This window comes from Hoeflea algicola (genome assembly GCF_026619415.1).
Classification (GTDB): Bacteria; Pseudomonadota; Alphaproteobacteria; order Rhizobiales; family Rhizobiaceae; genus Hoeflea; species Hoeflea algicola.
In genome coordinates this window covers 3,566,800-3,624,470 of record NZ_JAOVZR010000001.1, presented here as the reverse complement: position 1 = coordinate 3,624,470, position 57,671 = coordinate 3,566,800, and the positions used below count along the sequence as shown (strand labels likewise).

Genomic DNA, 57,671 nt, shown 5'->3' with positions numbered 1-57,671 from the left:
TGACACATCCCGCCACGGGCGTCGGCTGGTGAAAGCCGGCCAGCCTTGGGACCCTGCACTGGAAAGGGCAAGATCATGAGACGAGTCGTCGTAACGGGCATGGGGATCGTATCCTCGATCGGCAACAATGCGGATGAGGTGACCGAATCACTGCGCAACGCCAGATCCGGCATCAGCTTCAGCCAGGATTTTGCCGACCACGGCTTCCGCAGCCAGGTCTGGGGCTCCCCGACGCTGGACCCGACCGACATGGTCGACCGCCGCGCCATGCGCTTCCTGTCGCGCGGTGGCGCCTGGAACCACGTGGCGATGAAACAGGCGATTGCCGATGCCGGACTTGAAGAGTCCGAGATCAGCCATGAGCGCACCGGCATCATCATGGGCTCGGGCGGGCCTTCGACCCGCACCCTGATCGATGCTGCCGAAACCACGCTGAAGAACGGCAGCCCGAAGCGGATCGGCCCGTTTGCCGTGCCCAAGGCGATGTCGTCGACGGCGTCTGCAACGCTTGCCACCTGGTTCAAGATCCACGGCGTCAACTACTCGATCTCGTCGGCCTGCTCGACCTCGGCGCATTGCATCGGCAACGCCGCTGAACTGATCCAGTGGGGCAAGCAGGATATGGTATTTGCCGGCGGCCACGAGGACCTCGACTGGACCATGTCGAACCTGTTTGACGCAATGGGTGCGATGTCATCCAAATACAACGACCAGGCGGCCACCGCCTCGCGCGCCTACGACATCTCCCGCGACGGCTTCGTGATTGCCGGCGGCGCCGGAGTTCTGGTGATGGAAGAGCTCGAGCACGCCAAGGCGCGCGGCGCCAAGATCTATGGCGAACTGACGGGCTACGGCGCCACCTCCGATGGCTACGACATGGTCGCCCCCTCGGGCGAAGGCGCTGTGCGCTGCATGCGCCAGGCGCTGGCCAATGTGGAAGGCCGGGTCGACTACATCAACACCCACGGCACCTCGACGCCGGTGGGCGACAGCAAGGAAATCGGTGCCATCCGCGAGGTGTTCGGCGACGACATGCCGCATGTACAGTCGACCAAATCGTTGACCGGGCACTCGCTCGGTGCCACCGGGGTGCAGGAAGCGATCTATTCGCTGTTGATGATGAAGGAAAAATTCATCGGCGAAAGCGCCCATATCACCGAACTCGACCCGGAATTCGAAGGCGTGCCGATTGTCCGCAAGCGCATCGACAACGCCACGATCGATACGGCGCTGTCGAATTCGTTCGGCTTTGGCGGCACCAACGCGACGCTGGTCTTCCAGCGCCACGACCGGTGAGCGGCATGGAAGGCATCATGAAGGGCAAGCGCGGGCTGATCATGGGGGTCGCTAACGACCACTCGATCGCCTGGGGCATTGCCAAGCACCTGGCCGAGGCCGGCGCGGAGCTGGCATTCACCTACCAGGGCGAAGGCTTTGGCCGCCGGGTCAAGCCGCTGGCCGAAAGCGTCGGCTCGAAACTGGTGCTGCCGTGCGATGTCGAGGACATTGCCACGGTGGACGCGGTGTTTGAAACGCTGAAAGCCGAATGGGGGACGATCGATTTCGTTGTCCACGCGATTGGCTTTTCCGACCGCAACGAACTCAAGGGCCGCTACGCCGATGTCACCACGCGGGCCAATTTCTCCCGCACCATGGTGATCTCTGCCTATTCGTTCACGGAAGTGGCGCAGCGCGCGGCACCGCTGATGAGCGACGGCGGGGCGCTGTTGACGCTGACCTATGGCGGCTCGATGCGGGTGATGCCGAACTACAATGTGATGGGCATCGCCAAGGCGGCGCTTGAAGCCAGCGTGCGCTATCTGGCGGCCGATTACGGCCGCGACAAGATCCGCGTCAACGCGATTTCGGCGGGCCCGGTGCGCACGCTTGCGGGTGCCGGCATCGGCGACGCGCGGGCAATGTTTTCCTACCAGCGCAAGAACGCGCCGCTCAGGCGCACTGTCGATATCGACGATGTCGGCAAATCGGCGCTCTACCTGCTCTCGGATCTTTCCTCGGGCGTGACCGGCGAAATCCACTATGTCGATTCAGGCTTCAACATCACCTCGATGCCAACCACCGAGGAACTGACGAAGGCCGACGAAGGCTAGCGCGGATACGCTATTTGACGATAACCGAGAAGCCCTGAGCCGGAAGGTTCGGGGCTTTTTTTGTGTGGGGCGTGGACTGTGAGGACAACTGCTCAAATGGCTTTTTCGACGCTATGCTGCCGTTCGATCTGCTCGTCAATGGTCGACCGCTTTGCGCCGCCAAGTCGGCCACTTGGTCCAGGATTTTCCTTTCCCAGAAGCAAACCAATCCCGCGATAGCACCGCAGGCAAAGCCTTTGAAGCTCCGGAAGCTAATCTCCTGGCCAATGTCGGTGAAAAGAGCGGGAACCGGCCCTACCCGTTTGAAATCGCCGGTGAATTTGACTGTGTACACCTCTCATCCCTCTGACCACACCTCTACGAAAGCATACCTCAGCTTGTCTCTGTCTGGAGGATCAAGTTCTTGACTTTTGTGCACGGCACTTTGATTGAAGGTCAGATAAAAACACAACAATGAAACCGGAGGGGAATATGCGTCTTCTAGCTGGGGTTGCCGCTTTGATATGCGCGATCAACCTGATAATTGGCCGCGCGTTCGCATGGCTGTCCCTGGCCATCGTGGTCGTCTGCTTCACTGTGGTGGTTCAGCGCTACCTGTTCTCTATAAGCTATCTTTGGATGCAGGATCTCTATGTCTGGCTGAACGGAGCGATGTTTACCGCAGTGGCAGGGTTTGCGCTGCTTCGCGACGATCATGTCCGGGTGGACATCTTCTATCGGCCGGCACGCGCCAGAAAACGGGCTGTAGCGGACCTAATCGGCGTGTTTCTCTTTCTCCTGCCCTTTGCCTGGGTGGTTTACCAGTACTCCATGCCGTTCGTGGTTCGCGCCTGGAGTTACCGTGAAGCTTCGGCGAATGTTGGTGGGATGCCGGGCCTCTTCATTCTGAAGACCTTCATCATCGCCTTTGCCGCGCTGCTTGCGCTTCAAGGCCTGGCGATGGCCATCCGGTCAATCCTCGTTCTTTCCGATAATGAGCACATGGTCCCAAATTCAATCCAGTACAAATCAGACCAGAAGCTTACTGATCTGGCCAAGGGGGAATCTGATGGATCCGGTGATTTTGGGCGAATTACTCGCCGCGCTGATGTTCTTTGGCGTGATCGGCTTCCTGCTGATCGGCTTTCCGGTCGCCTTCACGCTGGCCGGCGTCTCGCTGTTGTTCGGCGGCGTCGGGATGGCCCTTGGTGTTTTTGATCCGTCCAATTTCGGATCCCTCCCCAATCGCTATATCGGCTTCATGACAAATGAAGTTCTGGTGGCCGTGCCGCTGTTCATTTTCATGGGCGTAATGCTGGAACGAAGCCAGATCGCGGAGCAGCTGTTGTTGACCATGGGAAAGCTGTTCGGCAACCTTCGCGGCGGGCTCGGCTTTTCCGTCATCCTTGTCGGTGCGATGCTTGCCGCTTCAACTGGTGTCGTCGGAGCGACGGTGGTCACGATGGGGTTGATTTCCCTGCCTGCAATGTTGCGCGCAGGCTATAACCCCAAGCTTGCAACCGGCGTGATCTGCGCCAGCGGCACCCTTGGGCAGATCATTCCACCTTCTACTGTGTTGATCTTCATGGGAGACATGCTGTCGGGAATTAACAGCCAAGTGCAGATGGCCAAGGGTAATTTTGCCCCGGTGCCGGTTTCCGTCGGCGATCTGTTTGCAGGGGCCTTGCTGCCCGGTCTGTTGCTGGTTTCGCTCTATCTGTTCTGGGTCTTGTTCAAGGCGGTAACCGACCCTGCTTCCTGCCCGGCCACGCCTGTGCCGCCTGAAGAAAAAGGTGACCTGCTCAAAGAGGTCTTCGTTGCGCTGGTCCCACCGCTGCTGCTGATCCTTGCTGTGCTCGGGTCCATTCTTGGGGGAATTGCCACGCCCACCGAGGCTGCCTCTGTCGGGGCTGTTGGGGCAATGGTTCTCGCGGCTTTCCGCTGGCGTCTGTCCTTTGGAATTCTAAAGGAAACAGTCATTGCCACGGCGACCATCACCAGCATGGTCTTCGTCATCCTGCTCGGAGCATCGGTTTTCTCGGTGGTGTTCCGGATGATGGGAGGCGACAACCTGGTCCACGAATTCCTGAGCAATTTACCCGGCGGACCAATGGCTGCGGTTGCCACGGTGATGCTGATCATGTTCTTTCTGGGGTTCATTCTGGACACGTTCGAGATCATCTTCATCGTGATCCCGATCACCGCTCCGGTGCTACTGGCGCTGGATGTTGATCCGGTCTGGCTGGGCGTTCTGGTCGGGGTGAATCTGCAAACATCTTTCCTGACGCCGCCGTTCGGCTTTGCCCTGTTCTACCTGCGCGGGGTGGCACCAGAGAACTTGCCAACCAGCGCAATCTACAAGGGCATCCTGCCCTTCGTTGCGTTGCAGATCGTGGCGATAGCCATCCTGTTCATCTTCCCCGAAATCGTCACCTGGTTGCCACGCCTGGTGGCCGGGTAATCCATAAAAAAGGCCCGGCGGTAACACCGGGCCTTTCGTCTTGATTGGGTCGGCGTTTAGTACTTGAGGTACTTTTCGCGCGCTGCAACGTAGGGCGAGTCGATCTTTTCAGTACGGGTCCGCACCAGGTTCAGCGCCTCGATGAAGCTTTCGGTGGTTTTCTTGACCAGCGGGTCATCGCTGTTGCGCAATGCCTCGACCACTTCAACCGACGCCTTGGCGCCCGCTTCCATGATGTCGTCGGGGAAGTTACGCACGATCACACCATGATCCTCGACCAGCGTCTTGAGGGCGCGCGGATCGTTGGCGATGAAGTCGGCCGAAACCTGGTCATATTCCGCCTGGGATATGTCGCGGATGATCGCCTGAAGATCGGCCGGCAGTTCCTGATACTTCTTCTTGTCGACGACCAGTTCGGTCGCCAGACCCGATTCAACGAAAGACGGCATGTAGTAGTTCTTGGCGACCTGGTAGAAGCCGAGCGCCAGGTCGTTGTAGGGGCCGACGAATTCTGCGGCATCGAGAGTGCCGGACTGCAACGCCTGGAAAATCTCGCCGGCGGCCATGTTGGTAACCGTCGCGCCTAGCTTTTCCCAGACCTGACCACCCAGGCCCGGTGTGCGGAATCGGATGCCCTTGACGTCTTCGAGACTTTTCAACTCGTCGCGGAACCAGCCACCGGTCTGTGTGCCGGTGTTGCCGGACAGGAAGCCCTGTACACCGAACTGGTCATAGATCTCGTCCCAGATTTCCTGGCCGCCCATATAGCGGACCCAAGCCGTCAACTCGGGCGTGGTCATGCCATAGGGAACGCCGGTGAAGAACGACAAGGCAGGCGATTTGTTCTGCCAATAATAGGCTGCCCCATGGCTCATTTCCGCAGTGCCATCGATCACGGCGTCCAGAGACTGAAGCGGCGGAACCAATTCACCCGCGGAATAGACCTGAATGGCAAGGCGACCGCCCGATGCAGCGGTGATGCGATCGGCCAGACGCTGAGCGCCAACCCCCAACCCGGGGAAATTCTTTGGCCAGGTTGTAACCATACGCCAAGTTATATTGCCCTGAGCTATTGCCGGAGTTGCCAGACCTGTAGCAACTGCGCCAGCGCCAACAATCCCCGCATTGCGAATAAAAGAACGGCGATCCATTGTGTTTCCTCCAAAATAGAAATGCTCGTGAAAAGTGCGTCTGACCACCTAGCAGACCCCTTGCAACAGACACATACTCTGCCGTCAAGGGACATGTCCATGCCAGAAAACGAAATGCACCCCACAACGATAGCTCTATGATTTCATGCGCATCTGCGGCCAAGCAGCATTAACCGACCATATCCTCCAAAAACAAAACGCCCCCGAATCTCGCGATCCGGGGGCGTTTTCAATTCGTCAGTCTTAGGCGGTTATCCGCCCAAGCCTGGAAGTCTCGGGGCTTATTCGCCGCCTTCGACTTCCTTGCCGGTTTCCTGGTCAACGACCTTCATCGACAGGCGGACCTTGCCGCGTTCGTCAAAGCCCAACAGCTTGACCCAGACCTTCTGGCCTTCCTTGACCACATCGCCGGTCTTGGCGACGCGTTCGGCAGCCAGCTGCGAGATGTGGACGAGACCGTCCTTAGGACCGAAGAAGTTCACGAAGGCGCCGAAATCGGCAACCTTGACGACCGTGCCTTCATAGATCACGCCCACTTCAGGCTCGGCAACGATCGAGTGGATCCACTTCTTAGCGGCCTCGATTTCCTTGCCCGAGGACGAGGCGATCTTGATGGTGCCGTCGTCGTCGATGTTGATCTTGGCGCCGGTCTTTTCAACGATTTCGCGGATGATCTTGCCGCCGGTGCCAATCACGTCACGGATCTTGTCGACCGGGATGTTCATGACTTCGATGCGCGGGGCGAATTCGCCCAGCTGGCCACGGCTTTCAGTAAGTGCGTTGCTCATTTCACCGAGGATATGCAGACGGCCGTCCTTGGCCTGGCCGAGAGCGACCTTCATGATCTCTTCGGTGATGCCATCGATCTTGATGTCCATCTGCAGCGCGGTGATGCCGTCGGCGGTGCCGGCGACCTTGAAGTCCATGTCGCCGAGGTGATCTTCATCACCGAGGATGTCGGAGAGAACCGCGTAACGGTCGTCTTCCTTGATCAGGCCCATGGCGATACCGGCAACCGGCTTGGCCAGCGGCACGCCGGCATCCATCAGCGCCAGCGATGTGCCGCAAACGGTGGCCATCGACGAGGAGCCGTTGGATTCGGTGATCTCGGAGACCACGCGCAGGGTGTAGGGGAACTGGTCGGCAGACGGCATCATCGGGTGGATGGCGCGCCATGCGAGCTTGCCATGGCCGATTTCGCGGCGGCCGGGCGAACCTGTGCGGCCGGTTTCACCAACCGAGTAGGGAGGGAAGTTGTAGTGCAGCATGAAGGTGGCCTTGTAGGTCCCCGTCAGGCTGTCGACATACTGCTCGTCCTCGCCGGTGCCGAGCGTGGCAACAACAATGGCCTGGGTCTCGCCGCGGGTAAACAGCGCCGAACCATGGGTACGCGGCAACAGACCGACTTCGGAGGCGATCGAACGCACGGTCGACAGATCGCGGCCATCGATGCGGCTCTTGGTGTCGAGAATATTCCAGCGGACGATCTTGGCCTGCAGCGACTTGAACACGGTGCCGATATCATCGGACGAGAAGCGGGGCTCCTCGCCTTCTGCGGGGGCAAAATGTTCCTTGACCTTGGCCTTGACGGCGTCAACGGCATTGTAGCGTTCGGCCTTGTCGATGATCTTGTAGGCATCGCGCAGACCGGCTTCGGCAACGCCGAGCATTTCGGCTTCGAGCGCCGAATGATCGGGAGCAGTGAAGTCGCGCGGCTCCTTGGCGGCAGCTTCGGCGAGCTGGATGATCGCATTGATCACCGGCTGGAAGCCTTCGTGACCGAACATGACAGCGCCGAGCATGACTTCTTCGCCGAGTTCCTTGGCTTCGGATTCAACCATCAGCACGGCTTCCGAGGTGCCGGCAACGATCAGGTCGAGTGCCGATTCGGGCATTTCGTCGACATGCGGGTTGAGCACGTACTGGCCGTTGATGTAGCCGACGCGGGCACCGGCAATCGGGCCCATGAAAGGCACGCCGGAAATGGTCAACGCAGCCGAGGTGGCGACCATGGCGAGAATGTCGGGGTTGTTTTCCAGATCGTGCTGCAGCACGGTGATGATGATCTGGGTGTCGTTCTTGTAGCCGTCGGGAAACAGCGGACGGATCGGCCGGTCGATCAGGCGCGAGGTCAGCGTTTCGTTTTCGCTCGGACGGCCTTCACGCTTGAAGTAGCCACCCGGGATCTTGCCGGCGGCGTAGGTCTTTTCCTGGTAGTTGACGGTCAGCGGAAAGAAATCGCGGCCCGGGGTCGGGGTCTTCTGCGAGACGACTGTGGCCAGCACCACGGTTTCGCCGTAGGTGGCGATGACGGCGCCATCAGCCTGACGGGCAACCTTGCCGGTTTCCAGTGTGAGCGGACGGCCGCCCCATTCAATCTCGACCTTGTGGGTATCGAACATGTGTAGTCCTTCGTGTGCGGGCTTGTGGGCCCGGCCGCTTTATCGGCCGCGCGCTTCACTGTCCCGATTGTTATGGGCGCATCACGGGCAAGACAGCGGGAGGCTTTGTGACTGGTGGCCACCGGTAAAGGGTGGCGAAAGCATCCTGCAATCCTGCCCCATGACAGGCCATGTCGTATGTCCGTGACCGGGATTGCCGGTGCGACGGACGGTTAAGGCGCTTGGAGTCCGACCATCCGGCCGGATTGGCGTGCGCCTGAACGCCGCGGCCCCGCAAGGAGCCTTGGAATTGCAATGGCGGGCGAGGCAGTTGCCACGCCCGCCAGAAGCGATGTTAGCGACGGATGCCCAGACGGGCGATCAGCGCGGTGTAGCGCGCTTCGTCTTTACGCTTGACGTAATCCAGCAGGGACCGACGTGTGGACACCATGGTCAACAGCCCGCGGCGTGAATGGTTGTCCTTCTTGTTTTCCTTGAAGTGACCGGTCAGATTGTTGATCCGTTCGGTCAGAATGGCAACCTGGACTTCCGGAGACCCGGTGTCGCCTGGCTTGGTTGCATATTCTTCGATCAGCGCAGCCTTGCGCTCAGCAGTAATCGACATCTCAAATCCTTTCAGTCTGGATGGGAATGGCGCCCGCTGCCGGGATGTCGTCCAGCAAGGGCCTCGAAGTGTCACGCCAAAACTGCCCGTGAGGACAAACCGGGCGCAACGGCTGGGCTATAGGGCAATTTCTGCCCAAATGAAAGGGAAATGTAGCAAAACCGCTGGCAGCAGCTGACTCCGGCTATTGCACGCCGGAACAAGCGGGGCTTCAACAGCCGCGTTTGATGTAGGCATCCGGCACCGCCTCGATCCAGGCCACCGACCCGGCATCGTCTTGCGAGACATAGGGACCATCGGCAACGCAGTAAAACCCGTCGCGGAAACCGTCGAGATCGGATGTATTGAGCACCCGCGTGCCGGCGCCGCCGCCGACCATCGGCCCGCCCAGATCGGCAAGCTGGCCCTTGGCCGACATGCGGCTTTGGGTGCAGCCGAGAATGATGTACCAGCCGCAGCTCTCGGCATCCCAGCCCGGCTGCAAGGCGCGCGCGGGCGCAATGGCTGCGCTTGTCGCAAGAAGGGCCACGGCAGCAGCCAGACAGGTGTGTTTCATCACGTTCCCCTTTTGCACCGGAACGTGCCCCAGCACGGCGGCTGAATCAAGGTGCGAGTGCGACGAACCGGCTGACGGAAGGTGGCAGGGATTCGTGCGTGCCGCGCGGGTAATTTGCGGGGGCTTGCACAGGCTACGCTTGACAGGCAGGCAGCGCCCGGTCGATTTTCGGGCATACGACGATGAGCAAAAGGGAACCCACGGATCATGCCAGCAAGCAGACGAATGCGGCTCACCCAGCGCCATGTCGACCACGTGCACCGGCCGATCGACGATCCCGGGCCAAAGCTGCTGCCGGGGTTCCGCTCGGCCACTGACGATGACTACAGCGAAGCGGTCGCGGGCATGCTCTCCTCCCGCCCGGCGGGCGATTTCTGGCTGTTTGGCTATGGCTCGCTGATCTGGCGACCGGAAACCGCCTTTGAGGAAAAGCGCAAGGGTACCGCCGCCGGCTGGCACCGGCGGTTTTGCCTGGGGCCCGATTACCGCTATCGCGGCAGTCCGGAGCTTCCCGGATTGATGATGGCGCTTGATCGCGGCGGCCAATGCACGGGCATGCTCTACCGGCTTCCCGAAGCCGGACTCGAGCAGGAGTTGCACCGGCTGATCCGCAGAGAGCTGAGCCAGTTGCCCTCGGCGTTTCCGTGGCGATGGATCAAGGTGCGTACCGATGAAGGCCCGGTTCCGGCGCTGACCTTTGCCATGGACCGCAACAACGCGCGCTATGTGGCGAGCCTGCCCGACACCGAGGTCGCCGCGGTTCTCGCCAGCGCCTGCGGCTTTCGTGGCTCGATGGCGGAATATCTGTTTTCAACCGTCACCATGCTCGAAAGTCTGGGCATTCATGATCGCAAATTATGGCGGCTGCAAAGCCTGGTGGCCGATCTGATCGAGGCAAGGCTGAGCGCCTCGCGTTGATGTCGATGGGTTTATGGCGCCCGCGCACCCGCGCGCGCCAGCACAGGATCAGCTCTTGAACACCCGCCGTGGGTGAAACTCACCGCCGGCAACTTCGCCAATGGCAACCAGCGCACCGCGCGCAAAAGCGCAGGCATCGCCGGTGGCCACCGGCGCATCGCGGCCGCGCAGGATGATCGAGTTGCCCATTTTGAGCCGGTGCGCCTGATCATCGCTGATATCGATGCGCGGCAGGCTGACAAGCACCTCACCTGCAGGCACCAGAAAGGCATCGAGCCGGGCCAAACGCTCGGCCTCGTCTTCGATCTCTTCGAGCGCGACAAGTTCAGACAGCGGCACCATGGCCGATTCGGCAAAAGGCGCCACCATGGAGCGGCGCAGCGCCGATATATGGCCATAGCAGCCAAGGTCGCGACCGAAGTCGCGCGCAAGCGCCCGCACATAGGTGCCCTTGCCACATTCAACCTCGAACACGGCGTGATCGGCATCCGGGCAGCCCAGAAGGGTTATGCGATGGATCTCGACCTCGCGGGCGGGGATCTCCACCACTTCGCCGCCACGGGCCATGTCGTAGGCGCGTTCACCGGCGATCTTGACGGCGGAAAAAGCCGGCGGCACCTGTTCGATTACACCGGTATAGTCCGGCAGCAGCGCCTCAATGGCGGCACGCTCGGGACGGGTATCGCTTTCAGCCGTGACCTCGCCCTCGAGATCGTCGGTGTTGCGCTGTTGTCCCCAGGCGACAGTGAATTCATAGATCTTGCGGCCATCCATGACATAGGGAACAGTCTTGGTGGCCTCGCCGAGTGCAATCGGCAGCATCCCCGAAGCAAGCGGATCGAGCGTGCCGGCATGGCCGGCCTTGTCAGCCTTGAACAGCCATTTTATTTTCGACACCGCCTCGGTGGAGCCAAAGTCCCACGGCTTATCCAGCACCAACCAGCCGGAAACGGGCCGGCCTTTCTTCTTGCCGCGGCGTCCCATCTCAGGCGTAACCCGGCTTCTTGCGGTAGGTCGCAGCGGTCCTGGCAACGCTGCCTTCAGGCATCGGCTTTGTCGGCCCCTTCTCGCAATCGAGCGCGTAGAACCGCTTGGCAACCAGATAACCTGCGGCGACGGTCGCGCCATTCTCGTTGCTATACTTGTCGCCCAGTTTCTTGACGATCAGCCGTTCGATCCTGCCAAGCGGCGGCTCACCCTGTTCCATGGCATCGAGCAAGGCCGCCTCATTGGCCCGCGCATTGACGATAAGTTCAATGGCGCGCATTTCCGGGTCGGCGTGCGAGATTTCCTTCTTGCCTGCGTAGGGCAATCCGCTTTCGACGATCATCTCGACGATGGAAACGGCATCCTCGCTGTCGGCTGCCCGCATGCAATTTGCATAGAGCGTTGTCCGGGCCTCGGTGGACATGGCAGCAATCTTTTCCGAAGTTATGAGCGTTGCCATCTTATTTTTCACCGTCAGTGTCAGTGTTAAAGTCGGGGTCGAGATCGCGAGCGACCTCGGGTGAGCGCAACAGCGCGTCGATCTTGGAATAATTGTCAAAGCTAGTGTCGTCGCGGAATCTCAGTTCCGGCATATGCTTGAGCTGCCGTATCTGCGGGGTGATGCGACCGCGCAGATAACGCGCATGGCGGTTGAGCGCCTCGATGATAGCAGCATGATCCTGCTGACCCAGCGGCATGACATAGGCGGTGGCGATCCTCAGGTCCGGCGACATGCGCACTTCGGAGACCGAGACCACGGTATTTTCAAGCAGCGGATCGCGCACGTCTCCGCGCTGCAAGACCTGAGTGATGGCCGCACGGACCTGCTCACCGACGCGCAACATGCGCTGCGAAGGGGCCGAGGAACTTGGCTTGGGCATAAGTTTCCAACCGATTTTGCGGGCGCGAATGGCCCGGGCCGCCGTTGACGGACAGGAGCCCGGCGCCAGAAGCGCCGGGCATTGATCCAATCAGAGTGTGCGGGTGACGTGCTCGACGCGGAAGCACTCGATGACGTCGCCTGCGCGAATGTCTTCGTAGTTCTCGAAGGCCATGCCGCATTCCTGGCCGCCATTAACCTCGGCAACTTCATCCTTGAAGCGCTTGAGAGTCTTGAGCTTGCCTTCGTGAATGACAACGTTGTCACGGATCAGGCGGACGCCCGAGCCACGCTCGACCTTGCCTTCGGTAACCCGACAACCGGCAACCTTGCCGACCTTGGTGATGTTGAACACCTCAAGGATCTCGGCATTGCCGAGGAAGGTCTCGCGCCGTTCCGGCGAAAGCATGCCCGACATCGCAGCCTTCACGTCATCCACCAGATCGTAGATGATGTTGTAGTAGCGGATCTCGACGCCATCACGCTCAGCCGCGTCACGAGCCTGCTTGTTGGCACGAACGTTGAAGCCGATGATGGCGGCGCCCGAGGCTTCCGCCAGCGAGATATCGGATTCGGTGATCGCCCCGGCGCCGGAATGAATGATCCGGGCGCGGACTTCGTCGGTTCCGAGCTTTTCGATGGCGCCTGCAATGGCTTCGATCGAGCCCTGAACGTCGCCCTTGACCAGCAGCGGGAATTCCTGGCTGCCGGTATCCTGCAACTGGGTCATCATCTGCTCAAGCGAACCGCGCGAACCGCTCTGGCGGGCTGCCGCCTTGTCGCGGGCGAGCCGCTGACGGTATTCAGCGATTTCGCGGGCACGGCCTTCGTTTTCGACCACTGCAAAGCGGTCACCGGCCTGCGGTGTACCCTGAAGGCCGAGAATTTCGACCGGGAACGCCGGTCCGGCTTCCTTGACCTGTTCGCCGCGGTCATTGACCAGGGCGCGCACACGGCCCCACTGATCGCCGGCCACGAGAATTTCACCGGGCCGAAGCGTACCGGTCTGAACCAGAACGGTGGCAACCGAACCGCGACCGCGATCAAGCTTGGCTTCGATCACCACGCCTTCGGCAGTACGCTCGGGATTGGCCTTTAGGTCGAGCAGTTCGGACTGCAACAGGATGGCATCGAGCAATTTGTCGAGATTGAGATGCTTGGTCGCCGAAACCTCAACATCAAGAACCTCACCGCCCATGCTTTCAACAAACACTTCGTGCTGCAGCAGATCAGTACGGACCTTCTGGGCATCGGCGGACGGCTTGTCGATCTTGTTGATCGCCACGATGATCGGAACTCCGGCCGCCTTGGCGTGATTGATCGATTCAATTGTCTGCGGCATCACGGCGTCATCAGCCGCCACCACCAGAATGGCGATGTCGGTTGCCTGGGCGCCACGGGCACGCATCGCGGTGAAAGCCGCATGGCCCGGGGTGTCGATGAAGGTGATCAGCTGACCGTTTTTCTCAACCTGATAGGCGCCGATATGCTGGGTAATGCCACCGGCCTCACCCGAAACCACATTGGCGTCGCGGATCGCGTCGAGAAGCGAGGTCTTGCCGTGGTCGACATGGCCCATGATGGTGACCACCGGAGGCCGCGAAACCATTTCGCCGCCTTCGTCCTCGACATTGAAAATACCGAGCTCGACATCGGATTCCGACACGCGCCTGACGGTATGACCGAATTCGCCGGCAATGATTTCAGCAAGGTCGGCATCGATGATGTCGCCAGGCTTCATCATCTGACCTTCCTTCATCAGGTACTTGATCACATCGACTGACCGTTCGGACATCCGCTGTGAAAGTTCCTGAATGGTGATGGTTTCCGGCAACTGCACCTCGCGCATGACCTTTTCACGCGGCTCCTGCGCCATCGAGCGGCGCATTTTTTCCTGGCGGCGGCGCATCGCCGAGAGCGAGCGGCCACGAGAATTGCCGTCATCATTGAGCGCAGACGTGAGCGTCAGCTTGCCGCGACGACGGTCTTCCTCGACCTTCGGACGGGTAGGCTTGGGCGTTTCCGGACGCGTAACCTTGGCGCCGGGACGTGCCGGGGCTCCAGTACGCGCAGGCGCTTCGGCCTCATTCTCGCGACGGCGACCGCGGCCGGCATCTTCGGCCGGAGCAGGGGCTGTGGCATCGGCCGGCGCGTTGGCGGCGGCTTCGCGTGCTGCAAGCTCCTGCTGTTCAGCTTCCTTGGCAAGGCGGGCGTCTTCAATGGCCTGGGCCTTGGCGTTCTCGGCTTCCTCGACGGCGCGGCGGGCATCTTCCTCGGCGCGACGAATGGCGTCGGCCTCGGCGCGCTTGCGCTCTTCGACATCGCGGACGCGGCTGTCCTGCAAGGCCCGACGACGGGCTTCCATCTCGCTCGATGACAGCTGATTGAGCACAGCGCCACGCGGCGCCGGAGCCGGCGCTCTCACCGGTGCGGCTGGCCGCGGTGGTGGTGGCGGTGCGGCCACAGGTTTCTCAGCCACCGGCGCAGGCCGTGGCTTGAGGGTTACTGGCGGTACCGTGTTCTCGTCCTCGGGCCGGGTGACGCGACGCTTGCGCGTCTCCACCACCACCGCCTTGGTACGGCCACGGCCCATCTCCTGACGCACCATTCCCTGTTCCACAGAGGGGCGCTTCAGCGAGAAGGTCTTCTTGCCGGTAACACTGATTGTCTTGTCGTCTTTGCTGTCGCTCATTCCGTATCCGTTTCCGCGGAAGTCCTACCGCGCCCGTGCGCAATGGCTTCTTGATCGATAGCCCCCAGGCGTTGAAGCCCGTAGCCCGTTTTCAGTCCGTCCCCGCCTGGGGGTCGTTTCTGTAGCGCGCAAGTGCCTTTGCGCGCTTCATTACACCTTCTCCGGCCTGCCCTGCAAGCGCAGCGGCATGGATAAAAGCGCCGTCGCCGATGGCGCGTGTCAATTCGTCGGCGGAAAACAACCGAAACACCGGTATTTCCTCTTCCTTTTCACCCATCGCCTGCGCCGTATTGGCTTGCCGCAACTTGCGCACGCCATCATCGGCTGCGTCAGTCGCATGCATCAAGGCCAGCGCAGATCCGGACCTCACCGCGGCCTCGACCTTGCCTGATCCGGTGATGAACTGACCCGACTTGCGCGCCATGTTCATCATGCCCAGCAGACTGTCAACGAGCAGCCGCTCGACCATCTCGCCCAGATCGGGATCGACGGTCACTTCGGTCTTCAAGGCCCGGCCAAACAGCTTGCGCTTGATGGCCAGGTCAATCTTCTCGCGTTCCGCGGTCACCCAGCAGCCGCGTCCGGGAAGGACAAGGCGCAGGTCGGGAACAATGTTGCCGTCAGGGCCCGCGACGAAGCGGATCAAACCCTCGGGCTGGTCCCGTTCACGGGTGACGATGCACATTCGGTCGTTCACGGGTTCGATCCTGACCTTGTTCACACCCTTCCCCATGGCGACGCCAGACCTCAGGCGTCCTCGCCGTCCGCCCCGGTCGTTTCCGGCTGATCCGCTTCAGCGGTTTCAGTTGCGTTTTCAACGGCTTCCGCAATGTCTTCAGCAGCGACCGCGACCGCAGCCACTGCGGCTACTTCGCCTTCTGTGGTGCCTTCTTCTTCCGCTTCGGTCTCCTCGACCTCTTCAACCAGCAGCTCGTCCTCGGTAATCCAGCCTACCGCAAGGCGGGCCGCCAGGATCATCGATTCTGCCTCGGGTCGGGTCACATCCAGATTTGAAAACAGCCCCTCAAAGCGCTTGGTCTCGCCATCCTTGCGTTCGGACCAGCCGGTGAGATCGTCGACCGCACAGCCGGCGAAATCCTCGACGGTCTTGATTCCGTCGCCGCCGAGCGCAACCATCATCGCGGTGGTCATGCCGGGAACCGAGCGTAATTCGTCCTCAACTCCCAGTTCCGTGCGCTTGGCGTCAAGTTCAGCCTCGATCTTGTCGAGATACTCGCGGGCACGGGTCTGCAGTTCGCTGGCAGTCTCCTCGTCGAAGCCTTCGATGCCGGTGATTTCGCCGATCTCGACGTAAGCGACTTCCTCGACCTGGCTAAAGCCTTCGGAGGCGAGCACCTGGCCGACCATCTCGTCGACATCAAGCGCCTCCATGAACAGTGCCGTGCGCTCGTTGAATTCCTTCTGGCGGCGCTGGCTTTCCTCTTCCTCGGTGAGGATGTCGATGTCCCAGCCGGTCAGCTGCGAGGCAAGCCGGACGTTCTGGCCGCGACGACCGATGGCCAGCGACAGCTGCTCGTCAGGCACCACGACCTCGATGCGCTCGGCATCCTCATCCAGCACCACCTTGGAAACCTCGGCAGGCTGCAGGGCGTTGACGATGAAGGTGGCCGGCGATGGCGACCAGGGAATGATGTCGATCTTCTCACCCTGCAATTCGCCAACCACAGCCTGCACACGGCTGCCGCGCATACCAACGCAGGCACCGACCGGATCGATCGACGAATCATTGGAGATGACGGCGATCTTGGCACGGCTGCCGGGGTCGCGCGCGACCGAGCGGATCTCGATGATGCCATCGTAGATTTCCGGCACTTCCATGGTGAACAGCTTCACCATGAACTGTGGATGGGTGCGCGATAGGAAGATCTGCGGGCCGCGTTGTTCGCGGCGCACATCGTAGACATAGGCACGGACGCGGTCGCCATAGCGGAAGGCTTCGCGCGGAATGGTCTCGTCGCGGCGGATAATGCCTTCACCACGGCCGAGATCGACAATGACGTTGCCGTATTCGACACGCTTGACTGTGCCATTGACGATTTCGCTGATACGGTCCTTGAACTCGTCGAACTGCCGGTCGCGCTCGGCTTCACGCACCTTCTGGACGATCACCTGCTTGGCAGACTGGGCGGCGATACGGCCAAAATCCATCGGCGGCAGCGGGTCGGCGATGAAATCGCCAAGCTGGGCGTCGGGATTGCGGTCACGCGCCAGCATCAGCGGGATCTGCAGCGAATAATCTTCGGCGTGCTCGACGACTTCAAGCAGACGCTGAAGCCGGATCTCGCCGGTTTTGGCATTGATGTCGGCGCGGATGTTGGATTCCGATCCGTAGCGCGAACGTGCAGCTTTCTGAATCGCGTCCGCCATGGCGGAAATCACGATTTCGCGGTCAATGGACTTCTCGCGCGCGACCGCATCAGCGATCTGAAGAAGCTCAAGCCTGTTTGCACTGACTGCCATGTGTATCTCCATGTGTCGGCTCGCAACTACCGAGCCTGGTCTGGGTTGGGCCCGCGCGGCGGACCAGATCAAAGGCGCCCTGCCGGACGCCGCTAATTCTGCTTCAAACCTGATCGTCCGGCGCCGGCTCCGCGGCCTCTCCGGACGGGTCTTCCTCATTGGCGGCCGCTTTCGCAGCCTTGTCGGCGCGCAGCGACTCGCGAATCAATTCATCGGTGAGCACCAGCTTGGCTTCGGCCAACGCAGAAAACGGGATCACCGCCAGATTGTCTTCGCCATAAGCGGGCTGGTCACGCTCGACCGAAAACCCGGTATCGGTGACATCGCGGATGAAACCACGAAACCGCTTGCGGCCATTGATCAGAACCGACGCGTCGCAGCGGGCAAGATGGCCTTCCCAGCGCTCAAAATCGGACTTGCGCACCAGCGGCCGGTCGATGCCGGGCGACGAGACCTCAAGATGATAGGCCTTTTCCACCGGATCTTCCACATCAAGCACAGGCGAAATCGCACGCGAGGCAGCCTCGCAGTCCTCGACCACCATCGAGCCATCATTGCGTTCGGCCATGATCTGCAGGGTCAGGCCGTTCTGACCCGATAGCCGCACCCGCACCAGACGCATGTCCATGGCCTCGAGCACCGGCTCGATGATCTCGGCAATGCGGGCATCGACACCGGTCTCGGTGACCAGTCTCGGTTCATGGGGCGTTGTGGGTTCGTCGGTCATCGGACAGGTTCCGGCTTCTGGCTTGACTGGTCGACCGGCAACAAAAAAGAGCGGGTCCTCGCGGGCCCACCCTTGCTCGTAACGATCAAGAATTTGAACGTCTTCTAGCCTGTTTTACCCCGGCAGGCAAGGATAATCGCATCGCGAGCATGGCCGGCGCGCGGCGAGACAACCTTTCGGCAGCAGTGCCGTGGATCAGGCCAGTCGCTCGAATTCCAGATAACAGGGGGTGCGCCCCTCGCGAATGGCCTTCGCCTCATAGCGGGTGCCGGGCCAACCCGACCATGGCGCCTGCCAGTCGTCGGCCTTTCTGGCACGCCAGGCAAACTGCGGATGGGCGGCGAGACGGGTCAGTGTCCAGTTGACATAAGTATCGATGTCGGAGGCAAAGCAGAATACGCCGCCTGGCTTCAATACACGGGCGAAACGATCAAGATTTACCGTCGAGACGAAGCGGCGCTTCCAGTGCTTCTTTTTGGGCCAGGGATCAGGATAGAGCAGATCGATGTGATCGAGGCAGGCATCAGGCAGCCAGTCGAGCACCTGGGTGGCGTCATCGTCGTGCAGACGGATATTGGACAAACCTTCGGCGTCAATCGCGGTCAGCAGCTTGGCCATCGAATTGATGAAGGGTTCGACCCCGATGAAGCCGGTATCAGGCGCTTCCTGCGCCCGGTGAAGCAGGTGCTCGCCGCCGCCGAAGCCGATTTCAAGCCGCGTCCGGGTGACGGGCACCGGCCAGAGACTGGCAAGGGACGCAGGCGCCGGAACGCCAAGGTCGAGCCTGAGTGAAGGCAGCAACGCCGCAAGCGCTTCAGCTTGCGGCGTCTTGAGGGTTTTACCCTTGCGGCGGCCGTAGAAAGCCTCTGTGGCACGGCTGCGTCGTGGTGAATTGGTCATACGATGACAGCCTGCAAAACCGCGTTGATATCAGCCCTTGAGGGCTTCTTTCAGCGGCTTGACCAGATCAAGCTTTTCCCACGAGAACGAACCGTCGCGGCCAGCCTTGCGGCCGAAATGGCCATAGGCTGCGGTGCGGGCGTAGATCGGCTTGTTGAGATCGAGATGGGTGCGGATACCCCGGGGGGTGAGGTCCATCACCTTGGGCAACGCCTCTTCAAGAGCAGATTCGGAAACCTTGCCGGTGTCATGGAAGTTGACGTTGATCGACAGCGGTTGCGCCACACCAATGGCGTAGGCGAGCTGGATGGTGCAGCGGTCGGCGAAGCCGGCAGCGACAGCATTCTTGGCCAGATAGCGCGCGGCGTAGGCTGCGGAACGGTCGACCTTGGTGGTGTCCTTGCCCGAGAATGCACCGCCACCATGGGGCGCCGCGCCACCATAGGTATCGACGATGATCTTGCGGCCGGTCAGGCCGGCGTCGCCATCGGGACCGCCGATTTCGAACTTGCCGGTCGGGTTGATGTACCACTTGCAATCAGACGCGATTGCCAGACCATCGAGCGCCTCGCGAATATAGGGCTCGACAACTTCACGCACCTTGGCCGAATCCCAGCTGCCGTCGAGGTGCTGAGTGGACAGCACGATCGAGGTGATTTCCGAGGGCTTGCCGTCGACGTAACGCACAGTCACCTGGCTTTTTGCATCGGGGCCGAGCTTGCCTGCATCGCCTTCGCCCTTGTGGCGGGCGGTTGCGAGCAATTCGAGGATCTTGTGGCTGTAATAGATCGGCGCCGGCATCAGTTCAGGGGTCTCGTTGCAGGCGTAACCGAACATGATGCCCTGGTCGCCGGCGCCTTCCGAACCCTGATGGTCGGAGGCGTTGTCGACGCCCTGGGCGATATGGGCTGACTGAAAATGCAGCAGCACATCGATCTTGGCAGTTTTCCAGTGAAAGCCGTCCTGCTCGTAGCCGATCGACTTGATGGCCCTGCGTGCGGCCGACTTGAACTTGGCCGGGTTGATGACGTCGTCACCGGCCTTGTTCTTCTTGATCAGTGACGGCGGTACCCGGACTTCGCCGGCAATGACAACCCTGTTGGTGGTCGCCAGCGTTTCGCAGGCAACGCGTACGCTCCACGGATCAACACCGCCCTTTTTGGCCTCGCGGTAGACCAAATCTACGATTTCATCCGAAATACGGTCGCACACCTTGTCGGGATGGCCTTCGGACACTGATTCACTGGTGAAAAGAAAAGTCGAGCGTTCCATTACGGGCTCCATCATGTTGGCGTGGTCGAGCCTGTTTAGTGGTAACGCGCTATTCTGACAAGGTCAGAACGACATAACCATATCTTGATATGTCTTAAACTAGTGAATCGCCGCCGGACCTGGGAGGCCGCCCGACGGCGATTCGAATACTACAGCTTGGGCACGATCAGTCTGTCTCGGCTTCCGAACCAAGCGCCTTGACGAGATCAACCAACTTGCGGCGGACCTTCGGATCAACGATCTTGATGAAAGCCCTGTTGAGTTGAAGCCCTTCTGAAGAAGAAAGAAAATCAACGACGTAGTTGGAACTATTGGCTTCGGCCATTCCCGGCTGACTGGTCGCCGGGTCACTCGGTGCGTCTTCGAAAAAGAAACTCACCGGCACGTTGAGAATGGTGGAAATATTCTGCAATCGGCTGGCGCCGACGCGATTCGTTCCCTTCTCGTATTTCTGAATTTGCTGGAAGGTAATCCCCAAAGCTTCGCCAAGTTTTTCCTGACTCATGCCAAGCATTGTGCGGCGGAGCCTGATCCGGCTGCCCACGTGAATGTCGATTGGATTCGGCTTTTTCTTGTTTTCGATCATATACTTGTCCTGACAAGAGCCTGCGACTCTTTGGTTGATTTATCCCGCTTTGATTGCAGCCATTACGCCCGAGATGCACAGGAATGACAGACACCAAACCGACTACGGGAAGTGGGTTGACGGAAACAACTATGCAATTTTAGGGGTTTTCCGTCAATCAGAGCTGTATATTTTACTTCTTCGCGCAACCAACGCGAACAATATCATTGTGGCGATAATCAATCCAAAATTAAATTCTCTGCTTTTTACAGACCAGAATTGACCCTTGCGGGCTGGCAAAGCCACGTCGAGGACGCCAGAATCACCCAACGGCAAACTTGCAATTATGTTGCCAGCAGCATCGGTAGCGGCAGAAATACCGCTGTTTGCCGCCCTGACCATCGGCAAGCGTGTTTCAACGGACCGCAATTGGGCTTGGCGGAGATGCTGATAAGGCCCAGGCGTGAGCCCATACCAGGCGTCATTGGTCAGGTTGAGTAGCAGGTCACCACGGCCGTCCGGCAATTCGGAGAGCTCGGGGAAAATCGCCTCGTAACAGATCAGCGGCACGGCGCCCAAGCCACCTGGCAAGTCCAGCAGGCTGCGGCGCTCGGCGGCCGTGAATCCGCCAAAGGAATCAGCCACCGGCGACAAGCCGAAGCGCCGCAACATCGCTTCGAACGGGAGATACTCACCGAAGGGAACCAGATGGGTCTTGTCGGCAGAGCCGATGATCTGGCCTTCGTCATCAATCGCATAGATGGTGTTGTAATAACGCTCAGGCGCGCCGCCGATGCCATCCTCGCGGCGCACCGCACCCGTCACCAGGGTTTGCCCAACCTGCAGCATATCGGCGATCCGCGACAAGGCGCCGGGGTTCTCGGTCAGCAGGAACGGCAAAGCCGTTTCAGGCCAAATGATGTGGGTCGGCCGCAGTTGACCTTCGCGTGGTGCCAGGGCGCTCAGGCTCAGCAACCGCGAAAAGATCCGCTCACGCTCGGACGCATCCCATTTGGCCGACTGATCAATCGCTGGCTGGACGATGCGGATAATCGCTTCTTGAGGGGCTGCCTGGTCACCGCCCAGGCGTTGGAGCGACCACCAGCCATAACCCGCATGGGCCAAAAACAGCAATAACGCCAGAAGGATACCCGGCACCGCCGCACGCTTGGTGCCAATCAATGCGGGGGCAGAAAAGACAAACACTGTGAGCGCGGAAATACCATAAAGCCCAACAATTTCGGCGGACTGCATCAGTATCGGCGCCGGCATTGCAGCGTAGCCGATGGCGTTCCAGGGAAAACCGGTCAGGGCAAAGCTGCGCACCCATTCGGCCAGACCGAAGGCGGCCGACAGGGCGGCAATGCGGCCAAGCCCGTCCGACCACATCAGCCGCGCCACGGCGGTGGCCAGACCATAAAAGATCGCCAGCAACGCCGGCAACCCCAACACGGCCAACGGCAAGGCCCAGGCGAAACTGTCGGCCTCAACCAGAAGCGCATTGCCGAGCCACCAGAGGCCGGCCACGAAATAGCCCAGACCAAACCACCAGCCGGTAGCAAAGGCCGGACGCAGGCGGCCGAGCACGCCCGCATCAGCGGGCCCGCTGGCGCCATCGAGCAGCCAGACCAGAATCGGGAAGGAGACGAACAACACGGCAAAGAAATTGAAGGGTGGCAGCGCCAGCACAGAGATCGCGCCAGCGAACAGCGCCAGCGCAATGCGCCTTGCGCCCCAGCTCAACATGATTGATTCAGCGATCCGTTCCACGTTCACGCATCTCCCCGCCGTTATCCGCCGGTATGGCCGTAGCCTTGCTTGCCGCGCGAATCAGCCGCCGCATCCTTTCAAAAAACCGCTTCCCTGTCCGGCATCGTTCGCGGCTTTTTTTAAGGAACCGCGTGCATTACGCTCAATCTTGCGGCGCCTTGCGGGGAAGCCGCGCTGCCCGGCCATCAGAAATCCACTTAACCGGCGCGACAGATGTGTGCCGCGTCAGATCCCCGTGCCCAATGCGATGCCCGCGAACCGTCAGGCGCCCCAATTCACGCGACACCTGCGTCATCGGAATCAATCGCCTTTTTGTTGGGATGAGCTTCACCCCGACCTGGCCGCCGGCGTTCTGGGGTGCGGCGTTTACGGATGATGCGAACGCGCTTGACCCTACGCGGGTCGGCGTCGGTAACGTGGAATTCGAATCCGGGCAGACCCTGAACCACCTCTCCGCGCACCGGCACACGACCAAGCTCGGAGAAGATCAGGCCACCGATGGTGTCTACTTCCTCGCTCTGCTCGCGAATGTCGAAATCGGGTCCAATTTCCTTGGCAAGATCATCGAGCTCGGCCTTGGCGTCGACAATCCAGACATCTTCGCCAGTCTTGCTGATCAGCGTTTCGTCCTCGTCATCATGTTCATCGGCGATGTCGCCGACCACCATTTCGACGATGTCCTCGAGCGAAACGAGACCGTCGGTGCCGCCATATTCGTCGATCACCAACGCCATTTGAATGCGGTTGGCCTGCATCCGCTGCATCAGATCCGATGCCAGCATCGAGGCCGGCACGAATAGCACCTTGCGGGTGATGCCTGATTCCTGCAGCGTCTTGGTCAGGTCGACCCGGGAGAGGTCAATACCGTTGAGGGAGGTGCGCTTTTGCATCACTGCCGGGCTCTTGGCAGTGGATTTGCGCTTGGTGCGGCCCTGCTTGGTGATCCAGGCGAGCAGGTCGCGGATGTGAATCATGCCGCGCGGGTCATCGAGATTTTCGGCGTAAACAGGCATCCGCGACCGGCCTGATTCATCAAAGATTTCGAGCAGTCGACCCAGCGTTGTAGCCTGGTCCACCGCCTCGACATCGGCACGTGGAACCATCACGTCCTCGACGCGGACCTCGCGCAGACGCAAGATGTTTTGCAGCATGGCACGTTCATCGGGCGAGAACGCAGAATGCAGATCTCCGCCCGACAACAACGCATCGGTCAGGTCCTCGCGGAGTGACTCGCGATCGGAAGGGGGAAGAGCGCGCGCACAAGTCTATGCCAAAGGCCCATGCCGTTGCGCTCATCGGGCACTTGCGGCACGGGCACGGGTAGGTAACTGTCGGCATCTTCGTTCGATGAAGCGCTCGTGGCGCCTTGTGCGTCGTCGCCGGTCGTCGCCGGGGCATTGCTGTCTGTCATCGTCTCTTTATGGTCAAACCGGCTCAGTGTCGCCGTAGGGGTCAGATAGGTTAAGCGAAGTCAAAATGCGAGTCTCGATTGCTTCCATTTTCTCCGCATCGTCATTTTCGATGTGATCATAGCCGAAAAGATGAAGAAAACCGTGCACAACAAGATGGGTAATGTGGTCATCGACCGGTATGTCGAGCTCGCCAGCTTCGCGCTCGATGGTCTGGCGCGCCAGAATGATGTCGCCCAGCATTGGCCCCGGCTGTCCGCCGGGGACCAGCGGAAAGGCCGGAAACGACAGGACATTGGTGGGCTTTGACTGAGCGCGCCACTGGGCGTTGATTTCGGCCATCATCGCGTCATCGGCAAGAACCAGCGATACTTCAGGCGGCTCGACCGGGAACGGCTGGCCCTCGCGCTCGACAAGATCCTTGGCGGCGGCTTCAAGCGCAGTCAGCGCCAATGCCTCGATATGGTCGGGATCGCCCCACGCGCCCGCCTCAAGGGCAAGCGCCAGGCTGACCGCAGGCGCGCCTGACGGACCCGGACTCACCGGTCGCTGTCAGGTTTGGGGTGGTCGCGCCGGCCATAGGCCTCGACGATCCGCTGCACCAGCGGATGACGGACAACATCCACTTCGCGAAAGCGGCAGGTGACAACTCCGTCGACGCCCTCGAGATAATCCAGCGCCTCGACCAGCCCCGACGTGACGCCGCGCGGCAAGTCAACCTGGCTCGGATCACCGGTGACAATCATCCGCGAATTCTCGCCCAGACGGGTGAGAAACATCTTCATCTGCATTTGCGTGGTGTTTTGCGCCTCATCAAGGATGACGGCGGCATTGGCGAGCGTACGGCCACGCATGAAGGCCAGCGGAGCGATCTCGATGACTCCGGCAGTAATTGCGCGCTCGACCTTGTCGCCGGGCATCATGTCGTAGAGCGCATCGTAAAGCGGTCGCAGATAGGGATCGACCTTCTCTTTCATATCGCCGGGCAGGAAACCGAGGCGTTCGCCAGCCTCAACCGCCGGACGCGACAGAATAATTCGCTCGACCGACCCGCGTTCCAGCATCTGCGCGGCATAGGCGACAGCCAGATAGGTCTTGCCGGTGCCTGCCGGGCCGACGCCGAACACCAGCTCTGCGCGCTCCATCGCCCGCATATAGGCGTCCTGGGTCGGCGTGCGCGCCATTACGGTCTTCTTGCGGGTGGAAATCTGTGCCAGCGCCAGCTTGCCTTTGCGTTCAAGTGTCGGCAACACCAGCTGGTCGTCGGCGGCCAGTGCCATGCGAATGGCGCCCTCGACGTCGGAGCTGTCGAGATTGGCGCCCTTGAGCAAGCGGTCATAGAGGTGGTCGAGCGCGCGGCGGGCCTGATTGGTGGCCATCTCTTCGCCGCGCAGCGTCACGGTGTTGCCACGCGAACGGGCATCGACCTTCAGCTTTTGCTCGATCAGCGCCAGGTTCTGGTCGAACTGGCCAAACAGCTCGCTGGCGAGCCGGTTATTTTCAAAAGTAAGCGCAAGATGGGTCGTATCAGACGCGCCTGACGCAGGCGCCTCGGCTTTTGCCGGAGACAGGTGCTCAGCTGCCAAACGATCTTGCTCCCTTATTGCCCGGATTCAGCATTCCACGCGTTCCGCGAAAAGACTGCTCGAGTCGGTTTCTGTGATTCGCACTGAAACAATGTCACCGATTTTGCCGGCCTTTGCATCAACTATTACCGGTTGCAGCCACGGTGATCGGCCAACAATCTGGTGAGTGTTGCGTCCGGGTTTCTCCAGCAGAAGATCGACGGTCTTGCCCATGCACTGGCGACCGAAGGCGCGGGTCTGTTCGCTGAGCAGCGCCTGCAGCCGCGCCAGCCGTTCGGTCTTGACCGCTTCGGCGACCTGATCTTCCATCCCGGCGCCGGGCGTGCCGGGGCGGATCGAATATTTAAACGAGAACGCGGCGGCGTAGTTGACCTCGCGGATCAGATCCATGGTGTTCTCGAAATCGGCGTCGGTTTCACCGGGAAATCCAACGATGAAATCGCCTGAAAGGGCAATATCGGGGCGTGCGGCGCGGATCCGCTCGACCAGCCGGACATACTCATCGGCAGTATGGCGACGATTCATCGCCTTGAGAATGGCATCGGACCCCGACTGCACCGGCAGATGCAGATAGGGCATCAATTCGGGCAGATCGCGGTGGGCGGCGATCAGCGAATCGTCCATGTCGCGCGGGTGGCTGGTGGTGTAGCGAATGCGCACCAGGCCGTCGATTTCAGCGAGACGCCGCACCAGTTCGCCCAGACCCCATTCACGGCCGTCGGCGCCTTTGCCGTGCCAGGCATTGACGTTCTGGCCGAGCAGGGTGATTTCGCGAACCCCGGCATCGACCAGCCGCTGGGCCTCCTGAACGATCCGGTCAACCGGCCGGGAAACTTCCGCGCCGCGGGTATAGGGCACCACACAGAAGGTGCAGAACTTGTCGCAGCCTTCCTGAACGGTAAGGAAGGCGGCAACGCCGCGGGCGCGGATGGCCCGGGCCGAGGTGTTGGGCAGACCGTCGAACTTGTCTTCGGCAGGGAAATCGGTTTCCACCACGCGCTCACCCTGGCGGGCCTTGGCCAGCGCCTGCGGCAGCCGGTGATAGGTCTGCGGGCCAATGACAACATCGACCACAGGGGCACGGCGGATAATCTCCTGCCCCTCGGCCTGGGCGACACAGCCGGCGACGGCAACCATCAGGTCACCGCCCTCGGCGTTGCGCTGCTTTTTCAATTTGGCCAGACGGCCGAGCTGGGAATAGACCTTTTCAGCGGCCTTTTCGCGGATATGGCAAGTGTTGATGAGGATCAGGTCGGCGGCCTCGACCGTATCGACAGCCTGATAACCATCACCTGTCAGCGCGTCGCCCATGCGCTCGCTGTCATAGACGTTCATCTGGCAGCCATAGGTCTTGATGAAGACCTTGCGGGTGTTCGTCCTGGGCTCTGCGCCAGCCAGGATGGCGGATTCTGCTGTGGGGGGCACGTTTGTCATGGGGGGCTTTTAGACCTTATTGCACGGCTTGAAAATGGCCAATCAACGCGTGATTCTGCCACGCAAGGCAGCGGCGAGGCCGGCGCGCACGCGGGCCTCCATCAGGCGGGCGGTGGTTTTGCGATCTGTGCTCGCATCGAAGGCAACCGGATCGCCAAACACCACATCGACCTCCATCGCCCCCTGCCTGAGCACGCCGAGCAGATGCGGGCCGAGTGCGACATCCCCGGGCCAGGCGGCCAGTGGGCGATGGTAACGCCCCATAGCCACACCATGAATCCCGACATAGGCAATCGACACCGGCTGAATGTAGACCATCCCGCCTGGCGCATGGGCAAGGGCTGCACTGGCGGCGCCAAACAGCGAGGATTTGAACGGAAGCACCCGGTTGCCGTCCGAGGTGGTTCCTTCGGCAAACAGCACCACGATCTCGCCTGCCACAAGTCGGCTGGAGACATCGGAAATCTGCGCACCGGTCTTGCGGCGTTCCGCGCGTTCGATAAACACCGAGCGCTGCAGCCGCGCCAGCCAGCCGAACACCGGCCAGTCGCGTACCTCGGATTTGGCGATGAAAACCACATCGGCGACCGATCCGAGCACCAGGATGTCCTTCCAGGACGCATGATTGGAAACCAGCAGCAGCGGTCTTTCAGCTGCCAGGGCACCATGGGTGGAAACCTTGAGTCCCATCACCCTGCACATCACCCGGTGCCACCAGCGTGGCAACCTGCGCATTAGCGAAAGGCCCAGGCCGATCGCCATCAGTTGCACCGGCAGCAGGGACAACGTCAGCAACACGAAGGCGAGCAGGACGAAGCCTATGCGCAACGTCGCGATCATGGCCGAGGCAGAAACGGGAAATAGTGGCCGGCATTCACCATGGCGATGGCTTCACCGCTCGTCGCCCTTGAGCGGGACGCCGTAGAGCTCAAGCCGGTGGTCAACCAGGCGAAAGCCGTGTTCGCGGGCGACCCGCTCCTGCAGGGCTTCGATTTCCGGCGAATGAAATTCGATCACCTGACCAGTGCGCAGATCGATGAGATGGTCGTGGTGCTCTTCCGGTACAGTCTCGTACCGCGAGCGGCCGTCACGAAAATCATGGCGCTCGATGATGCCGATATCTTCAAACAGCTTGACCGTGCGGTAAACGGTGGACATCGAGATGCGCTGATCGACCAGCACGGCGCGCCGGTGCAATTCCTCGACGTCAGGATGGTCATCGGCGCCGTCGAGCACACGGGCAATGATGCGACGCTGTTCGGTCATGCGCATGCCGCGCTCGACGCAGCGGTCTTCTAGGGATCTTTGTTCGTCCATAACCTGCCCCGCCGGTCACAAGCGTGAGGAGTGCCGCCGCCATTCAAACAGGCGGCTTGTTGGGGGACTAACGAAGATCGTGGCGCATGACAAGCGCCGTCGTGCGCTGAGCCCCCTCCTGCGCATAATAGGCGCGGCGCTCTCCTACCTTGGCAAAATCCAGCTTGCGGTATAATTCAAGCGCGGCAAGGTTGGTTTCGTCGACTTCCAGGAATATTTCCTCGGCATCGCGCCGCACCGCCTCCTGCATGGCGCTGCGCATCAACCGCCAGCCCAGCCCCGAGCGCCGGTATTTGGGAGAAATGCCGATCGACAGGATTTCGGCCTCACCCGCAGCTTCGCGGCCGAGCACAAATCCGGCCGCCGCATCGCGGGCGCGGCCTTCCGGACAGGCGAGAAACCCGAACACGGCCGGTTGCGAAATCAGACTTTCAAACTCGCCATCGCCCCAGCCATGTGCAAAAGCCTCACCGTGAATCCGCGACATGGTGTGCGCGTCCTTTCGTTCGGCGGCCAGAATCAAATATTCGGGGGAGCGGGAGAACAGGCTTAACACCATCGGCTAGACAACCTCGTGCGGCAGCGCAAAGCCGGTCTGCGGCTTGGCGTCGGCGTCGCGCAGATACCGCGGCTCGGGCGGATTGCTCCGGGGGTCAAGGTGGGAGGCGAGCCGCGCCACATCGGCGATCGCCGGCGCGGAACTGTCGCCAATCACCCGTGAAGCCAGCGAGGCATCTTCAGCGGCCAGAAGCGCGGCGCCGCTGCCCAGCAGCCAGACGCCGGTCCGTGCGGCTTCGACTGCAGCCTCATCCGGGGTCCATTCGGCAGCCGAACTGGTAATCTGGCCATCGGCGCCCGCAATCAGCGCCCAGACGCGGTCGCGGCGGGCGTCGAGTACGGCCATAACCGGCGCGGTTTTGGCGCGGGCGGCCGGAATGGCGATGGCTTCGAGCGAGCCGACGCCGACCACCGGGACGGCGTTGGCGAGCGCAAGCCCGCGGACGAAGGCAACGCCGACACGGATACCGGCAAACGAGCCGGGGCCAATGGTGACGCCAAGCCGTTCAACCTGAGAAAGCGTAACGCCAGCGTCATCAAGAACCGTCTGGAGGATGGCCGGAAGCTGCTCGGCATGACCGCGCCCGATCTCCGGGCTGGCTTCGGCGACCACACGATTTTCCCCACCCTGATAGAGAGCGACGGAACAAAACCTTGCCGAACAGTCGATTGCGAGCGTGAGCACGTGACATCCATTGCATCGCGCCGCGCGAGAACCGCGCGGCGTCACCGTGTCATGCTTTTAGAAGCAGCAGAAGCTGGGGTAAAGAGCTTGCAGGATCAGAGGACGGCTTCCACTTCGCGCACTTCCGGCACGAAATGCTTGAGCAGGTTCTGAATGCCGTGCTTGAGCGTGGCTGTCGAGGACGGGCAGCCGGCGCAGGCGCCCTTCATGTGCAAGAACACCTTGCCATCGCGGAAACCGCGGAAGGTGATGTCACCGCCATCCTGGGCGACGGCCGGGCGGACCCGGGTTTCGAGCAATTCCTTGATGGTGGCGACAATGGTCTCGTCGCCAGCTTCGAAGAATTCCTCGCCGGTATCCTCGGCGGCGTCATTGCCGGTCGACAGAATCGGCGCGCCAGACATGAAATGCTCCATGATGGTGCCGAGAACAGCCGGCTTTATATGCTGCCAATCGGGCCCATCCTTGGTGATGGTGACGAAATCATAGCCGTAGAAAACCCCGGTTACGCCGGGAATTTCAAACAGCTTGGCGGCCAGCGGCGAGACCTTGCCGGCCTCGTCAGCGTCGCGGAAATCGGCGGTGCCGCTGTCCAGAACCACCTTGCCGGGCAGAAACTTCAGGGTCGCGGGGTTGGGCGTGGATTCGGTCTGAATGAACATTTTCGGGTCTCCCGCCCGACACCATGCCGAGCCAGTTTAGAATTCTTCAAAACAAGATAAGCCTCGTCGGGCCGCGGATCAAGGGTAGATATTGCCTGACGTGTGCCACGAGCAGCGGAAATTTTCTAACTCAGGGCGTCGATCTCGTCATCGGAGAGCGCATCTGGAATAACGGTTACCGGAATCGGGAACGCGGCCCCCCGCCCGGCAATCGACGCCACCAGCGGGCCGGGTCCATCCTTGGCCGACCCGGCAGCGAGCACCAGAATGGCGATATCCTGATCTTCCTCGATGACGGCGTGGATTTCCTCGGTGGTCTTGCCCTGCCGAATCACAGTTTCCGGATCAATCCCGATTATCTGGCGCAATTTCTCGCTGGCCTTGGCCAGTGTCGCCTCGGCCAGTTCCATTGCTTCGGCGCGCATGATTTCCTCAACCCCGAGCCAATGCTGGAAATCGCCGGGTTGGATCACATAGACCAGCACCAGCCCACCGCCGGAATTATAGGCTCTCATCCCGGCGTAACGCATCGCGCGTTCGCATTCGGGCGTGTCGTCGATCACGGCCAGGAATTTGCGCCTGTGGCCAGCTTCGCGTGAGCGTCTACGTGATACCATTGCGCGACCATGCCATTACAGACCTGTTGACGGCAAGACCGTTTTTAGGGCGGTTAGACAAAACCGATAATCTCGCGGACATCGGCCATGGTCTTCTCTGCAATCGCATTGGCGCGCTGCGAGCCATCCTTGAGGATTGCGTCGATATGGCTCGGGTCCGCCATCAACCGTTGCATCTCGGTGGTGATCGGTTCGAGCACGCTGACAGCAAGGTCGGCCAAAGCCGGCTTGAAGGCGGCGAATTGCTGGCCGCCATACTCGTCGATGACATCCTGGCGGCTGCGGTCACTTAGCGCCGCGTAGATGCCTACCAGGTTTTCGGCTTCCGGACGACCCTTGAGCTCGTCGAGTGTATCAGGCAGCGGCGCCGGGTCGGTCTTGGCCTTGCGGATTTTCTTGGCGATGGTATCGGCGTCGTCGGTGAGGTTGATGCGCGACAAATCGGACGGCTCCGATTTCGACATTTTCCTTGTGCCGTCGCGCAGGCTCATGACCCGCGGTGCCGGGCCCTCGATCAGCGGTTCGGTCATCGGGAAGAAGCCCGACACCTTTTCCTCGCCGACCATCATCTCGACGCCGAGCCCGGCTGCCTCGATGCGCTTGGAAAAATCATTGTTGAATTTCTGGGCAATGTCGCGGGTCAGCTCGAGATGCTGCTTCTGGTCGTCGCCGACAGGCACATGGGTGGCGCGGTAAAGCAGGATGTCGGCGGCCATCAGGCTCGGATAGGCCAAGAGTCCGAGCGAGGCGTTTTCGCGATCCTTGCCGGCCTTGTCCTTGAACTGGGTCATCCGGTTCATCCAGCCGATGCGGGCGACGCAATTGAAGATCCAGGCGAGTTCCGCATGGCCGGAAACGGCGGACTGGTTGAAGACGATGTGCTTGACCGGATCGATGCCGGAGGCAATGAAGGCGGCGGCGATCGAGCGGGTCTGTCCCTTGAGATCGTCATGAACCAGCTGCGCCGTGATCGAGTGCATGTCGACCACGCAGAAAATACAGTCATGCTCGTCCTGGAGCGTCACGAACTTGCGGATGGCGCCGAGATAATTGCCCAGATGCAGATTGCCGGTGGGCTGGACGCCGGAAAACACCTGCGGTTTGAAAGTGGCGGTCATGACATGCTCCTGACGGGCTTGTGGAGGGCCCGGATACCTCGTTGAAATCGGGCGGGGTTATGCGGGCGGGAAGCGCCTGCGTCAAGAGCGGCGCCAGCAGTCGGAGCTGCGGCAACCAACAGATAAGATAGTGCTCAGGAGCGTTTGCGACGTCTGAACAGCCGCGCGAACTCGGCCCGGTCGAGTGCGCCGGTGAGGAAGGCAAAGCTGAAATAGACCGCGGCACCCGCCACCACCGTCAGCAGCACCGAGCCGAGCCGAACCAGCAGCGTCGCATCGAGCAACAGATGCGGGAAGTTTTCGCCGATCCACCATAGAACCGCCCCCATCAGTGCCGAACCGACCAGAATCAGCGCCACCCGGCGGATGGTCAGCGGGGATGGCCGGAACAGGTCACGCGCAAGCAGCCGCTGCCCAAGATAGAGCGCCTGCAGCCAGCCGGCGAGACTGGTGGCGATGGCGATTCCGGTGACGCCGAGACGGGGAAACAGGATCAGGCTTCCGGCAATGTTGATGACCACCGAGACCATCGAGGCCAGAAGCGGTGTGCGCATGTCCTCGCGGGCATAGAAGGCCGGCGTGAAGATCTTGCTCAGCACGAATGACGGAAGGCCAATGGCAAACGCGGCAAGCACGCTCGCCGTGAGTACCGTGGTCTCGCGGGTAAAGGCGCCACGTTCGAACACCAGAGCGATGAAGGGTTGCGGCAGCAATGCCAAACCGACAGCAGCGGGGACGGTGATCGCCAGACCGAATTCGAGGCTGCGGTTTTGCAGATGCTGGGCTTCGCGGGTATCGCCGGCACCGAGCGCACGCGACAATTCGGGCAGCAGCACGACGCCGATGGCAATACCGATGACGCCAAGCGGCAGTTGATTGAGACGGTCGGCATAGTTGATGACGGCGATGGCGCCATCCTGGGCCGAGGCGATTATCTGGCCCACCAGCAGATTGATCTGGGTAATGCCGCCGGTTACCGCCGCCGGCAGCGCCAGCCACAACAGCCGCTTGACGGCGGGGGTCAGACGCGGCCGCACCGGAGCAAGGGTGAAGCCTTCGCGGCGCAGAGCCCAAACCAGCAGACCGAGCTGAAGCGCACCCGAAATGGTTACCGACCAGCCCAGAACCTCGCCGATATTGGCCTGCGACAGTGCGAGGTAGCCCGACATGATCAACCCCGAGACGAGCACGATGTTGAGCAGCACCGGGGCAAGGGCTGCGAGAAAATAGCGGCGCAGCGAATTGAGGATGCCGGCCATCATGGCGACCAGGCTCATGGCCGCCAGATAGGGAAACATGATCCGCGTCAACAGCACGGTGAGATCGAATTTGGCCGGATCATCGGCAAATCTCGGCGCGATCACGGTGGCAACCAGAAACGGCATGAAGATCATCGCCAGCGCACTGAGCACCACAAGCGACAGCACCAGCACGGCCAGTACCTGTTCGGCGAATTTCCTGGCCGCCAGCGGCCCGCCAGCTTCGATCTCCCGGGCAAACAGTGGCACGAAGGCCGCATTGAAGGCGCCCTCGGCAAACAGCCGGCGAAACAGGTTGGGAAAACGGAAGGCTGCATAAAACGCGTCAGCCACCGGCCCCGCACCGAGAAACGAGGCGATCATTGCCTCGCGCACGAAGCCGAGCACGCGGCTTGCCATGGTGGCGCCGCCAACGCTTGCAAATTTCTTGATCAGACTCATGCGAACGACAGCTTTCTCATGCGGGGCGCGGCCGCGCCGGGTGCTGTGCGGCGCGATCATGCCGGGGGGCATGCGGTCGCGCACTTCGTCTTCTTCCTTGGCCAGTACTGCCTTGAGGCGTGCGGCAATGTTGTTCTGCCGGTTTTCGTTGGTGATCTTCTGGCCGACGAGGTCGCGCACATAGAAAGTATCGACCACCTTTTCGCCGAAGGTGGTGATATGCGCCGAGGCGATATCGAGCGACAGATCAGACAGCACAGAGGCCACTTCCGAAAGCAGGCCCGAGCGGTCGAGACATTCGATCTCGATCACCGTGAACTTGTTCGAGAGCGCGTTGGAGAGGTTGACCTGCGGCTTGACGGTAAAGTGCCGGTTCTTGCGCTTACCGCGTGACTTGCGAGCGATCACTTCGGGAATATGGGTCCTGCCCGCCAGCACATCCTCGATCATCCGGCCGATCGAGGCGGCGCGGCGCAGCTCGTCCTCGTCATCGGGCAATTCGCGGTTGATCAGGATGGTGTCGAGCGCGCGGCCGTCCGAGGTGGTGAACACCTGCGCGTCGGCGATATTGGCGCCGGCGGCGGCACACGCGCCGGTGACAATCGACAGCAGCCGCGGATGATCCGGCGACAGCAGCGTGATCTCAGTGATGGCGTGGAACGCGTTGGTACGCACCATGGTCGCCAATTGCTTGCCGTCCCTGTCGGCATCGCGGATGAAATGGGCGTGGCGCAGCTGCTCCTCCAGCGTCACTGCGAGCAGATAGGGCTCGTAATGCAGCTTCAGATAGGAGGCGCGCTCGACCTCGTCCCAGTCGGCCAACCCCTCCGACAGGGCCTCCAGCGCCTGGGCCGAGCGCTGCTTGCGTGAGACTTCGGAAAAGCCACCTGACAGCATCAGCTCGGTTTCGTAATAGAGTGTGCGCAGAAGCTGACCCTTCCAGCCGTTCCAGACCCCGGGGCCGACGGCGCGGATATCGCAGACCGACAGCACCAGCAGCATTTTCAGCCGCTCGAGCGAGCGCACCTTCTCGGCGAAATCGGTGATGGTCTTGCGGTCGTTGAGATCGCGCGACTGGGCGACCATCGACATGGTCAGATGTTCCTCGATCAACCAGGCCACCAGCTCGGTCTGGTTGGCCGACAGGCCAAGCCGCGGGCAGACCTTGCGCGCCACCTTGGCGCCGGCAATGGAATGGTCTTCCGGCCGTCCCTTGGCGATGTCGTGCAGGAAGGCCGCGACATAGAGCACCTCGCGTTCCTCGATGCCGGGAAACAGCTTGGAGGCGAGCGGATGCTCGCGGCTGTCTTCGCCCTTGTCGATGCCCGACAGCACCGAGACGGTGCGGATCAGATGCTCATCGACGGTATAGTGATGATACATGTTGAACTGCATCATCGCGACGATCTTGCCGAATTCGGGCATGAACTTGCCAAGCACGCCGGCCTCGTTCATGCGCCGGAGGATGATCGCGGGGGTGCGCTTCGATGTCAGGATAGACATGAACAACCGGTTGGCTTCCTCGTCATTGCGCAGATCGGCATTGACCAGCCTGAGCGAACGGGTGACCCGCTTGAGCGCATCGGGGTGGAACTCCAACTCGCGGATATCAGCAAGGTGAAACAGCCTGATGATGTTGACCGGGTCGCGCTTGAAGACATCGGCATCGGCCAGGTTGATGCGGCCCTTGTCCTCGAGAAAATCGAGCGTTCCGGGGATCTTGCGCGGACGGTTGGCAAAGCGGCTGATGACGCCGGTCAGGCCCGGCGCCTGCTTGGCCTGCTGGTCCTCGAGACCGGCACAGAAGATGCGGGTGAGGTCGCCGACATCCTTGGCGACCAGGAAATAGTGCTTCATGAAACGTTCGACGGCGGACAGGCCGGGGTGGTCCTGGTAGTCGAGGCCGGCGGCAATGTCGCGTTGGATGTCGAACGACAATCGTTCCTCGGCCTTGCCGGTGAGGAAATGCATGTGACAGCGCACTGCCCATAAAAAATCCTCGGCCTTTTCAAAAAGGTTGAACTCGCGCCGCGACAGCACACCGAGGCCGACAAGCTCCTTGGTATCGCGGATATGGTAGAAATACTTGGCGATCCAGAACAGCGTGTTGAGATCGCGCAAACCGCCCTTGCCTTCCTTGACGTTGGGTTCGACCAGATAGCGGGTGTCGCCGGCCTTGCGATGGCGCTCGTCGCGTTCGTGCAGTTTGGCGGCGATGAATTCGGGGCCGGTGCCCTCGACCACCTCCTTTTCAAAACGCTCGCTCAGATCATCAAACAGCGCCTGCGCGCCGCACAGGAACCGGGCTTCGAGAATGGCGGTGCGAATGGTCATGTCGGAGCGCGACAGCCGGATGCATTCATCAACATTGCGGGTGGCGTGCCCGACCTTCAGCCCCATGTCCCAGAGGATGTAGAGAATCCACTCGACCACCTGCTCGGTCCAGGGCGTCTTCTTGTAGGGCAGCACGAACAACAGGTCGATGTCCGAGCCCGGCGCCAGGGTTCCGCGGCCATAGCCGCCGACCGCCGTGACGGTCATGTGTTCCGAAACCAATGGATTCTCGACCCGGTAGACGTGAATGCTGGCATAATCATACAGCGCATCGGTGATGACATCCTGAAGATGGCAGATACGCTGGGCGCAGAGCGTGCCGCCGCCATCTTCGGAGAGCATGGCGCGAGCGCGGGCGCGCCCCTCGATGTTGACGCGTTTGGCCTCGGCGAGCAGTTCCTGGCGAGCTTCGCTGCTGGCGCCGCCATGCTTTTCGGCGATGGCATTGAAACTGCCGCGCAGCACCGCGGGATCGACGATCTCGTCAAGGCGGAGGCGGTCATCAACGTGTTTTTGCATTCATGCGTTCCTGGCAAACGGTCTTGGCGGATACCCCCGGAGACCAATCCCGACGGATGGTCCCGGGCACCCGCAGATGGTTCGGGCCTGGCGGGCTGCTATAACCTGTTTCGCCGTTTTGCGACACCCTCGGCGTCAGGACACCCCGGTTCAGATGGTGATCCGTTCGATGAACCAGTTGGTCAGCCGGATCCAGACCTCGTCCTTTTCCGCCGCATCCTCGACCCCGTGCTCCATGTTGGGGTTGTCGTTGACCTCTATGACAAACACACCATCATCGGTCTCCTTGAGATCAACGCCATAGAGCCCGTCGCCGATCGAGCGGGCGGCGCGCAGGCCGGTGTCGAGCACCAGTGGCGGCACCTGCGCCAGCGAGAAGGATTTGAACCCACCCTCCAGCGGTTTACCGCCGGTGTCGTGCTTGACGATCTGCCAGTGTTTCTTGGCCATCAGGTATTGCACGGCAAACAGCGGCTTGCCGCCGAGCACGCCAATACGCCAGTCAAACGTGGTCGGCATGTAGGCCTGGGCGATCAACACCTCGGAATCGGTCAGCCAGGCACCAGCCAAGGCCTTCAGTTCAGCCATCGAGCCAACCTTCTTGACCCCGCGCGAGAACGAGGAATCGGGCACCTTGAGCACCATCGGAAAGCCCAATTGGTCGGCGGCGCGGGTAAAATCCTCCGCGCCGATCAGCATCACCGTCGCCGGGACCGGAATGCCGTTGGCGGCCATCAATTCATTAAGATAGACCTTGTTGGTGCAGCGGATCATCGACACCGGGTCGTCGATCACTGGCATGCCTTCCTGCTGGGCACGGCGGGCGAAACGGTAGGTGTGGTTGGAGATCGAGGTGGTTTCACGGATGAACAGCGCATCGAACGTGGCAAGCCGCGGCAGGTCCTTGCGGCCGATCGGTTCGACCGCCACCCCCATCCGTGCGGCGATCCGCGACCAGTGCTTGAGACTGTCGATGGAGGATGGCGGCAGCGCCTCGTTGGTATCAACCAGCGTGGCGAAGGAATAGCGCGCCGGGGCTCGGGCCTTGGCGTCCTTCCAGTGTCGCGCGGTGTAGCGCGCCATGGCCTCGAAAAACCGCTCGCGGTCGGGCGCATCGAGCTTGGTTGTCGACTGCAACGCAATCCGCGGGATCGATAGCCATGTGGCCCCGTGCTTGATGGTGACTTCGAGCACCGGGGCGCGGAACCAGTCAAACAACAACCGGCAGAAGCGCTCGAAGCGGGCATCGCCGCTGGTACCGAAAAACACCCTGAGCCGCACCGGTGCCGGATCGTCATCGGTGGCCGAGACGCATTTGTTGAGCACGTCCTCGAGCTCGGGAATGGCATTTTCATAGAGCTTGCGGGCGGACAGATCGATGATGGTCTCAACCGAGGGAATCACCCGCTGTCCACGCGCGGCGGCCAGCAGCGAGGCGTAATAGCCGCGGCTCTGGTAGCTATAGGAACGCGACAGGTTGATGATGTTGGGCCGTGCACCGCGGAACATCTCCGGCTGGGCAAGATAATCGCGGGTGCCGAGCACCTTGTGGGTGGTGGCGGCGTGATCGAAGCCGGCAAGCGCGGAGGCGATGATAACCCAGTCAGACATCGGGCAGATTTCCCTTGATGAGAACGGCGGCGCGCAGGCCGGAGCGGCCGAAACGGGCGATACGATCGAAAACGGCGTAGGGGACGGGGATATTGGCGGCGTCGGCGGCGGTTTCCCCGACTTCGTCTTCTACCCAGGGATCATGGACAAAGATGTGGCGACCATCATCACCATGGGCCAGCACCCAGTGGGGAACCTTCTTGCCCATCATCAGATAACCGCTGACGAGAATCAGCGCGACATCGCCGCTGTCGAGCCGGTCGCGCAGCCAGTCGAGCGTAAAGGCTTCGATGTGGACCGGGATTCTGTCTTCGGCGACGCGGCTGCGGAAATCGGTCTGCGCCAGTTCCATGACCCGGCGCTTTTCCGGGTCACGCACGGTTTCAAGAAACAGCATGTCCTCGGTCGAACACCAGACTTCAGGCTCAAGCCCATGGGCGCGGGCGACGGTGGCAAGGCCAAAAGGTTCGCAGCCGCCGGGGCCGGAGAGCATGAACACGGTAGTGGCCTCACGCCAGAGCCTTATTTCCCACACCGGATCGAGAAACGCGGGCGACTTGAACCGAGCAAGCGCCATCAACAGGCAGGCCGAACCGCAGGTAAAATCCGCGGTCTGTTCGTAAAACGGGGTATCGACCTCGGGCGTCTGGGACCCGCGCAGCAGCTTTTCAAACCGCAGTGCTGCGCTCGCGTCCTCATAGTAATCATCGTGGCGGCCGATGTAGCGATAGCCGGCGGCCTTGTAGAGCGCGATCGCGGCCTGATTGTCCTCGCGCACCTCGAGCCTGAGCAGGATCCGGGCATGTTCCATGGCGGCGGCTTCGGCAGCGGCGAGCAGCGCCTTGCCGTAGCCCTTGCCAGCCTGATCCGGCGCCACGGCGAGCGAATAGAGCCGCGCCAGCGCAGCGCCGGCACGAAACAGGATCATGGCGTAACCGCAGACCTGCCCCCCTGTCTCGATGACAAGCGTTTCGGCGGTCGGCCGGTCGATCAGCGTACGGAACGAGCGTCGGGAAATCCGGTCGGTAGGAAACACCGCGTTCTCGATTGTTTCGAGCGCGTCAATATCAGCCGGGACGGCAGGGCGAATCCGCGGTGCGGACATGGGAAATCCGGACAAATTTGGAGGGTTGCGGCCATCCGCAACGCGCCTCTCAAGCGCCCGAATCATGGCTGATTTGTGTCGCTCTGTCACCGGCTATTATGCGGCCTCCGTCAGCATCCGAAAAGCGTGAATGGTTGACCTGCAGGCCGGCCGTCCCCACATGCTTCAGGGCCGCCCGGCACCGCCGAAACCCAGGTTCCGGCCGGTGTTTTTTGACGGCCGCAGCGTTGATGGAGAAAGCCGGTAATGATCATCGAAGCCGCCCGGATGGGCGCATCCAACCTGTTGTCGCCAGCTTCGCGGTCGGTGCTGTTCAAATCACTTGGCCTGACGGTGCTGCTGCTGGCCGGGCTGTGGTTCGGACTTGGCGAGCTGTTTTCGCTGGTCGCCATGCCCTGGCTCGACGCGTTCCTGCCGGGATTGCCGGACTGGGCCGGTTGGGCCGGCACGATCGCTGCCATCATCGCCGGGGTCGGGCTGGCGCTGGTGCTGGCGCTGTTTGTGGCGCCGGTGACGGCGGTGATGGCCGGGCTGTTTCTCGACGAGATCGCCGAGGTGATCGAGACCCGCGACTATCCGCACGACAAGCCGGGACGGGCAATGCCGCTGGGCGAATCAATCCGCCAGTCATTGGGATTCTTGCTGGTGGTCGCGTTCGGCAACCTGCTGGCGCTGTTGCTGCTCTTAGTGCCGGGCATCAACCTGGCGGCATTCTTCCTGGTCAACGGCTATCTGCTGGGGCGGGAATTCTTCGAATTCGCGGCAATGCGGTCGATGAGCCCAGTGGACGCCAAACGGCTGAGGTCACGCCACAGCACCACCGTGTTCTTCGCCGGCCTGATCATCGCCGCCTTCCTGTCTGTGCCGCTCTTGAACCTGCTGACCCCGATGTTTGCCGCCGGTATGATGGTGCATCTCAACAAGATGATTGCGGCGAAGGCGGTTGGGGCGCGGTGACCGGGGAGTGTTGGGGCGAAGCCGATTAGGAGAAAATGCTGTTTGACCGCCATGGGTGGTGGGTAGAGGTCTTTGGGCGCGTGGGGATTGAAAGTCAGCTTCCGTTCGCAGTTGATAGGAAGCTGTCTATGGGCCCCAGATGCCCGGCTCACACCCAGAATGCTGTGAAGTGAACAGGGGCAGGTCCCGCCCGCAACACCCTGCATAAACAGCGCGGCGCGTTGAAGGACTATGTTGCAAATGCAGCGGTCATGCGGCGAAAGAGAACGTGCAGAGGTCCAGTGTTGATGGAAATTCACACTCAATACCGCCGCCGTTGCGCTTAGCGCGGTAGGAGGCTTTATCCGCAATAACCATCATATGTTCAAGTTTCGCGGAGCCGGAGAGTGCCACCGTGTACCCCAGGCTGATGCCAATGGTGATCTCTTCACCGGCAATCCGATACGGCAAGCTCAGAACATTTACGATCTTTCTGGCCAGGAGGTCAGCTTCAACGGGATACCTGACAGCTGGTTGAAGAATGGCAAATTCATCGCCGCCAACGCGTACGGCGATATTCGGTTGGTCCAGGTTCTCTCTGAGCCTAATTCCTATACTTGCCAATAGTTCATCCCCGACCGCGTGACCAAAGCGGTCATTGACGCTCTTGAAGCCGTCGAGGTCGAAGCAGTGCACGCAGGTCAAACTATCTTCAGCACGGCCAAGAGACTCGAATGCCTCGCTAAGTGCCGTGCGATTGCGAAGTCCTGTCAGCGGATCGTGGCGGGCCTGATGCTGCATCTCCAGACGTAGGCAGATTTGCTTGGTGGCTGTCCCGTAGACATGCCAGACGCTCTGCATCGCCGCCACCAGGAAGGCCGCACAAATCGACGCCAATATCCAGTGGGCCGTATCGCCGTAGAGCATGGCGGAAATTGTCGTTGGTATGCCTGCAATTGTGATCGCAGTCGCGGCGATCAATGGCCGAACTGATATCCGGATTGCCACACCGGCCGAATATCCAAAGATCAGCGCTGCGGCAAGAATATGTAATGACAGGTCGTCATAGGTGAACACCGCAGTTGCGAGCAAACCGACAGAGGCGGCGACGACGAAGGTGAGCAATCCGTGCGCCATCTCCCAGCGGGCAGCATTCTCAACGGTTGCGCGTTTCGTGGCGTTTGCGCGCCGGTGGGCTACCGTAACGAGAATTTTGGCAAGAGATGCAACGCTTCCGCTGATGGTGGCCAGCATAATTTCAGTGCTGCCAAGGCTCTCGTAGGCAAACAGACCTATGGCAAGTATTGTCAGGCCCATTATCGTTGTTGGGGAAATCGTAGAGGTAAGTTCCGATACCAGCGTCTTGAACACTTCGTCGGTCTCTCGGTAACGCACATCAACCCCCTTTTTTACAGGATTCAAGACCTGTATTTTCGGAGATATTGCAGGAGCGGGCTTAATATTCTGTCAGTCCGCACGGCAAAGAAAGTGTGAATCTGGTGTTCTGTGTGTGAGAGCATTTTTGCACGGAGCAAATCTCAACGTTTTGCATCTATACGGTGAGGATCGATGATCGCTTCATCGGCCCTGCATGCGGCATAAGCACGACGCCTCCCGTCGACACCGTGACACCAAGATGAAGTTCAACGTAGCGAACTGGCAGCAGTATGAGGCGGGCTACGCCGCCGTTGCAGAATGATCCTTTTGGGTAGCGCCTGAAGCACTTGGTGGTTGGGCTGCCCCACGCAATACGAAAGGAGGCCTGCCGCGTTAAAGCGACACTTGTTTGCCGACTTTTGCGACGGGCACAACAGCGATGTCAGCGACACACGCAGTTTGGCATGGCACACTACCGCGTTGCGCGATCAATCCGACGACCGGTTGCGGGCCTAGAATCTGGGCGGCTCAATGACCTGCACGTGGCGCAAAGCGGGCGTCCCCGGATGAACAATCGAAGTTCGTCTTTGGGCCGGAAACGGCAGAAGATGGCAACGCACCCACCCAGGTTGACTGCCCTACCCCCTAAACAATCTACACCGGCAATTCCACCAGCGGTGCCGGAACATCAACAGTCTTCTCTGGTGACTTGCAGATGTCGGCTATGACGCAGCGTTCACATTCGGGTTTGCGCGCCTTGCAGCAATAGCGGCCGTGCAGAATCAGCCAGTGGTGGGCGTGGAAAAGGTATTCCTTTGGAATGATCCGCAGGAACGCCTGTTCGACCTCGTCGGGGGTCTTGCCCGGCGCGATCCGCAAGCGGTTGCCAATGCGGAAGACATGGGTGTCGACCGCCAGCGTCGGTTCGCCAAAGGCCATCGACATGACCACATTGGCGGTCTTGCGGCCGACGCCGGGGAGCGTCACCAGTTCCTCGCGGGTGCGCGGTACCTCGCCGCCAAATTCATCGACCAACTTCTGGCTCAGTGCGATCACGTTTTTTGCCTTGTTGCGGTAAAGCCCGATGGTCTTGATATAGTCGCGAACCTTGTCTTCGCCGAGCGCCAGCATTTTTTCAGGCGTGTCGGCAGCAGCAAACAGCGCCCGCGTCGCCTTGTTGACGCCAACATCTGTGGCCTGCGCCGAGAGCGCCACCGCCACCACCAGCGTGAACGGATTGACGTGCTCAAGCTCGCCCTTGGGCTCGGGCCGCTGGATCGAAAAGCGCCGGAATATTTCGTGGATCTCGGCTTTGGTGTAGGGGATTCTCGGCCGCCGTCCGGGTGCAGCCTTGCCGGTCGGCTGTTTTGTCGCGGCTTTCGGCCTGGTTCTGGCCGGGATGGATGGCTTTTCGGTCACTGACGAGCTCTTGGGCTTTTGCATTTCTTCCCTATAATCAATCGGGCGGGTCTCTGGCAAACCGAGGCAAGGAAGATGACCAACAATCCCAATGAAGAAACGATGTTTGAAGCGGTGCTGAGCCCCTACCGGTCGCTCGGCCGGACCGGGTTCAGAGTGCTGATGTCGTTGGTCACCGTGGTAACGGTGGCGCATATGGTGGTGTTCGCCATGGCCGGCGCCTGGCCGGTGTTCGGTTTTTTCGGTCTCGATCTGGCGCTGCTGTTCGGCGCCTTCTGGTTGAGCTACCGCTCCGGGCGATCCCGCGAATTCGTGCGCCTGTCACGCGTCAACCTGGATGTGCGCAAGGTCGCCCCCTCGGGCCGCTCGGAAGAGCACCGGTTCAACCCGTTCTGGGCCCGGTTCAATATCGCCCGGCATGAGGAAATCGGCATCACCGAGATGCAGATTGTCGGCGAAGGCCGGCAAACCGAGATCGGCGGATTCCTCAATCCGGACGACAAGGAAAGCTTTGCCGCGGCCTTCCAGCGGGCGCTGGCAACGGTGAAAATGCGGTGAAGCCGAAAGATTCATCGTCAATACGATGCATCAAAACCGGGACCAAGCATTTAAACGACTGCTCCAGTATGCTGCACTTGCGAAACACCGCCGAGCCCCTTATCCGGTTGCCGTCAGGTAACCTTGTGGAATTCAAATGAGTGAGCCTGCCCAGCAAAAAGCTCCAAGCGCTGGCGATCTCGCCACCGATGCGGCCGAGGCTATCCGGTTCTATGCCAAGGAGGTTCGTGCACGGACTTTCCCCAGCCCCAATCATCTGTTCGCCGACGAAGGAAACTCTGTATGAAGATCATCCGCCGCAAATCCGACCTGCGTGCCGTGACTTCCGCCTGGCGCCGATCCGGCGAGACGATCGGCGTCGTGTTGACCATGGGCGCCCTCCATTCGGGCCACCTCAGCCTGGTTGGCACAGCGCGCGATCGGGCAGACCGAGTGATCGTCACAATTTTCGTCAATCCCCGGCAGTTCGATAATCCGGAGGATCTTGTAAACTACCCCCGCACGGAGGAGAGCGACGCGGAAAAACTCGCGCCATTTGACGTCGACATCCTCTACGTGCCGAACCCCGAAGAGATTTACCCTGACGGATTCGCCACAACGATTACGGTTTCAGGTGTCAGCGGTGGCCTGTGCGGCGGCACGAGACCGGGACATTTCGACGGCGTTGCGACGGTGGTAACCAAGCTCCTGCTTCAGACCGATGCCGATTTCACTTTCTTCGGAGAAAAGGACTATCAACAGCTTCAGGTCGTTCGCCGCCTTGCCACCGATCTCGACCTGAATACCGAAATCGTCGCCTGCCCGACTGTCCGCGAGGAGGACGGTCTGGCGATGTCGTCGCGCAACCTGCGCCTCAACCCTGAAGCCCGCGCTGCCGCCCCGTTGATCAGACGGATTCTCACCTCGACTGCCGTAGCTATCAAAAATGGAACGCCGGTCCCCGAGGCGCTGGCCACCGCCCGCCAGGAACTGACAAGCGTAGGCATCAACGACATCGATTATCTGGAACTGCGCAGCGAACCCGACCTTGTTCCACTTGAGATCGCTGACCGCCCGACACGGTTGTTCATTGCGGTCTGGCTGGACGGCGTCCGCCTGATTGACAACCTGTCGATCACGGCCGCGCGATTCACGCTGTTGACGGACGGTCAGAAGAGCGCCTGCGCCTGAGTTGGATAAGCGACCTATGTAAATCGCATCGATTCTGCCGCAGTGGGTTAACGTCAAAGCCTCAAATGCGTGGACGTTTTCACCGTTTATGAGTGACGCGGATTGGCTTGCTTTTGCATGTCAGTATCGCAAAATCGCTGCGCATTTTGTGCGACATGCATTCGCACGCACCGATTACCGCCAGGGCGGCCGGTTTCGGGTGGCGCGCGGCAGGGCTGCATGGTTGAGTGCGGCCAAGGAGATTTGCCATGACCATACAGGCCACGCTTGACCGCGACATCACGCCCGCCGGCGAAGACTACGACCTGGTGCGCAAGACCATCGAACGCATTTCGCTGGACTATCGCGCGCAACCATCGCTTGAGGAGATCGCGGCGGATCTGCAAGTGAGCCCGGGGCGGTTGCAGAAAACCTTCAGCCGCTGGGCCGGGCTGACGCCCAAGGCATTCCTGCAGGCGGTCACCCTCGACCATGCCCGGCGGTTGCTGGGCCACGAGCGGTTGCCGCTTCTGGATGCGAGCTACGAGTTGGGCCTGTCGGGCCCGGGGCGGCTGCATGATCTGTTCGTCACCCACGAAGCGATGAGCCCGGGCGATTTCAAGACCGGCGGCGATGGTCTTGAAATCCAGTATGGCTTTCACCCCTGCCCGTTCGGCACCGCGGTGCTGCTGGCGACATCGCGCGGGCTGTGCGGTCTGGCATTTGCTGATCCGGGTGGGGAGGCCGCGGCGCTCGAAGACATGGCCCGGCGCTGGCCCGGAGCACGGCTGGTTCAGGATCAACAGGCAACCGCCGGCTATGTCGAGCGGATCTTCTCGCCGCAGCAATGGCGCGCCGACCAGCCACTCAGGATCGTCATGATCGGCACCGATTTCCAGGTCCGTGTGTGGGAGGCACTGCTGAAAATTCCGCTCGGACAGGCCTCCACCTACCATGACGTGGCCTGCGCCATCGGCAAGCCGACAGCCGCGCGCGCGGTGGGCGCGGCTGTCGGCCGCAACCCGATCTCGTTCGTGGTGCCATGCCACCGTGCGCTGGGCAAATCGGGCGCGCTGACCGGCTATCACTGGGGGATTACCCGCAAGCGGGCGATGCTCGGCTGGGAAACAGGCTGCGCGCAGTCAGCGGCGGTCTGAAGCGGGAAGCAGGCATGAAAAAATCCGCCTGGCATAGCCCGGCGGATTTTTCGCGGTTCTGCGACCAACGGCGTCAGTGCGCCTTGGACATGTCGCCCAGCACTTCCTTGGAAGCGACGGTGGAATCGGCGTTGAGCTTGTAGACTATCGGCACGCCGGTCGCGAGATTGACCTTGAGGATCTGGTCCCGGGTCAGCCGGTCGAGGATCATCACCAGCGAGCGCAGGGAATTTCCATGGGCGGCTACCAGAACAGTCTCGCCGCGCAGCACGCGGGGCAGGATTTCTATCATGTAATAGGGCCAGACCCGGGCGCCGGTGTCTTTCAGGCTTTCGCCACCGGGCGGCGGCACGTCGTAGGAGCGGCGCCAGATGTGAACCTGCTCCTCGCCCCATTTCTTGCGCGCATCATTCTTGTTGAGACCGGCAAGATCGCCATAGTCACGCTCGTTGAGCGCTTCGTCGCGGATCACTTCGAGATCGGTCTGACCGATGCCCTCCATGATCAGATCAAGCGTGTGCTGGGCGCGAATCAGCACCGACGTAAAGGCAATGTCGAATTTCAGCCCGGTTTGTTTCAGCGCCTGGGCGCCGGTCTTGGCTTCCTCTACGCCGAGTTCGGTCAGGTCCGGGTCTTTCCACCCGGTGAACAGGTTCTTCAAATTCCATTCGCTTTGGCCGTGGCGGACGAGGACGAGCGTTCCGGACATGATGATTTCCTTTGTCTGTGACAGATAGAGTTCAGTCGCGGCCGGCAAGGCCGAGCACGTCGAGCATCGAATAATAGCCCGGTTTCTGCGGCCAGGCCCAGAGCGCTGCGCGCACCGCGCCTCGGGCAAAAATCGAACGGTCGGTGGCCTTGTGGCTGAGTTCGATGGTTTCGCCCTCGGTTGCCAGCATTACCGTGTGCTCGCCGACAACCGAACCGCCCCGCAACGTGGCAAAGCCGATCGAGCCTTCTTCGCGCGCGCCGGTGTGGCCATCGCGAACCCGGACCGAATGGGTGGCCAGATCAATACCGCGACCTTCGGCTGCAGCCTCGCCCAAAAGCAGCGCGGTACCCGACGGCGCGTCGACCTTGTGGCGGTGATGCATTTCCAGCACCTCGATGTCCCAATCGGCAGCAGCCAGCGCCCGCGCGGCATCGCGCACCAGCACTGACATCAGATTGACGCCGAGGCTCATATTGCCGGACTTGACGATGCGGGCATGGCGCGAGGCGGCCTTGAGCCGGGGCTCGTCACTTTCGCTCATGCCGGTGGTGCCGATAACGTGGACGATCCGCGCCTGGGCGGCAAGATCGGCAAATTCGAGGCTGGCCGCTGGCGCGGTGAAATCGAGAACCCCATCGGCCTGGGCGAAAACCGGCAGTGCGTCGTCGGTCACAGTAACCCCGTTGGGGCCAAGGCCTGCCAGTACGCCGGCGTCGCGGCCTAGCGCGTCTGATCCTGTGCGTTCAATGGCGCCTGCCAAGTGTACACCGTCGATTTCGTCGATGGTGCGAATTAGCGACTGCCCCATGCGCCCCGCCGCGCCGACGACAATCAAGCCCATGCTGGCCACTGCCTGGCTCATTGCTCTTCTCCCTGCCGATCGGTTGTATCATCGTGGATCTCGCCGCCGCCACCGCTGTAGGCCTGAAGCCTTGAATAAAGCCCGTCACGGGTGCCGCTGAGATCAGCGTGACTGCCGCTTTCAACCACCTTTCCGGCCTGCATGACGATGATCTTGTCGGCCTTGGCGATGGTTGACAGCCGGTGCGCGATGACCAACACGGTGCGGTCCCGCATGGCGCTGTCGAGTGCCTTCTGAACGGCGGCTTCCGATTCGTTATCGAGCGCGGAGGTGGCTTCATCGAGCAGCAGGATCGGCGCATCGCGCACCAACGCCCGGGCAATCGAAATGCGCTGACGCTGACCGCCGGACAGATTGGCGCCGTTTTCACCCAGTGGTGTGTCATAGCCCTGCGGCTGGGTCAGGATGAAATCATGGGCGTTGGCGAGCCGCGCCGCCTGCTCGATCTCGGCGTCGGTGGCATCGGGCCGGGCATAGCGCAGGTTGTCGCGGATAGTGCCTTCAAACAGCCAGGGCTGTTGCGAAACATAGGCTATCTGGTGACGCAGCGAGCGCTTGGCTACGGAGGCAATGTCGACGCCGTCGATCAGCACCTGCCCCGCGGTCGGATCGTAAAAACGCGGAACCAAGCTTATCAAGGTCGACTTGCCAGCACCGGACGGACCGACGATGGCCGTGGTCTTGCCTGCTTCGGCTATAAAGCTGACGTCGTCGAGTACCTTCTCGCCCGACCCGTATGCAAAACCGATATTGCGGAATTCAATCTCGCCGCCACGGTCTATCTTGATATCGGTGGCGCCAGGCTTGTCGCCCTGGGTCGGTTCCTCGTCGAGAATTTCGTAAATCATCCGGGCATTGACGACGGCGCGCTCAAGATTGATCTGCAGCCGCGCCAGTTTGCGGGCTGGATCGTAGGCGAGCAGCAGCGCGGTGATGAAGGAGAAAAAGGCGCCCGGCAGTACATCGTCATAGATCGAGCGGTAGGCCGCATAGGCGATAACGCCCGAAATCGCCAGACCGGCGACAGTCTCGGTCAGTGGCGAGGTCCGCTCGGTGAGCCTGGCAATGCGGTTGGAACGCCCCTCGGCGGCCCCGATCAGTTTGGCCGTGCGGGCGCTGATCTGACTTTCCATCGTGAAAGCCTTGACGATGGTGATGCCCTGCACCGTTTCCTGCATGGCCGAAAGCACCCGGCTGTTAAAATCAATCGCCTCGCGGGTCGCACTGCGCAGCCGTTTGGAGATATAGCGCAAGGCGATCAATACCGGCGGCGCGACGACGAAAACGATCAGGCTGAGCACCGGATCCTTTGCCACCATCACCACCAGGAGCGCAATCAGTGTCAGGAGATCGCGTGCAAAGGAAGTGATCGTCAGGTTCATGACGTCACGGATGCCGGTGACGTTCTGGCTGATCTGGGCGGCAATCTGGGCCGAGCGGGTTTCGCTGAAATAGCTCACACCGAGCGACATCAGATGATTGACCAGCCGTTGCTGATAGCGGGCAACGAGATTGTTGCCGACCTGCGCCAGCGCCACCGCCTGCCCATAGGAGGCGGCGCCGCGGATGACGAAGGATGCGAGAACCCCGCCGCAGATCAACCAGATCACATCGGTATTCTTGTTGGCGAAGGCTTCGTTGATGACGGCTTCCATGATCCAGGCCATAAAGGCCGTGGAACCGGCGATCAGAACCAGACAGACAGCTGCAAAAATGTAGGTCTTGATATAGTCCCGACCGTTTTCGCGGATGATCCGGCGGATCACCATCGTCAGGGTTTCAACATCGTCCTTGATGTGTGTGCCGCGCGCCAAATTAGTTCAATCCTGTCCGGTGGTCCGGCTAGCCGGCCGCCTCGCCGCATTCGGGTCGGCCATGCCGACCCCGTTCACAGCGGCTCTATAACCGGTTGAAGCCGGTTTGCCTATGCTTTCCAGCGCCGTCCTTCAGTTGCGACCCCAAAGCGCACCGGTGTGCGGGCATAGGCGGCAAGGCCGGACAACGCCGCCAACGGATGGGTAATGACGAAGGTCGGAATCGCCTTCATGATGGCGCCATGCGGCGCTTTGTCTTCAAAAGCTTCACGAAAACGCGGGTGCTTGAGTGCCGGGATGATCTTCTGGACGATACCGCCGGCCAGAAAGACGCCGCCTCGAGCCATGAAGATCAACGCCAGATCACCGGCAATCCGCCCGAGATAAGTGACGAAAAGTTCGATCGCCTCGACTGCGGCCGGATCGGAGCCATCCGCCCAGGCGGCGGTAACTTCGGCCGGGTTGGTAGCCTTTGCCGGGCAACCACCAACCTTGCTGACGGCGCGGTAGATGTTCATCAATCCGCGTCCGCACAACAACTGTTCGGCAGCAATACGGCCTTCGATCGACTGGTAATGCGGGAACAGTTCAAGATCGCGCGGGCTACGCGGACCAATGTCGATATGACCACCCTCGCCAGGCACCGGATACCAGGTGTGGCGTGCATGCACCAGACCGGCAACGCCAAGTCCGGTGCCGGGGCCAACCACGACCCGCGAGGAAGCCGGGCGGATTTCGCCGCCACCGATCTTCTCGAGATGTTCGGGCCCGAGCGAGGCAGCAGCCAACGCCTGCGCCTCGAAATCATTGACCACCACGATATCTTCAAACCCCAGTTCCTCGATCAGGGCCTTGGGCCTGACCACCCAGTTGTTGTTGGTCAGATCGATCTCGTCGCCCTTGATCGGCCCTGCCACCGCCAAAATCGCCGATCGCGGCTGCAGCGAGGTCTTGTCGAGCACCTCGGTCTGGATCGCCTCATCGAGGGTGGCGAAATCCGCGGTCGCCAGGATCGGGAATTGCTTCGGCTCGGCATAGGCGTCGACCAGAATGGCGAAGCGCGCATTGGTGCCGCCAATATCGCCGATCAGGATTGGAAACGCGATGGTGTGGTCGTTATCACTGGGAGTGGCCATGATTATCGTCCCTGTCATACTTGATCTTGTTGCGGCGCGGCCGTGGCCGCGCGATGGGAATTCCGCCGTTCAGGCAAGCGCCTTCAGCCGAGTTTCGGCTGTGGCGCGGTTCAGCGCCATGGGAACATCATAGACGATGGCGAGCCGCATCAACGCCTTGACGTCGACATCGTGCGGCATGGCCGTCAACGGGTCGACGAAGAAGATCACCAGGCCGACATCGCCGGTGGCGATCAGAGCGCCTATCTGCTGGTCACCGCCCAGCGGTCCGCTCTTGAGCCGCGTCACATCCAGATCCGGGCAGGCATCGATGATGCGGGCGCCGGTGGTGCCGGTGGCGACGATCGGAAATGCCTTCATCGCCTGTTCGTGCGACTTCGCAAACGCGGCGAGATCGTCCTTTTTCTGATCATGCGCGATCAATGCGATGGCTTTGCGGAGCGTCATGGCTCTTCATGTTCCCAAAAATTCGCAGCCTGACGAATTTGCTGCTTTCAATCGATTTGAAAGCTCAGTCTATAGCCTGTCTCCGACAGCTGCGAAAGCCGCCTGACGCATGAAATTTGGATGACAGCCAGGTGACCCCGTCTAATTAGTGGGGCGCGGCGTCGGCAATGGAACATTCAGCGGCAAGGGGGCAAACCCCGATGCGGTAACCGTGCCGGCATTGGCCCTGGCGATATTGGCTATCGGATCGACGCCAAAGGTAACTTGTGCTTCCGAGCTGGGCGCAGGGGCCGATGCCACGGCGGTGCAGGCCTTTGGCAGATCGGCTAACGTGACCTGACGCCGCTTCGGCTTGGGCTTGTCGTCCTTGCTGGGCTTGGCCGGCGCCCAGGGTTCGTCGGTGAACCACCAGGCCAGCGAGTTGTCGCATCCGGTACTCGTTGGCGGCGGGTTCTGGCTGCGGCATCCGCTGACGCCGGGCGGGCATTTGATGCGAATGTGGAAATGATAGTGGTGGCCGTAATAGGGACGGAGCTTGCCCATCGCCGAGCGGTCGCCACGCCAGCTGTCGCACAGTTTCTTCTTGATGCCGGGATGGATAAAAATACGCTCAACCTCGGGATAGCTTGCTGCCCGCATGAGCAGCCGGGCATGGGCGTCGGTCCAGACAGCATCATCGACAAAGAGCGTGTTCTTTTTCAGCATCGAGGTCGCGGAAATATCCTCGCGTTCACGTGCCGACAGAGTGCGGTTAGGCATCGGCGTCAACCAGATATCGGCGTCGAGTCCGACCTGATGCGAGGCGTGGCCCGACAGCATCGGTCCGCCACGCGGCTGGGCAATATCGCCAACCAGAAGGCCGGGCCAGCCATCCCGGGCGGCCGCTTCCCGTGACAGCTTTTCGACCAGCGCGATCAAATCCGGGTGGCCCCAGCGCCGGTTGCGCGACAGCCGCATGGCCTGCCAGGTCGGACCGTCCGTGGGAATGGCAACGCCGCCGGCCAGGCAGCCTTTGGAATAAAATCCGACCGCGCGGGCAGGCAACAGCGCTGGCAAACTGGCAGCGCCAAAGATCTGTTTGGCCGGCTTGCCGGAATCAGCAGCCTGCGCGGCGGTCACGACCGGCAATCCCAGCAGGACCAGGAAGGCGGCCATGGCGGCAGCGACATGGCTAATAATCTTGCGTACGGGCATGCCGGTCATTGTCGAACTCCGTCTTCCGCTCGGCGCATTGTGCGCAAATCACGGAACACCACGATAGCGCGACGGCCCGCCCATGAAAACCGACGCTGACGTGATGTTACGGAGCAACCCGATAAAGCTGCAGTGGCTTGCTCAGCGTTCCCGGCACAGGTTCAAGCCAGGCAGGCACCTGCCCCTTGGCCAATTGCGCGTAAAGCCCTTCGGGAGCAACCTTGATGACGTTGGAGACCTGCGGGTCGCTCCGGCAATAGGCAATCACGGTGACGCCGGCGCCACGCAGAAACTTGACCGCATCCACCGGCGGTGCCATCGCCGCATGCAGTTCGGTGAGCATGCCGCCCTGGTTGCGGTGATAGGGCGCAGAAAGCACCCGGTGGCGGGTAAAGCGCAGGATATGCGCGCCGAGATTTGACGGCCCCGCGACCACGCCCGTGGGTTCACGGGCAAGATCGGCCAGGGCTTCACCCGACGTGCAGGAGATTTCCTCTTCTTCCGCTGCGCTGGCTGTGCCGGTGATCTTGTCGACACCCATAGACAACACCGCACCCGACAAGGCCCAGACGACCGGCACCGAGGCGAAGGCCATGCCGGCAAAGGCCAGCCCCTTGCGAAGGTCTTTCGGGTTGGCATTGGAGCGGGTGCGAAGTTCGGCAACAAGTGCGGCCAGCGGAATAGCGGAGATCAGATTGGCAAAGATCGCGCCGCGCACCTGAACCAGCGCAATTGCCCAGGAGACAAGCAGCAACGCCAGCAACACGCCATGGGCGTGGGTGTCGCGGCCCTGCATGAGTCTGCGAACGCACAAACCCATCGCCAGCACCGGGACCGCGTAGAAACCGGCGACCGCCCAGGGCTGGGCCCTGAACTCACCAAGGATTGACTGGGCTTCGGTGACATTGTTCAGCCACATGGTGACCAGCAGCGGATCGAGATTGGCGAGCGGGTTGCCCAGGCATTGCGGAGCAACAGTTGCCGCCAGGCCTAGAGTGCCTGTGCCGACAAGGCCGAGGGCGGCGAAGCGAACAGCGAAGCTCTGGCGCGAGGTCGATGCCACCGCCAGAAAAAAGGCGCCGGCGCCGACAACGCCGAGCGAATAGAAGCCAGTCGACAGCGCATCGCAGGCAACCAGGCCATATTGCGCAGGCGGTACGGTGATGAAGAACGCAGCTGTCAGGGTTGCCGCCATGGCCAGCGCGAAAGCCTGCGCCGCCGGCTTCATCGCCTCACCAAGCCAGAGCCACTGGCCGGCAACGATCAGCGCGACGATGGCCACATGCGGTGTCGTCTCGGCGCCGATGGCGATCGCCAATGCTGCGGCAATGCCGGCAATCGCATGGGCCAGCGGCGGACGCCGCGGCAGGATCAGGCAGGTGGCCATCACCGCCATCAGTCCGAGCTGGACATTGTGATGATCGATCGAACCCGGCTGGAAGCGGTTGAAGCCAAGCACGAACAGGACTGCCAGGGCGAGGCCGATCAATCGACCCGACACACCGCCCAGGATTCCGCCGCTCAGCGCCAGCGCGTAGAAGATCGGCAGCACTGTGAGCAGCGGCCAGACAAAGAGCGCCGAGGCTTCGGCCAGCGTCGGGCTCATGACAAGCGAGAACAGCATGATCAGGTTGGCGATCGGCAGGTCGATCAGCCGCGACCAGTGCATCAGCGTGCCGCCCTCCAGGCCGAGCCGTGTCTGGGTGAGATCGAACCAACCCTGACCGGAAAGCAGATCGCGCACCTGAACCAGACGCAGAACGTCGTCATTGTCGGCGCCGACATAATCGACATAGGAAGAAAAATGCATGACCGTGGTCAACAGCACGAACAGCGCGAACACCAGCCAGACCGATTTGTGCAATGGGGCCAGCGGGCTTGCAGACCGCGCGCTTGTGATAGACTTGGCACTTCCGACAGGCGTGGCCGCTTGGATTCCGGCCTCGGCAATCGCCAGGTTACTCTTGGACACGAGGAAACTCCAACCCACTTTCTAGATCTTGTTCAACCTAGCCTTAACCTTCTCAAGAAATAGTAAAGCCACAGGCGTACGCGCCGACACATTACGGGGATCCCCATGACTGACGCTGTGTTTGAAAGCCTCGAAATCGCGGTGCTGCTGCCCTGCTACAACGAAGCCGAAACGATTGGCGATGTTGTCGCCGGCTTTCGCGCGGCGCTGCCGACGGCGCGGATCTATGTCTATGACAACAATTCCAAGGACCAGACCGCCCTGCGCGCAGCACTCGCCGGGGCCACGGTGGTGCGCGAGCGGCGCCAGGGCAAGGGGCATGTGGTGCGGCGGATGTTTTCCGACATCGAGGCCGATATCTACCTGATGGCCGATGGCGATGGAACCTATGCGCCCGCCGATGGACCGGACCTGATCCGCACCCTGCTGACCGAAGGCTGCGACATGGTGGTGGGCACACGGCGCGGGGTTACCGATGACGCCGGCCGCCGGGGCCATGCCTTTGGCAACTCGATTTTCAACACATTGTACAAGTCGATTTTCGGAAATGATTTTTCCGACATATTCTCAGGCTACCGAGCATTTTCGCGCCGTTTCGCCAAAAGCTTTCCGGCGGTCTCCGGCGGTTTCGAGATCGAAACCGAGATGAGCGTGCATGCTTCGGTGCTGAAATTGCCGGTGGCCGAACTGCAGCTTGACTACGGGCGCCGACCAGAAGGATCGGAATCGAAGTTGTCGACCTTCAAGGATGGAGCCAAGATCCTCTGGATGTTCGCCATGCTGATGAAGGAAACCAGGCCGTTTACGTTCTTCAGCTATCTCAGCCTGGCCACGCTTGGCCTGTCGATGGTGTTGATGGTGCCGGTACTCAACGAGTATTTCCTCACCGGGCTGGTGACACGGATGCCGACATGGATGCTCGCCGTGGGGCTGCTGATGATGTCGCTGATGATCTTCTCTGGTGGCGTCATTCTCGATTCGGTGGCGCGCGGCAGGGTAGAACAGAAGCGTTTTCAGTATATGTTGCTGTCGACAAACCGTGATGATGGCCATGATAAGGACCGTGGCGAGGGCCGCAATGCGGACGCGCCGAGCCGGCGCCGTGCGAACCGAACCGACACCAACTCAACCGATGACACAGGCCGAAAATTGGCTTCATGAGAAAATTCGCCTTCTTTCTTTTTGCCGGCGCGCTGGGTTTCGCGGTCGATGTCGGCGTGCTCTGGCTGTTTTTGCATTTTTCGCTGCTGGATCCGTTCAGCGCCCGGGTGCTGGCGATCGCCGCTGCAATGCTGTGCACCTACATGATCAACCGCACCTTCACCTTCGGCGCCTCGCACCGGCGGGTGAGCGTCGAGGGCGCACGCTATGGCAGCGTCGGCATCGCATCGGCGTTGCTCAATTACGCGGTCTATTCGGCCTGCCTGCTGTTGTTGCCGGATATATCGCCGTTTCTGGCCGTGATCCTCGGATCCGGCTCGGCGACCGTGTTTTCCTATCTGGGGTATTCGCGCTTCGTGTTCGGCCCACACCCCTGAGCCGGCCCGCTCCCGCGCAGGCGGGCACAGTTCGGACCGGCCAGAATGTGCGTCCGGTTTCGCGCTATACCTTCTCCCAGCCGTCATGGTCTGCCGCACGATAGGTGGCATCGATGAGCTTCTGGTTGAGCACGGATTGTTCGAGGGTGAAGACCTCGTCATCGCTGCCGCCAACCTTGCGGACAAAGGCCTCGGCCTGCAGCCGATACTGGCGCACACCGGGAAAACGGAATACTTCGGCGCGATCATGGTCGCGGCTGAAGAGCGACACCTCAGGATTGCCGAAATCGCCGGCGTTGAATGGCGCGGTGACTTCCAGATAGCCCTGCTCGCCATGGAACACCATCAGCTGCCGCGCCGCCATCTGGGTCGACACGTAGAAAGACAGATCGAAATCGCCGAAATCGGCTTTCACGCTGGCATAGATATCGGTGCCGAAATCGGCATCGCGCTCCACCGTCGCCTGCAGTCTGACAGGTTCGGCTCCGGTCGAGAACCGGGTCGACACAGCCACATAGACGCCGATATCGGGCAACCCGCCGCCGCCCAGACCCGGCTGATTGCGCATGTTCTGCGGGTCCTTGTTGAAATAGCTGAAAGCACCCTGGACGTGGCGCAAGCGCCCAACCGCACCGGCGGCGAGCAGCTCGCGCACCTTTTTCCATTGCGGGTGATAGGTGACCATGAAGGCTTCGCAGACGAGAACATTGTTGGCGTCGCGGGCCTTGATCAGCGGCGCGATTTCATCCGCGTGAAGTGAAATCGGCTTTTCGCACAGCACATGCTTGCCGGCTTCGGCCGCCTTGATCGCCCATTCAATGTGCTGCGATGTGGGCAGCGGAATGTAGACACCATCAACTTCCGGTGAGGCGAGAAGCTCCTCGTAGGAGGCAAACGCATGGGTCACGCCAAAGCGATCGGCAAGCGCCCGGGCACGGCCATGGTCACGGCTGGCAATGGCGGTGACCACACCATTGTCGGAATCCTGCAATTGCGGGATGACATGATCGCGACCGATCTTGGCGGTTGACATAATTCCCCATCGAAACATTTCGGCGTCTCCCTTCGAGTTCATTCAGTCTGAAATGCAGTTCTTCCGGTTAGCCTGCCGCTGCGGCGCGGGTGCGGATTTCGGCCAAGGTCCAGTCGACCAGCAATTCGCCATCGCGCCAAACCGGCTGCAGCAGGTTTTCACGGTCACCGATGTCGGTCAGCGCCATCCCGAGCGGACGTCCTGCCTCTATCACCACCGCCTGGCGGTAGCGCTTTGAGGCCTTGCCGGGATCGGTCTTCGGATTCTTGTTGATGCCGTGCCAGATGCCATCCTCATCCAGCCGGGCATTGGCCTTCATGGCAAAGCGCAGGGTGTCGCGGTTGACCTTCTGCAAAAGTCCGGCCCCCATGCCGAAGGCGATGTTTTCAGCCGACCAGCCCTTGTCCTCGAGCCGGCCGAGTATGACGCGGATGGTTTCCGGCGTAACCCCGTCGCCCTGAATGACTCGGACCGCGGGGTTGAGCACCTTGTAGCCCTTGGCATTGAGGGTGAAGCCGAAAATCTCGCCCAGCATCTGCACGGTGTCGACCGGAACCCGGGTGGCGTCACCGGAATCCGGCCGTACCACCAGTGTGCCACCCGACGCCTCGACCTCGGCCTTGAGCTCCTCGCCCCAGATGTTTTTCACCGCGCGGTAGAGATCATAGGAATCGGAAACCACTGCCACCAGCTTGCCCGGTCCGGCGAACTGCTTGAGCATGTTGCGATAGGCTTCGGTCTCACGGTCCTCGCCCCAACTGGTCATGGTTGAATGCTCGGCGGCAGGAATCGAAAAGCCCGCCATCTGCTCGTGATAGAAGCGCCGGGCATAGACCAGTGCGCTTACGGTGTCGGTGCCGAGAAAATTGACCAGATGGGCGACGCCGCCGATGCCAGCCTGTTCCAGCGATGTGGTGCCACGGGCACCGAAATCATGCAGGCGGAACGGCAGCACTTCTTCGGGTGTGTCACAGGTGCGCTCAAGCGAGGCAGCAATGATTTTGCGCGCGCCATGCGAGACCGTGGCGACGGTGGAGGGATACCAGACGGCGCGCAGCAGTGCTGTCTCGATGAAAGTCGGCAGCCAGAAGAAATCCGGGTCGGTGTTTCTGACCTGCACCAACGGTGTACCGGTGGGTGCGATCATGCCCTCGGGCAGCGCCTCGATCAGCAACGGCATATGTCCATCATGGCGGGTGACGATCTTTTCAAAGCCCTCGCGATGAAATGGCAGGCCGTGAGCAAGGATCATCTCC

Annotated in this window: 53 protein-coding genes and 2 pseudogenes (2 of these 55 only partly in view); 13 read left to right on the top strand and 42 right to left on the bottom strand. The window is 61.1% G+C overall.

What is annotated here, in order from left to right:
- The 3 genes from fabA to fabI form a co-directional block, all read left to right on the top strand.
- Nucleotides 1-3, top strand: partial view of a 3-hydroxyacyl-[acyl-carrier-protein] dehydratase FabA gene (gene fabA / locus OEG84_RS17660; RefSeq protein WP_267654955.1) — the final stretch only. It extends 513 nt beyond the left edge of the window; 3 of the gene's 516 nt are visible here — the last part of the coding sequence; its start codon lies off the left edge, out of view; its stop codon occupies nt 1-3.
- Between the two features lie 72 nt (nt 4-75).
- Nucleotides 76-1,296, top strand: coding sequence for a beta-ketoacyl-ACP synthase I (gene fabB / locus OEG84_RS17655; RefSeq protein ID WP_267654954.1), 1,221 nt, complete (start codon nt 76-78; stop codon nt 1,294-1,296).
- Between the two features lie 5 nt (nt 1,297-1,301).
- Nucleotides 1,302-2,111 (top strand): enoyl-ACP reductase FabI, encoded by an 810-nt coding sequence (fabI, locus tag OEG84_RS17650; protein ID WP_267656237.1) that lies wholly within the window; start codon nt 1,302-1,304, stop codon nt 2,109-2,111.
- A 10-nt stretch (nt 2,112-2,121) separates the two neighbouring features.
- Here fabI and OEG84_RS17645 read toward each other — a convergent pair whose 3' ends face one another.
- The gene (locus tag OEG84_RS17645) at nt 2,122-2,445 is read right to left on the bottom strand and encodes a hypothetical protein (protein ID WP_267654953.1); all 324 of its coding nucleotides are present in this window, start codon (nt 2,443-2,445) and stop codon (nt 2,122-2,124) included.
- A gap of 137 nt (nt 2,446-2,582) precedes the next feature.
- Between OEG84_RS17645 and OEG84_RS17640 the strand changes: the two genes are divergently transcribed.
- Entirely contained in the window at nt 2,583-3,308 is a 726-nt protein-coding gene (locus OEG84_RS17640; protein WP_267654952.1) for a TRAP transporter small permease subunit, read from the top strand.
- A complete protein-coding gene (locus OEG84_RS17635; RefSeq protein WP_267656236.1) occupies nt 3,199-4,551 on the top strand; it encodes a TRAP transporter large permease in 1,353 nt (450 codons plus the stop codon). Before OEG84_RS17640 ends, OEG84_RS17635 begins: the two co-directional genes overlap by 110 nt.
- A gap of 56 nt (nt 4,552-4,607) precedes the next feature.
- Here OEG84_RS17635 and OEG84_RS17630 read toward each other — a convergent pair whose 3' ends face one another.
- The 4 genes from OEG84_RS17630 to OEG84_RS17615 form a co-directional block, all read right to left on the bottom strand.
- Entirely contained in the window at nt 4,608-5,702 is a 1,095-nt protein-coding gene (locus OEG84_RS17630; protein WP_267654951.1) for a TRAP transporter substrate-binding protein, read from the bottom strand.
- A 281-nt stretch (nt 5,703-5,983) separates the two neighbouring features.
- Nucleotides 5,984-8,104, bottom strand: coding sequence for a polyribonucleotide nucleotidyltransferase (pnp, locus tag OEG84_RS17625; protein ID WP_267654950.1), 2,121 nt, complete (start codon nt 8,102-8,104; stop codon nt 5,984-5,986).
- 334 nt (nt 8,105-8,438) lie between these two features.
- On the bottom strand, nt 8,439-8,708 hold the full coding sequence (gene rpsO, locus OEG84_RS17620; protein WP_267654949.1) for a 30S ribosomal protein S15: 270 nt from the start codon (nt 8,706-8,708) through the stop codon (nt 8,439-8,441).
- Nucleotides 8,709-8,919: 211 nt separating this feature from the next.
- On the bottom strand, nt 8,920-9,264 hold the full coding sequence (locus OEG84_RS17615; protein ID WP_267654948.1) for a hypothetical protein: 345 nt from the start codon (nt 9,262-9,264) through the stop codon (nt 8,920-8,922).
- 207 nt (nt 9,265-9,471) lie between these two features.
- On the opposite strand from OEG84_RS17615, the gene OEG84_RS17610 reads away from it, so the two are divergent.
- Nucleotides 9,472-10,182 (top strand): gamma-glutamylcyclotransferase, encoded by a 711-nt coding sequence (locus OEG84_RS17610; RefSeq protein WP_267654947.1) that lies wholly within the window; start codon nt 9,472-9,474, stop codon nt 10,180-10,182.
- 48 nt (nt 10,183-10,230) lie between these two features.
- On the opposite strand, the gene truB is transcribed toward OEG84_RS17610, so the two are convergent.
- The 26 genes and pseudogenes from truB to OEG84_RS17485 form a co-directional block, all read right to left on the bottom strand.
- Nucleotides 10,231-11,166 (bottom strand): tRNA pseudouridine(55) synthase TruB, encoded by a 936-nt coding sequence (truB, locus tag OEG84_RS17605; RefSeq protein ID WP_267654946.1) that lies wholly within the window; start codon nt 11,164-11,166, stop codon nt 10,231-10,233.
- Between the two features lies 1 nt (nt 11,167).
- Nucleotides 11,168-11,629 carry a hypothetical protein gene (locus OEG84_RS17600; RefSeq protein ID WP_267654945.1) on the bottom strand — a complete coding sequence of 154 codons (462 nt, stop codon included), beginning with the start codon at nt 11,627-11,629 and terminating at the stop codon, nt 11,168-11,170.
- A 1-nt stretch (nt 11,630) separates the two neighbouring features.
- On the bottom strand, nt 11,631-12,050 hold the full coding sequence (gene rbfA / locus OEG84_RS17595) for a 30S ribosome-binding factor RbfA (protein ID WP_267654944.1): 420 nt from the start codon (nt 12,048-12,050) through the stop codon (nt 11,631-11,633).
- 90 nt (nt 12,051-12,140) lie between these two features.
- On the bottom strand, nt 12,141-14,741 hold the full coding sequence (gene infB, locus OEG84_RS17590; RefSeq protein WP_267654943.1) for a translation initiation factor IF-2: 2,601 nt from the start codon (nt 14,739-14,741) through the stop codon (nt 12,141-12,143).
- Between the two features lie 91 nt (nt 14,742-14,832).
- Nucleotides 14,833-15,474, bottom strand: coding sequence for an RNA-binding protein (locus OEG84_RS17585; protein WP_267654942.1), 642 nt, complete (start codon nt 15,472-15,474; stop codon nt 14,833-14,835).
- Between the two features lie 14 nt (nt 15,475-15,488).
- Nucleotides 15,489-17,222, bottom strand: coding sequence for a transcription termination factor NusA (gene nusA, locus OEG84_RS17580; protein WP_267654941.1), 1,734 nt, complete (start codon nt 17,220-17,222; stop codon nt 15,489-15,491).
- 103 nt (nt 17,223-17,325) lie between these two features.
- Nucleotides 17,326-17,949 (bottom strand): ribosome maturation factor RimP, encoded by a 624-nt coding sequence (gene rimP / locus OEG84_RS17575; protein WP_267654940.1) that lies wholly within the window; start codon nt 17,947-17,949, stop codon nt 17,326-17,328.
- A 195-nt stretch (nt 17,950-18,144) separates the two neighbouring features.
- On the bottom strand, nt 18,145-18,849 hold the full coding sequence (gene trmB / locus OEG84_RS17570; RefSeq protein WP_267654939.1) for a tRNA (guanosine(46)-N7)-methyltransferase TrmB: 705 nt from the start codon (nt 18,847-18,849) through the stop codon (nt 18,145-18,147).
- A gap of 30 nt (nt 18,850-18,879) precedes the next feature.
- On the bottom strand, nt 18,880-20,121 hold the full coding sequence (gene metK / locus OEG84_RS17565) for a methionine adenosyltransferase (protein ID WP_267654938.1): 1,242 nt from the start codon (nt 20,119-20,121) through the stop codon (nt 18,880-18,882).
- A gap of 166 nt (nt 20,122-20,287) precedes the next feature.
- On the bottom strand, nt 20,288-20,707 hold the full coding sequence (locus OEG84_RS17560) for a helix-turn-helix domain-containing protein (protein WP_267654937.1): 420 nt from the start codon (nt 20,705-20,707) through the stop codon (nt 20,288-20,290).
- Nucleotides 20,708-20,860: 153 nt separating this feature from the next.
- Nucleotides 20,861-22,456: an apolipoprotein N-acyltransferase gene (lnt, locus tag OEG84_RS17555; RefSeq protein WP_324288221.1), complete on the bottom strand. Its 1,596-nt coding sequence runs from the start codon at nt 22,454-22,456 to the stop codon at nt 20,861-20,863.
- A 275-nt stretch (nt 22,457-22,731) separates the two neighbouring features.
- A pseudogene (locus OEG84_RS17550) lies at nt 22,732-23,867 on the bottom strand (hemolysin family protein).
- 13 nt (nt 23,868-23,880) lie between these two features.
- On the bottom strand, nt 23,881-24,408 hold the full coding sequence (gene ybeY / locus OEG84_RS17545; RefSeq protein ID WP_267654935.1) for an rRNA maturation RNase YbeY: 528 nt from the start codon (nt 24,406-24,408) through the stop codon (nt 23,881-23,883).
- Entirely contained in the window at nt 24,405-25,436 is a 1,032-nt protein-coding gene (locus tag OEG84_RS17540; RefSeq protein WP_425602925.1) for a PhoH family protein, read from the bottom strand. The genes ybeY and OEG84_RS17540 overlap by 4 nt, the downstream gene beginning before the upstream one ends.
- Before the next feature lie 42 nt (nt 25,437-25,478).
- The gene (miaB, locus tag OEG84_RS17535; protein WP_267654933.1) at nt 25,479-26,885 is read right to left on the bottom strand and encodes a tRNA (N6-isopentenyl adenosine(37)-C2)-methylthiotransferase MiaB; all 1,407 of its coding nucleotides are present in this window, start codon (nt 26,883-26,885) and stop codon (nt 25,479-25,481) included.
- Between the two features lie 42 nt (nt 26,886-26,927).
- A complete protein-coding gene (gene olsA, locus OEG84_RS17530; protein ID WP_267654932.1) occupies nt 26,928-27,725 on the bottom strand; it encodes a lyso-ornithine lipid O-acyltransferase in 798 nt (265 codons plus the stop codon).
- Nucleotides 27,726-27,776: 51 nt separating this feature from the next.
- Nucleotides 27,777-28,202: a Fur family transcriptional regulator gene (locus OEG84_RS17525; RefSeq protein WP_267654931.1), complete on the bottom strand. Its 426-nt coding sequence runs from the start codon at nt 28,200-28,202 to the stop codon at nt 27,777-27,779.
- Nucleotides 28,203-28,269: 67 nt separating this feature from the next.
- A complete protein-coding gene (locus OEG84_RS17520) occupies nt 28,270-28,761 on the bottom strand; it encodes a GNAT family N-acetyltransferase (RefSeq protein ID WP_267654930.1) in 492 nt (163 codons plus the stop codon).
- A gap of 3 nt (nt 28,762-28,764) precedes the next feature.
- Nucleotides 28,765-29,445, bottom strand: coding sequence for a tRNA (adenosine(37)-N6)-threonylcarbamoyltransferase complex dimerization subunit type 1 TsaB (gene tsaB, locus OEG84_RS17515; protein ID WP_267654929.1), 681 nt, complete (start codon nt 29,443-29,445; stop codon nt 28,765-28,767).
- A gap of 95 nt (nt 29,446-29,540) precedes the next feature.
- A complete protein-coding gene (locus OEG84_RS17510; protein ID WP_267654928.1) occupies nt 29,541-30,107 on the bottom strand; it encodes a NifU family protein in 567 nt (188 codons plus the stop codon).
- Nucleotides 30,108-30,232: 125 nt separating this feature from the next.
- Nucleotides 30,233-30,724, bottom strand: a complete 492-nt coding sequence (locus OEG84_RS17505; protein WP_267654927.1) for a universal stress protein — start codon at nt 30,722-30,724, stop codon at nt 30,233-30,235.
- A 53-nt stretch (nt 30,725-30,777) separates the two neighbouring features.
- A complete protein-coding gene (gene trpS, locus OEG84_RS17500; RefSeq protein WP_267654926.1) occupies nt 30,778-31,842 on the bottom strand; it encodes a tryptophan--tRNA ligase in 1,065 nt (354 codons plus the stop codon).
- A gap of 134 nt (nt 31,843-31,976) precedes the next feature.
- Complete coding sequence (gene murJ / locus OEG84_RS25395) at nt 31,977-33,542, bottom strand: murein biosynthesis integral membrane protein MurJ (protein ID WP_324288264.1); 1,566 nt, start codon at nt 33,540-33,542, stop codon at nt 31,977-31,979.
- Between the two features lie 18 nt (nt 33,543-33,560).
- Nucleotides 33,561-36,395 (bottom strand): annotated as a pseudogene (locus OEG84_RS25390) ([protein-PII] uridylyltransferase); the annotation flags it as partial.
- Nucleotides 36,396-36,545: 150 nt separating this feature from the next.
- Nucleotides 36,546-38,006 (bottom strand): RimK family protein, encoded by a 1,461-nt coding sequence (locus tag OEG84_RS17490; protein ID WP_267654924.1) that lies wholly within the window; start codon nt 38,004-38,006, stop codon nt 36,546-36,548.
- Nucleotides 37,999-39,111, bottom strand: coding sequence for a peptidase C39 family protein (locus OEG84_RS17485; protein ID WP_267654923.1), 1,113 nt, complete (start codon nt 39,109-39,111; stop codon nt 37,999-38,001). The genes OEG84_RS17490 and OEG84_RS17485 overlap by 8 nt, the downstream gene beginning before the upstream one ends.
- 246 nt (nt 39,112-39,357) lie before the next feature.
- Between OEG84_RS17485 and OEG84_RS17480 the strand changes: the two genes are divergently transcribed.
- Nucleotides 39,358-40,068: a sulfate transporter family protein gene (locus OEG84_RS17480; RefSeq protein ID WP_267654922.1), complete on the top strand. Its 711-nt coding sequence runs from the start codon at nt 39,358-39,360 to the stop codon at nt 40,066-40,068.
- Between the two features lie 249 nt (nt 40,069-40,317).
- Here OEG84_RS17480 and OEG84_RS17475 read toward each other — a convergent pair whose 3' ends face one another.
- Together OEG84_RS17475 and nth are read right to left on the bottom strand one after the other, a co-directional pair.
- Nucleotides 40,318-41,469 carry a GGDEF domain-containing protein gene (locus OEG84_RS17475; protein ID WP_267654921.1) on the bottom strand — a complete coding sequence of 384 codons (1,152 nt, stop codon included), beginning with the start codon at nt 41,467-41,469 and terminating at the stop codon, nt 40,318-40,320.
- Nucleotides 41,470-42,078: 609 nt separating this feature from the next.
- Complete coding sequence (nth, locus tag OEG84_RS17470; protein ID WP_267654920.1) at nt 42,079-42,867, bottom strand: endonuclease III; 789 nt, start codon at nt 42,865-42,867, stop codon at nt 42,079-42,081.
- Between the two features lie 51 nt (nt 42,868-42,918).
- Between nth and OEG84_RS17465 the strand changes: the two genes are divergently transcribed.
- From OEG84_RS17465 to OEG84_RS17450, 4 genes are all read left to right on the top strand, one after another.
- Nucleotides 42,919-43,401 (top strand): DUF2244 domain-containing protein, encoded by a 483-nt coding sequence (locus OEG84_RS17465; protein ID WP_267654919.1) that lies wholly within the window; start codon nt 42,919-42,921, stop codon nt 43,399-43,401.
- A gap of 136 nt (nt 43,402-43,537) precedes the next feature.
- Nucleotides 43,538-43,687, top strand: coding sequence for a hypothetical protein (locus tag OEG84_RS17460; RefSeq protein WP_267654918.1), 150 nt, complete (start codon nt 43,538-43,540; stop codon nt 43,685-43,687).
- Nucleotides 43,684-44,571, top strand: coding sequence for a pantoate--beta-alanine ligase (panC, locus tag OEG84_RS17455; protein ID WP_267654917.1), 888 nt, complete (start codon nt 43,684-43,686; stop codon nt 44,569-44,571). The genes OEG84_RS17460 and panC overlap by 4 nt, the downstream gene beginning before the upstream one ends.
- A gap of 248 nt (nt 44,572-44,819) precedes the next feature.
- A complete protein-coding gene (locus OEG84_RS17450) occupies nt 44,820-45,707 on the top strand; it encodes a bifunctional helix-turn-helix domain-containing protein/methylated-DNA--[protein]-cysteine S-methyltransferase (RefSeq protein ID WP_267654916.1) in 888 nt (295 codons plus the stop codon).
- A gap of 73 nt (nt 45,708-45,780) precedes the next feature.
- Here the strand turns inward: OEG84_RS17450 and OEG84_RS17445 are convergent, their stop codons facing one another.
- From OEG84_RS17445 to OEG84_RS17415, 7 genes are all read right to left on the bottom strand, one after another.
- Complete coding sequence (locus tag OEG84_RS17445; RefSeq protein ID WP_267654915.1) at nt 45,781-46,416, bottom strand: 2,3-bisphosphoglycerate-dependent phosphoglycerate mutase; 636 nt, start codon at nt 46,414-46,416, stop codon at nt 45,781-45,783.
- Nucleotides 46,417-46,447: 31 nt separating this feature from the next.
- Nucleotides 46,448-47,281, bottom strand: coding sequence for a 4-hydroxy-tetrahydrodipicolinate reductase (gene dapB, locus OEG84_RS17440; protein WP_267654914.1), 834 nt, complete (start codon nt 47,279-47,281; stop codon nt 46,448-46,450).
- On the bottom strand, nt 47,278-49,050 hold the full coding sequence (locus tag OEG84_RS17435) for an ABC transporter ATP-binding protein (RefSeq protein WP_267656235.1): 1,773 nt from the start codon (nt 49,048-49,050) through the stop codon (nt 47,278-47,280). The genes dapB and OEG84_RS17435 overlap by 4 nt, the downstream gene beginning before the upstream one ends.
- 155 nt (nt 49,051-49,205) lie before the next feature.
- Complete coding sequence (locus tag OEG84_RS17430) at nt 49,206-50,231, bottom strand: glucokinase (protein ID WP_267654913.1); 1,026 nt, start codon at nt 50,229-50,231, stop codon at nt 49,206-49,208.
- A 69-nt stretch (nt 50,232-50,300) separates the two neighbouring features.
- Entirely contained in the window at nt 50,301-50,678 is a 378-nt protein-coding gene (locus OEG84_RS17425; RefSeq protein WP_267654912.1) for a methylglyoxal synthase, read from the bottom strand.
- 141 nt (nt 50,679-50,819) lie between these two features.
- Entirely contained in the window at nt 50,820-51,872 is a 1,053-nt protein-coding gene (gene mepA, locus OEG84_RS17420) for a penicillin-insensitive murein endopeptidase (RefSeq protein WP_267656234.1), read from the bottom strand.
- Nucleotides 51,873-51,978: 106 nt separating this feature from the next.
- On the bottom strand, nt 51,979-53,844 hold the full coding sequence (locus OEG84_RS17415) for a hypothetical protein (RefSeq protein ID WP_267654911.1): 1,866 nt from the start codon (nt 53,842-53,844) through the stop codon (nt 51,979-51,981).
- 105 nt (nt 53,845-53,949) lie between these two features.
- Here OEG84_RS17415 and OEG84_RS17410 point away from each other — a divergent pair, with 105 nt between their 5' ends.
- Complete coding sequence (locus OEG84_RS17410; protein WP_267654910.1) at nt 53,950-55,005, top strand: glycosyltransferase; 1,056 nt, start codon at nt 53,950-53,952, stop codon at nt 55,003-55,005.
- Nucleotides 55,002-55,382 carry a GtrA family protein gene (locus OEG84_RS17405; protein WP_267654909.1) on the top strand — a complete coding sequence of 127 codons (381 nt, stop codon included), beginning with the start codon at nt 55,002-55,004 and terminating at the stop codon, nt 55,380-55,382. The genes OEG84_RS17410 and OEG84_RS17405 overlap by 4 nt, the downstream gene beginning before the upstream one ends.
- Before the next feature lie 64 nt (nt 55,383-55,446).
- Here the strand turns inward: OEG84_RS17405 and OEG84_RS17400 are convergent, their stop codons facing one another.
- Nucleotides 55,447-56,433: a Gfo/Idh/MocA family protein gene (locus OEG84_RS17400; RefSeq protein WP_267656233.1), complete on the bottom strand. Its 987-nt coding sequence runs from the start codon at nt 56,431-56,433 to the stop codon at nt 55,447-55,449.
- 49 nt (nt 56,434-56,482) lie between these two features.
- A protein-coding gene (locus OEG84_RS17395) for a nicotinate phosphoribosyltransferase (protein ID WP_267656232.1) crosses the window boundary here: on the bottom strand, nt 56,483-57,671 show its 3' portion. The gene runs 197 nt beyond the window's last position; 1,189 of the gene's 1,386 nt are visible here — the last part of the coding sequence; its start codon lies beyond the right edge, outside the window; it ends in the stop codon at nt 56,483-56,485.

Coding starts and splice junctions, on each gene's coding strand:
- fabB (WP_267654954.1), top strand. CDS start 76: ATGAGACGAGTCGTCGTAACGGGCATGGGGATCGTATCCTCGATCGGC.
- fabI (WP_267656237.1), top strand. CDS start 1,302: ATGGAAGGCATCATGAAGGGCAAGCGCGGGCTGATCATGGGGGTCGCT.
- OEG84_RS17640 (WP_267654952.1), top strand. CDS start 2,583: ATGCGTCTTCTAGCTGGGGTTGCCGCTTTGATATGCGCGATCAACCTG.
- OEG84_RS17635 (WP_267656236.1), top strand. CDS start 3,199: ATGTTCTTTGGCGTGATCGGCTTCCTGCTGATCGGCTTTCCGGTCGCC.
- OEG84_RS17630 (WP_267654951.1), bottom strand. CDS start 5,702: ATGGATCGCCGTTCTTTTATTCGCAATGCGGGGATTGTTGGCGCTGGC.
- pnp (WP_267654950.1), bottom strand. CDS start 8,104: ATGTTCGATACCCACAAGGTCGAGATTGAATGGGGCGGCCGTCCGCTC.
- rpsO (WP_267654949.1), bottom strand. CDS start 8,708: ATGTCGATTACTGCTGAGCGCAAGGCTGCGCTGATCGAAGAATATGCA.
- OEG84_RS17615 (WP_267654948.1), bottom strand. CDS start 9,264: ATGAAACACACCTGTCTGGCTGCTGCCGTGGCCCTTCTTGCGACAAGC.
- OEG84_RS17610 (WP_267654947.1), top strand. CDS start 9,472: ATGCCAGCAAGCAGACGAATGCGGCTCACCCAGCGCCATGTCGACCAC.
- truB (WP_267654946.1), bottom strand. CDS start 11,166: ATGGGACGCCGCGGCAAGAAGAAAGGCCGGCCCGTTTCCGGCTGGTTG.
- OEG84_RS17600 (WP_267654945.1), bottom strand. CDS start 11,629: ATGGCAACGCTCATAACTTCGGAAAAGATTGCTGCCATGTCCACCGAG.
- rbfA (WP_267654944.1), bottom strand. CDS start 12,050: ATGCCCAAGCCAAGTTCCTCGGCCCCTTCGCAGCGCATGTTGCGCGTC.
- infB (WP_267654943.1), bottom strand. CDS start 14,741: ATGAGCGACAGCAAAGACGACAAGACAATCAGTGTTACCGGCAAGAAG.
- OEG84_RS17585 (WP_267654942.1), bottom strand. CDS start 15,474: ATGGGGAAGGGTGTGAACAAGGTCAGGATCGAACCCGTGAACGACCGA.
- nusA (WP_267654941.1), bottom strand. CDS start 17,222: ATGGCAGTCAGTGCAAACAGGCTTGAGCTTCTTCAGATCGCTGATGCG.
- rimP (WP_267654940.1), bottom strand. CDS start 17,949: ATGACCGACGAACCCACAACGCCCCATGAACCGAGACTGGTCACCGAG.
- trmB (WP_267654939.1), bottom strand. CDS start 18,849: ATGACCAATTCACCACGACGCAGCCGTGCCACAGAGGCTTTCTACGGC.
- metK (WP_267654938.1), bottom strand. CDS start 20,121: ATGGAACGCTCGACTTTTCTTTTCACCAGTGAATCAGTGTCCGAAGGC.
- OEG84_RS17560 (WP_267654937.1), bottom strand. CDS start 20,707: ATGATCGAAAACAAGAAAAAGCCGAATCCAATCGACATTCACGTGGGC.
- miaB (WP_267654933.1), bottom strand. CDS start 26,885: ATGACAAACGTGCCCCCCACAGCAGAATCCGCCATCCTGGCTGGCGCA.
- olsA (WP_267654932.1), bottom strand. CDS start 27,725: ATGATCGCGACGTTGCGCATAGGCTTCGTCCTGCTCGCCTTCGTGTTG.
- OEG84_RS17525 (WP_267654931.1), bottom strand. CDS start 28,202: ATGGACGAACAAAGATCCCTAGAAGACCGCTGCGTCGAGCGCGGCATG.
- OEG84_RS17520 (WP_267654930.1), bottom strand. CDS start 28,761: ATGGTGTTAAGCCTGTTCTCCCGCTCCCCCGAATATTTGATTCTGGCC.
- OEG84_RS17510 (WP_267654928.1), bottom strand. CDS start 30,107: ATGTTCATTCAGACCGAATCCACGCCCAACCCCGCGACCCTGAAGTTT.
- OEG84_RS17505 (WP_267654927.1), bottom strand. CDS start 30,724: ATGGTATCACGTAGACGCTCACGCGAAGCTGGCCACAGGCGCAAATTC.
- trpS (WP_267654926.1), bottom strand. CDS start 31,842: ATGACCGCCACTTTCAAACCGCAGGTGTTTTCCGGCGTCCAGCCCACC.
- murJ (WP_324288264.1), bottom strand. CDS start 33,542: ATGAGTCTGATCAAGAAATTTGCAAGCGTTGGCGGCGCCACCATGGCA.
- OEG84_RS17490 (WP_267654924.1), bottom strand. CDS start 38,006: ATGTCTGACTGGGTTATCATCGCCTCCGCGCTTGCCGGCTTCGATCAC.
- OEG84_RS17485 (WP_267654923.1), bottom strand. CDS start 39,111: ATGTCCGCACCGCGGATTCGCCCTGCCGTCCCGGCTGATATTGACGCG.
- OEG84_RS17480 (WP_267654922.1), top strand. CDS start 39,358: ATGATCATCGAAGCCGCCCGGATGGGCGCATCCAACCTGTTGTCGCCA.
- nth (WP_267654920.1), bottom strand. CDS start 42,867: ATGCAAAAGCCCAAGAGCTCGTCAGTGACCGAAAAGCCATCCATCCCG.
- OEG84_RS17465 (WP_267654919.1), top strand. CDS start 42,919: ATGACCAACAATCCCAATGAAGAAACGATGTTTGAAGCGGTGCTGAGC.
- OEG84_RS17460 (WP_267654918.1), top strand. CDS start 43,538: ATGAGTGAGCCTGCCCAGCAAAAAGCTCCAAGCGCTGGCGATCTCGCC.
- panC (WP_267654917.1), top strand. CDS start 43,684: ATGAAGATCATCCGCCGCAAATCCGACCTGCGTGCCGTGACTTCCGCC.
- OEG84_RS17450 (WP_267654916.1), top strand. CDS start 44,820: ATGACCATACAGGCCACGCTTGACCGCGACATCACGCCCGCCGGCGAA.
- OEG84_RS17445 (WP_267654915.1), bottom strand. CDS start 46,416: ATGTCCGGAACGCTCGTCCTCGTCCGCCACGGCCAAAGCGAATGGAAT.
- dapB (WP_267654914.1), bottom strand. CDS start 47,281: ATGAGCCAGGCAGTGGCCAGCATGGGCTTGATTGTCGTCGGCGCGGCG.
- OEG84_RS17435 (WP_267656235.1), bottom strand. CDS start 49,050: ATGGTGATCCGCCGGATCATCCGCGAAAACGGTCGGGACTATATCAAG.
- OEG84_RS17430 (WP_267654913.1), bottom strand. CDS start 50,231: ATGGCCACTCCCAGTGATAACGACCACACCATCGCGTTTCCAATCCTG.
- OEG84_RS17425 (WP_267654912.1), bottom strand. CDS start 50,678: ATGACGCTCCGCAAAGCCATCGCATTGATCGCGCATGATCAGAAAAAG.
- mepA (WP_267656234.1), bottom strand. CDS start 51,872: ATGCCCGTACGCAAGATTATTAGCCATGTCGCTGCCGCCATGGCCGCC.
- OEG84_RS17410 (WP_267654910.1), top strand. CDS start 53,950: ATGACTGACGCTGTGTTTGAAAGCCTCGAAATCGCGGTGCTGCTGCCC.
- OEG84_RS17405 (WP_267654909.1), top strand. CDS start 55,002: ATGAGAAAATTCGCCTTCTTTCTTTTTGCCGGCGCGCTGGGTTTCGCG.
- OEG84_RS17400 (WP_267656233.1), bottom strand. CDS start 56,433: ATGTTTCGATGGGGAATTATGTCAACCGCCAAGATCGGTCGCGATCAT.